The 57,671-nt window shown below is 38.8% G+C and carries 54 protein-coding genes and 1 other RNA gene (2 of these 55 cut by a window edge); 25 read left to right on the forward strand and 30 right to left on the reverse strand.

The genetic code is table 11. From position 1 onward, the window contains the following. Positions 1–225, forward strand: the final stretch of a protein-coding gene (locus tag WBF63_RS06910) for a Crp/Fnr family transcriptional regulator (protein WP_424368980.1). It extends 480 nt beyond the left edge of the window; the window shows 225 of its 705 coding nt (coding positions 481–705); its start codon lies beyond the left edge, outside the window; the stop codon is at positions 223–225. A gap of 542 nt (positions 226–767) precedes the next feature. On the opposite strand, the gene hflX is transcribed toward WBF63_RS06910, so the two are convergent. After that, positions 768–1,976 carry a GTPase HflX gene (gene hflX / locus WBF63_RS06915; protein ID WP_424368981.1) on the reverse strand — a complete coding sequence of 403 codons (1,209 nt, stop codon included), beginning with the start codon at positions 1,974–1,976 and terminating at the stop codon, positions 768–770. 111 nt (positions 1,977–2,087) lie between these two features. On the opposite strand from hflX, the gene WBF63_RS06920 reads away from it, so the two are divergent. Further along, positions 2,088–2,933: a DUF2911 domain-containing protein gene (locus WBF63_RS06920; RefSeq protein ID WP_424368982.1), complete on the forward strand. Its 846-nt coding sequence runs from the start codon at positions 2,088–2,090 to the stop codon at positions 2,931–2,933. A gap of 52 nt (positions 2,934–2,985) precedes the next feature. On the opposite strand, the gene WBF63_RS06925 is transcribed toward WBF63_RS06920, so the two are convergent. From WBF63_RS06925 to WBF63_RS06945, 5 genes are all read right to left on the reverse strand, one after another. Further along, entirely contained in the window at positions 2,986–3,558 is a 573-nt protein-coding gene (locus WBF63_RS06925) for an anthranilate synthase component II (RefSeq protein ID WP_424368983.1), read from the reverse strand. Next, a complete protein-coding gene (locus tag WBF63_RS06930; RefSeq protein WP_424368984.1) occupies positions 3,533–5,233 on the reverse strand; it encodes a sodium:solute symporter in 1,701 nt (566 codons plus the stop codon). Before WBF63_RS06930 ends, WBF63_RS06925 begins: the two co-directional genes overlap by 26 nt. A gap of 201 nt (positions 5,234–5,434) precedes the next feature. Beyond that, a complete protein-coding gene (locus WBF63_RS06935; protein WP_424368985.1) occupies positions 5,435–7,903 on the reverse strand; it encodes a PIG-L family deacetylase in 2,469 nt (822 codons plus the stop codon). 117 nt (positions 7,904–8,020) lie between these two features. Then, positions 8,021–8,617: an HD domain-containing protein gene (locus WBF63_RS06940; RefSeq protein ID WP_424368986.1), complete on the reverse strand. Its 597-nt coding sequence runs from the start codon at positions 8,615–8,617 to the stop codon at positions 8,021–8,023. Positions 8,618–8,676: 59 nt separating this feature from the next. Further along, positions 8,677–10,416, reverse strand: a complete 1,740-nt coding sequence (locus WBF63_RS06945; protein WP_424368987.1) for a T9SS type A sorting domain-containing protein — start codon at positions 10,414–10,416, stop codon at positions 8,677–8,679. A gap of 170 nt (positions 10,417–10,586) precedes the next feature. On the opposite strand from WBF63_RS06945, the gene WBF63_RS06950 reads away from it, so the two are divergent. Together WBF63_RS06950 and rimM are read left to right on the forward strand one after the other, a co-directional pair. Further along, positions 10,587–11,177 carry a 30S ribosomal protein S16 gene (locus WBF63_RS06950; RefSeq protein WP_424368988.1) on the forward strand — a complete coding sequence of 197 codons (591 nt, stop codon included), beginning with the start codon at positions 10,587–10,589 and terminating at the stop codon, positions 11,175–11,177. A 13-nt stretch (positions 11,178–11,190) separates the two neighbouring features. Further along, the gene (gene rimM / locus WBF63_RS06955; RefSeq protein WP_424368989.1) at positions 11,191–11,715 is read left to right on the forward strand and encodes a ribosome maturation factor RimM; all 525 of its coding nucleotides are present in this window, start codon (positions 11,191–11,193) and stop codon (positions 11,713–11,715) included. Positions 11,716–11,815: 100 nt separating this feature from the next. Here rimM and WBF63_RS06960 read toward each other — a convergent pair whose 3' ends face one another. Both WBF63_RS06960 and WBF63_RS06965 read right to left on the reverse strand, forming a co-directional pair. After that, complete coding sequence (locus WBF63_RS06960; RefSeq protein WP_424368990.1) at positions 11,816–12,538, reverse strand: GLPGLI family protein; 723 nt, start codon at positions 12,536–12,538, stop codon at positions 11,816–11,818. A 4-nt stretch (positions 12,539–12,542) separates the two neighbouring features. Further along, entirely contained in the window at positions 12,543–13,262 is a 720-nt protein-coding gene (locus tag WBF63_RS06965; protein WP_424368991.1) for a GLPGLI family protein, read from the reverse strand. 119 nt (positions 13,263–13,381) lie between these two features. Between WBF63_RS06965 and WBF63_RS06970 the strand changes: the two genes are divergently transcribed. Further along, positions 13,382–15,067, forward strand: coding sequence for a glutamine--tRNA ligase/YqeY domain fusion protein (locus tag WBF63_RS06970; RefSeq protein ID WP_424368992.1), 1,686 nt, complete (start codon positions 13,382–13,384; stop codon positions 15,065–15,067). Between the two features lie 69 nt (positions 15,068–15,136). Beyond that, entirely contained in the window at positions 15,137–15,868 is a 732-nt protein-coding gene (locus WBF63_RS06975; protein ID WP_424368993.1) for a YoaK family protein, read from the forward strand. A gap of 37 nt (positions 15,869–15,905) precedes the next feature. Here the strand turns inward: WBF63_RS06975 and WBF63_RS06980 are convergent, their stop codons facing one another. The 10 genes from WBF63_RS06980 to bcp form a co-directional block, all read right to left on the reverse strand. Further along, positions 15,906–16,862 (reverse strand): hypothetical protein, encoded by a 957-nt coding sequence (locus WBF63_RS06980; protein WP_424368994.1) that lies wholly within the window; start codon positions 16,860–16,862, stop codon positions 15,906–15,908. A gap of 63 nt (positions 16,863–16,925) precedes the next feature. Next, positions 16,926–17,489, reverse strand: coding sequence for a DNA-3-methyladenine glycosylase I (locus WBF63_RS06985; RefSeq protein ID WP_424368995.1), 564 nt, complete (start codon positions 17,487–17,489; stop codon positions 16,926–16,928). An 86-nt stretch (positions 17,490–17,575) separates the two neighbouring features. Continuing rightward, on the reverse strand, positions 17,576–18,001 hold the full coding sequence (locus WBF63_RS06990; protein WP_424368996.1) for a nucleoside-diphosphate kinase: 426 nt from the start codon (positions 17,999–18,001) through the stop codon (positions 17,576–17,578). Between the two features lie 71 nt (positions 18,002–18,072). Then, the gene (locus tag WBF63_RS06995) at positions 18,073–18,957 is read right to left on the reverse strand and encodes a hypothetical protein (protein WP_424368997.1); all 885 of its coding nucleotides are present in this window, start codon (positions 18,955–18,957) and stop codon (positions 18,073–18,075) included. A gap of 67 nt (positions 18,958–19,024) precedes the next feature. After that, the gene (locus tag WBF63_RS07000) at positions 19,025–19,906 is read right to left on the reverse strand and encodes a hypothetical protein (RefSeq protein ID WP_424368998.1); all 882 of its coding nucleotides are present in this window, start codon (positions 19,904–19,906) and stop codon (positions 19,025–19,027) included. After that, a complete protein-coding gene (locus tag WBF63_RS07005) occupies positions 19,903–20,355 on the reverse strand; it encodes a hypothetical protein (RefSeq protein WP_424368999.1) in 453 nt (150 codons plus the stop codon). The genes WBF63_RS07000 and WBF63_RS07005 overlap by 4 nt, the downstream gene beginning before the upstream one ends. 16 nt (positions 20,356–20,371) lie before the next feature. Then, a complete protein-coding gene (gene nadB / locus WBF63_RS07010) occupies positions 20,372–21,946 on the reverse strand; it encodes an L-aspartate oxidase (protein WP_424369000.1) in 1,575 nt (524 codons plus the stop codon). 165 nt (positions 21,947–22,111) lie between these two features. Continuing rightward, a complete protein-coding gene (locus WBF63_RS07015; RefSeq protein ID WP_424369001.1) occupies positions 22,112–23,722 on the reverse strand; it encodes a S8 family peptidase in 1,611 nt (536 codons plus the stop codon). Between the two features lie 120 nt (positions 23,723–23,842). Next, entirely contained in the window at positions 23,843–24,841 is a 999-nt protein-coding gene (gene recA, locus WBF63_RS07020) for a recombinase RecA (RefSeq protein WP_424369002.1), read from the reverse strand. A 148-nt stretch (positions 24,842–24,989) separates the two neighbouring features. Beyond that, positions 24,990–25,439, reverse strand: coding sequence for a thioredoxin-dependent thiol peroxidase (bcp, locus tag WBF63_RS07025; RefSeq protein ID WP_424369003.1), 450 nt, complete (start codon positions 25,437–25,439; stop codon positions 24,990–24,992). A gap of 102 nt (positions 25,440–25,541) precedes the next feature. Here bcp and WBF63_RS07030 point away from each other — a divergent pair, with 102 nt between their 5' ends. Both WBF63_RS07030 and WBF63_RS07035 read left to right on the forward strand, forming a co-directional pair. Then, positions 25,542–26,051: an NUDIX hydrolase gene (locus tag WBF63_RS07030; protein WP_424369004.1), complete on the forward strand. Its 510-nt coding sequence runs from the start codon at positions 25,542–25,544 to the stop codon at positions 26,049–26,051. Between the two features lie 95 nt (positions 26,052–26,146). After that, positions 26,147–26,665: a DUF4136 domain-containing protein gene (locus WBF63_RS07035; protein WP_424369005.1), complete on the forward strand. Its 519-nt coding sequence runs from the start codon at positions 26,147–26,149 to the stop codon at positions 26,663–26,665. A gap of 92 nt (positions 26,666–26,757) precedes the next feature. Here the strand turns inward: WBF63_RS07035 and WBF63_RS07040 are convergent, their stop codons facing one another. Further along, positions 26,758–28,683: a M56 family metallopeptidase gene (locus tag WBF63_RS07040; protein ID WP_424369006.1), complete on the reverse strand. Its 1,926-nt coding sequence runs from the start codon at positions 28,681–28,683 to the stop codon at positions 26,758–26,760. Next, complete coding sequence (locus WBF63_RS07045) at positions 28,683–29,054, reverse strand: BlaI/MecI/CopY family transcriptional regulator (protein ID WP_424369007.1); 372 nt, start codon at positions 29,052–29,054, stop codon at positions 28,683–28,685. Before WBF63_RS07045 ends, WBF63_RS07040 begins: the two co-directional genes overlap by 1 nt. Positions 29,055–29,326: 272 nt before the next feature. Between WBF63_RS07045 and WBF63_RS07050 the strand changes: the two genes are divergently transcribed. Then, positions 29,327–29,704 (forward strand): TonB family protein, encoded by a 378-nt coding sequence (locus WBF63_RS07050; protein ID WP_424369008.1) that lies wholly within the window; start codon positions 29,327–29,329, stop codon positions 29,702–29,704. Positions 29,705–29,738: 34 nt separating this feature from the next. On the opposite strand, the gene mfd is transcribed toward WBF63_RS07050, so the two are convergent. From mfd to ssrA, 4 genes are all read right to left on the reverse strand, one after another. Next, entirely contained in the window at positions 29,739–33,131 is a 3,393-nt protein-coding gene (gene mfd, locus WBF63_RS07055; RefSeq protein WP_424369009.1) for a transcription-repair coupling factor, read from the reverse strand. A 60-nt stretch (positions 33,132–33,191) separates the two neighbouring features. Beyond that, a complete protein-coding gene (locus tag WBF63_RS07060) occupies positions 33,192–33,605 on the reverse strand; it encodes a hypothetical protein (protein ID WP_424369010.1) in 414 nt (137 codons plus the stop codon). A gap of 22 nt (positions 33,606–33,627) precedes the next feature. Next, entirely contained in the window at positions 33,628–34,059 is a 432-nt protein-coding gene (locus WBF63_RS07065; RefSeq protein WP_424369011.1) for a hypothetical protein, read from the reverse strand. Positions 34,060–34,174: 115 nt separating this feature from the next. After that, positions 34,175–34,574: a transfer-messenger RNA gene (gene ssrA / locus WBF63_RS07070) on the reverse strand. A gap of 108 nt (positions 34,575–34,682) precedes the next feature. Between ssrA and WBF63_RS07075 the strand changes: the two genes are divergently transcribed. Further along, the gene (locus WBF63_RS07075; protein WP_424369012.1) at positions 34,683–35,378 is read left to right on the forward strand and encodes an ATP-binding cassette domain-containing protein; all 696 of its coding nucleotides are present in this window, start codon (positions 34,683–34,685) and stop codon (positions 35,376–35,378) included. 41 nt (positions 35,379–35,419) lie between these two features. Here the strand turns inward: WBF63_RS07075 and WBF63_RS07080 are convergent, their stop codons facing one another. Next, the gene (locus WBF63_RS07080) at positions 35,420–36,988 is read right to left on the reverse strand and encodes an NAD(P)/FAD-dependent oxidoreductase (RefSeq protein WP_424369013.1); all 1,569 of its coding nucleotides are present in this window, start codon (positions 36,986–36,988) and stop codon (positions 35,420–35,422) included. 96 nt (positions 36,989–37,084) lie between these two features. Here WBF63_RS07080 and ychF point away from each other — a divergent pair, with 96 nt between their 5' ends. Beyond that, entirely contained in the window at positions 37,085–38,176 is a 1,092-nt protein-coding gene (ychF, locus tag WBF63_RS07085) for a redox-regulated ATPase YchF (RefSeq protein WP_424369014.1), read from the forward strand. A gap of 100 nt (positions 38,177–38,276) precedes the next feature. Here the strand turns inward: ychF and WBF63_RS07090 are convergent, their stop codons facing one another. Next, positions 38,277–39,419, reverse strand: coding sequence for a methionine aminotransferase (locus WBF63_RS07090; protein ID WP_424369015.1), 1,143 nt, complete (start codon positions 39,417–39,419; stop codon positions 38,277–38,279). A 139-nt stretch (positions 39,420–39,558) separates the two neighbouring features. On the opposite strand from WBF63_RS07090, the gene WBF63_RS07095 reads away from it, so the two are divergent. From WBF63_RS07095 to WBF63_RS07135, 9 genes are all read left to right on the forward strand, one after another. Further along, positions 39,559–41,424, forward strand: coding sequence for a DNA topoisomerase IV subunit B (locus tag WBF63_RS07095; protein ID WP_424369016.1), 1,866 nt, complete (start codon positions 39,559–39,561; stop codon positions 41,422–41,424). Between the two features lie 9 nt (positions 41,425–41,433). Further along, positions 41,434–41,946, forward strand: a complete 513-nt coding sequence (locus tag WBF63_RS07100; RefSeq protein WP_424369017.1) for a hypothetical protein — start codon at positions 41,434–41,436, stop codon at positions 41,944–41,946. Further along, positions 41,946–44,546, forward strand: a complete 2,601-nt coding sequence (locus tag WBF63_RS07105; protein ID WP_424369018.1) for a DNA gyrase/topoisomerase IV subunit A — start codon at positions 41,946–41,948, stop codon at positions 44,544–44,546. The genes WBF63_RS07100 and WBF63_RS07105 overlap by 1 nt, the downstream gene beginning before the upstream one ends. Before the next feature lie 10 nt (positions 44,547–44,556). Continuing rightward, a complete protein-coding gene (locus WBF63_RS07110) occupies positions 44,557–45,231 on the forward strand; it encodes a rhomboid family intramembrane serine protease (RefSeq protein ID WP_424369019.1) in 675 nt (224 codons plus the stop codon). A 92-nt stretch (positions 45,232–45,323) separates the two neighbouring features. Continuing rightward, positions 45,324–46,259: a ribose-phosphate pyrophosphokinase gene (locus WBF63_RS07115; protein WP_424369020.1), complete on the forward strand. Its 936-nt coding sequence runs from the start codon at positions 45,324–45,326 to the stop codon at positions 46,257–46,259. 108 nt (positions 46,260–46,367) lie between these two features. Then, positions 46,368–47,003: a 50S ribosomal protein L25/general stress protein Ctc gene (locus tag WBF63_RS07120; protein WP_424369021.1), complete on the forward strand. Its 636-nt coding sequence runs from the start codon at positions 46,368–46,370 to the stop codon at positions 47,001–47,003. A gap of 101 nt (positions 47,004–47,104) precedes the next feature. Beyond that, on the forward strand, positions 47,105–47,548 hold the full coding sequence (locus tag WBF63_RS07125) for a nucleoside deaminase (RefSeq protein WP_424369022.1): 444 nt from the start codon (positions 47,105–47,107) through the stop codon (positions 47,546–47,548). 12 nt (positions 47,549–47,560) lie between these two features. Continuing rightward, a complete protein-coding gene (locus tag WBF63_RS07130) occupies positions 47,561–47,776 on the forward strand; it encodes a hypothetical protein (protein WP_424369023.1) in 216 nt (71 codons plus the stop codon). A 14-nt stretch (positions 47,777–47,790) separates the two neighbouring features. Continuing rightward, positions 47,791–48,144, forward strand: a complete 354-nt coding sequence (locus WBF63_RS07135; protein ID WP_424369024.1) for a hypothetical protein — start codon at positions 47,791–47,793, stop codon at positions 48,142–48,144. 368 nt (positions 48,145–48,512) lie between these two features. Here WBF63_RS07135 and WBF63_RS07140 read toward each other — a convergent pair whose 3' ends face one another. Together WBF63_RS07140 and WBF63_RS07145 are read right to left on the reverse strand one after the other, a co-directional pair. Continuing rightward, complete coding sequence (locus tag WBF63_RS07140) at positions 48,513–49,034, reverse strand: acyl-CoA thioesterase (protein WP_424369025.1); 522 nt, start codon at positions 49,032–49,034, stop codon at positions 48,513–48,515. Between the two features lie 60 nt (positions 49,035–49,094). Then, a complete protein-coding gene (locus WBF63_RS07145) occupies positions 49,095–49,979 on the reverse strand; it encodes an SPOR domain-containing protein (protein ID WP_424369026.1) in 885 nt (294 codons plus the stop codon). Between the two features lie 79 nt (positions 49,980–50,058). Between WBF63_RS07145 and dprA the strand changes: the two genes are divergently transcribed. The 4 genes from dprA to WBF63_RS07165 all read left to right on the forward strand — a co-directional run bounded on the left by dprA (position 50,059) and on the right by WBF63_RS07165 (position 55,431). Continuing rightward, positions 50,059–51,147: a DNA-processing protein DprA gene (gene dprA, locus WBF63_RS07150; protein ID WP_424369027.1), complete on the forward strand. Its 1,089-nt coding sequence runs from the start codon at positions 50,059–50,061 to the stop codon at positions 51,145–51,147. Positions 51,148–51,215: 68 nt separating this feature from the next. Beyond that, complete coding sequence (gdhA, locus tag WBF63_RS07155) at positions 51,216–52,556, forward strand: NADP-specific glutamate dehydrogenase (RefSeq protein WP_424369028.1); 1,341 nt, start codon at positions 51,216–51,218, stop codon at positions 52,554–52,556. 110 nt (positions 52,557–52,666) lie between these two features. After that, the gene (locus WBF63_RS07160; protein ID WP_424369029.1) at positions 52,667–54,274 is read left to right on the forward strand and encodes a S8 family serine peptidase; all 1,608 of its coding nucleotides are present in this window, start codon (positions 52,667–52,669) and stop codon (positions 54,272–54,274) included. 2 nt (positions 54,275–54,276) lie between these two features. Further along, positions 54,277–55,431 carry a thioredoxin-like domain-containing protein gene (locus tag WBF63_RS07165; protein ID WP_424369030.1) on the forward strand — a complete coding sequence of 385 codons (1,155 nt, stop codon included), beginning with the start codon at positions 54,277–54,279 and terminating at the stop codon, positions 55,429–55,431. Here WBF63_RS07165 and WBF63_RS07170 read toward each other — a convergent pair. Both WBF63_RS07170 and WBF63_RS07175 read right to left on the reverse strand, forming a co-directional pair. After that, positions 55,428–56,108: a hypothetical protein gene (locus WBF63_RS07170; protein ID WP_424369031.1), complete on the reverse strand. Its 681-nt coding sequence runs from the start codon at positions 56,106–56,108 to the stop codon at positions 55,428–55,430. The two genes, WBF63_RS07165 and WBF63_RS07170, sit on opposite strands and share 4 nt — an antisense overlap. A 49-nt stretch (positions 56,109–56,157) precedes the next feature. Continuing rightward, on the reverse strand, positions 56,158–57,084 hold the full coding sequence (locus tag WBF63_RS07175) for a bifunctional riboflavin kinase/FAD synthetase (RefSeq protein ID WP_424369032.1): 927 nt from the start codon (positions 57,082–57,084) through the stop codon (positions 56,158–56,160). Between the two features lie 220 nt (positions 57,085–57,304). Between WBF63_RS07175 and atpD the strand changes: the two genes are divergently transcribed. Next, positions 57,305–57,671: the start of a F0F1 ATP synthase subunit beta gene (gene atpD / locus WBF63_RS07180; protein ID WP_424369033.1), read on the forward strand. The gene runs 1,145 nt beyond the window's last position; the window shows 367 of its 1,512 coding nt (coding positions 1–367); it begins with the start codon at positions 57,305–57,307; the stop codon falls past the right edge of the window.

A 57,671-nucleotide genomic window follows, 5' to 3' on the forward strand; every position in this document is an offset into this window, starting at 1 on the left:
GCGGAAGTTCTGGTTTTACTCGAAAAAAAATTAGGAACCGACAAAGACGGGTTTATCAAGATTTCACTTACCCGCGAAGAAATGGCCAACCTCATCGGAACTGCCACTGAATCTGCTATCCGATTGATTTCAGAATTCAAAACAGATAATTTAATCGAAGTCGAAGGTAGAAAAATCAAAATCCTGGACCACGCTAAATTGGTAAAACTGGGGCACGTGAATTGATTTCGAAATTTAGAAATGAGTTGATTTGAAAATATTTTCAATAATAGGATTAAGCCTTTTAATCATTTTATTTCTTTTCCTATTTTTTTTGGAAGATTGATTTATTCCCTACAAATCCATTTCGATTCAATTCAAGACCAACAATTTTATTCATCAGCATTCTCGTTTCGATTTTTGTGGTAACATTTCTTCCGGGAAAATCTTTCCTAAAATCTTTCCATTTACTTTGGTTAATTCCAATTTTTTATTTGTTTTTCTTATTTACGATCAATTTGAAAATAATTGAAAAATTCGATTATTTTTTTAGTAAGAATGTGGATTTTAATGTAGAGCAACATATTGATACTAAATTTTGGCTTTCAAATTATATAATAATTGAAAATCAAGACACTATTTATTATAACCAAAATTCAAATTGGGAAAATTGGTTTTCTAAAGAAGAATTAAAAAAATTGGAAGTCAGAGAAAGTTTGACGCAGAAATATTATCATTTAAAGATGAATTAATTTTCAAATCTTCAAATTAGCTGATTTTCAAATTATTTAATTCTCCTCCTCAAAATATTCAAATAGAAAATCATTGTATGGAAAACGCGTAATGTGGATTTTTTTCACTTCTTCGTAAATCGTTTTTCGCAATTCATCCATGTTTTCCTTTTGGGTAGCCGAAATAAATAAAGTCGGATTTCCGCTTTTGGCCATCCAAGTGCGTTTCCATTCTTCCAATGAAATATTTTCCCGTTTGACTTCGGTCAAATCGTCTTCGTCTTTTTTGATGTAGGAAAAATTATCAATCTTATTGAAAACCAAAACCGTGGGTTTGTCTTTGCTTCCGATTTCATTTAGAATTTCATCCACCGAATGAATATGATCTTCAAAACTCGGATGCGAAATATCCACGACGTGCACCAATAAATCGGCTTCGCGCACTTCATCCAAAGTGGATTTAAAAGATTCCACTAATTGGGTTGGCAACTTGCGGATGAACCCAACCGTGTCAGTCAACAAAAAGGGAAGATTTCCGATGACCACTTTACGAACCGTTGTGTCAAGCGTCGCAAATAATTTGTCTTCTGCAAAAACTTCCGATTTACTCAAAACGTTCATCAAGGTAGATTTCCCAACATTTGTATAACCGACCAAAGCCGCACGAACGAGCGCACCGCGGTTTTTACGTTGCGTCGCCATTTGTTTATCGATGGATTTTAATTTATCCTTGAGTAATGTAATACGGTCGCGGATGATCCGGCGGTCGGTTTCGATTTCGGTTTCACCAGGCCCACGCATCCCGATTCCACCCCGTTGTCGCTCCAAATGCGTCCACATTCGGGTCAGACGCGGTAAAAGATATTCGTACTGTGCCAATTCAACCTGGGTTCTCGCATAAGAAGTTTGGGCGCGTTGGGCAAAAATATCAAGAATCAATTGCGTCCGATCGATGATTTTTCTTTCGACAACTTTTTCAATGTTTTTTAATTGGGAAGGCGTCAATTCGTCATCAAAAATGACCGTATCAATTTCATTTTCTTCAACAAACGCCGTGATTTCATCCAATTTTCCGGAACCCACAAAGAATTTGGAATCCGGTTTCTCCATTTTCTGGGTAAAGCGTTTTGCAACTTCAGCTCCGGCAGTATAAGCCAGAAACTCAAGTTCATCCATGTATTCTTCTAACTTTTCTTCGGGCTGATCACGTGTGATTAATCCCACGAGAACTACTTTTTCGTATTGTGCTTCTTTTTTCTCCAGCATAGGTTACAAATATAAATGTATCGGGAAAATCTTTCTGCAAGAAATGTGCAGATAATTAAAACATCGATAAATTTTTATTGCTTAAATTTAGCCTTTAAAAAAAATTCAAACATGAAAAAAGCATTGACAATTTTAAGTTTGGCCGGACTGATGGCGATTTCTCAATCACAAGTATCAACACCTGCTGCCAGTGCGCCAACTGAAATGGAGATAACGGTGGGTCTGACCAAAATTGAACTCGAATATTCAAGACCCAACAAAAATGACCGAGAGATTTTTGGCAATCTGGTTCCTTATGGAAAAATTTGGAGAACAGGTGCCAACAAAAACACAACCATCTCATTTTCAGACGATGTAATCATCGATGGACAAACTTTGAAAGCTGGTAAATATGCCATTTACACAAAACCGGAAAAGGAGAGTTGGGAAATTTATTTCTATACCGACACCGAAAACTGGGGAAATCCGGAGAAATGGGAGGAATCAAAAATCGCCGCCAAAACCACAGCTAAAGCCAATAAAATTCCTTTGGAAGTAGAAACTTTTTCCATCTCAATCGATGATTTGACACACGACTCAGCCAAATTAAATTTCCTTTGGGACAATATTTATGTGGAAACAAAAATCGAAGTTCCAACCGATAAAAAAGTGATGGCATCTATCGCAGAAACTATGAAAGGAAATCCGACGCCTCAGGATTATTTGGCCGCCGCTAATTATTATTACACAACCGGAAAGGACATTCAGCAAGCCAAAAAATGGATTGATGAAGGAATGAAAGACAACAAAGAACCGAGATTCTGGCAGTTGCGTCAGCAATCCTTGATTTATGCCAAAGCAGGCGATATCAAAGGAGCGATTTCATTGGCTCAAAAATCTTTGGACGCGGCCAAACAAGCAGGAAACGAAGATTACATCAAAATGAACCAAGATTCTATCAAAGAATGGTCGAAATAATCATTAAGAAATAACCTTGACAAAAGCGGCCGGGTTTCTCTGCCGCTTTTTTTTACTCTTTAAGCCAATTCTCAATCATTTTTTTTCCAAATGGTGTCAAAATACTTTCCGGATGAAACTGCACACCTCTGACATCAAATTCTCTGTGGCGAAGTGACATAATTTGTCCGTTCTCATCGACAGAAGTAATCTCAAGCTGATCCGGGAAATTCAGATTTGAAACAACCCAAGAATGGTAACGTCCGGCTTCAAATTCCATTGGAAGTCCCTTGAAAATCATTTCGTCCTCTACCAAAACTGAAATTCGGGTGGATTCACCATGAATAACCTTGTTGAGATTTATAAGATTTGCACCAAATACTTCACCAATTGCTTGTTGCCCCAAACAAATGCCGAATATACTTTTTGAAGCTGCAAATTTTTGAATAATTTCCAATAGTTTTCCGGCCTCAGAAGGAACGCCCGGTCCGGGAGAAAGTAAAATCTTATGAAAATTCCCTACTTCCGATAAGCTGATTTCCCGATTGTTTCGTAAAATTACTTCCGCACCGCAATCTTCCAGATATTGAACCAGATTATAAACGAAAGAGTCAAAATTATCAATTACCAATACTTTCAATTTCATCTGAATCTTTAGAGTTTTTATTCATGAATTGAATGAGCAACGCAATCAAAATCACCAAAGCACATCCAAACAAATTCAACCATAAATACGGCATCCAGTCAAATTTCCAACCGATGATCACAATGATTTGCGTAATGATTGCCGCAATGAATACCGAATTTCCTCGGACAAAACGGAAGAAAAATGCCAGCAGAAAAATCCCCAAAACATTCCCGTAAAATATCGATCCGATGATGTTTACCAACTGAATTAAATTGTCAAACAAATCCGCAACGCAGGCAAATAAAATCGCCAGCACACCCCACATAAGCGTAAACCATTTCGAAGCTTTCAGATAATGCCCGTCCGTTTCTCCGTCATTGTTGCGTTTGTACAAATCCATGGTTGTGGTGGTTGCCAACGCGTTTAATTCTGAAGCCGTAGAAGACATCGCCGCGCACAATGCCATGGCCAGCAACAAGCCGATAATGCCTTTCGGGAGATGATTCAGGATGAAATGAATGAAAACATAGTCTTTATCGTTGGTTTCAACCGTGGAATCGGCTTGGGAAATGATTTGACGTGCTTCTTCGCGCAATTCTTTGTCTTTGTTTTCAGCAGAAATAATGGCTTTTTTCAAAGCTATTTTTTCAGTTTCTTCCGCACTTACATAATTAAAAATCAAATCTTTTTTGGCTTCGAAATTTTCTGAATTCTCATTTTCCAATTCTGAATATTGTTCAAAATAGGTTGAGTTTTCAATGGATTTCTGAGCCACCGGATTAAAATTCAAAGGAGAAGAATTGAACTGATAAAACACAAAAACCATCACACCAACCAATAAAATGAAAAACTGCATCGGTACTTTGAGGAATCCGTTCATGATCATTCCCATCTGACTTTGCTTCACCGATTTCCCACTCAGATAACGCTGAACCTGGCTTTGATCCGTTCCGAAATAACTCAGCGAAAGGAAAGTTCCGCCAATGATCCCGCTCCAAATGGTATAACGGTTATCAAAATCAAAGGAAAAATCCAGAACATCCATCTTTCCGCTTGCTCCGGCAATTTCTAAAGCATTGGAGAAATTAATTCCGTCGGGAAGCGAATAAACCAAAATGACAAATGCCACCGCCATTCCGCCCATCATAATCGACATTTGCTGTTTCTGGGTGACATTTACCGCTTTGGTTCCTCCCGAAACAGTATAAATAATGACAAGCGAACCGATAATGATATTCAACCAAGTTAAATCCCAACCCAAAACCGCAGACAAAATAATGGACGGTGCGAAAATGGTAATTCCAGCCGATAAACCTCTTTGAATTAAAAACAAAGAAGCCGTTAAAGTTCTGGTTTTCAGATCAAAACGACTTTCCAAAAATTCGTAAGCCGTATAAACATTTAATTTATGATACAAAGGAATGAAAACCAAACAGATGATGACCATCGCAATGGGCAATCCAAAGTAAAATTGCACGAAACCCATTCCATCGTGAAAGGCCTGACCAGGTGTGGAAAGAAAGGTGATCGCACTGGCCTGAGTTGCCATTATGGACAATCCCACGGTAAACCAATTAGAGTCGTTTCCTTTCAGAAAATCCTGCACACTGCTTTGTCCGCGCGTCTTCCAAACACCGTAAACCACGATGAACAACATCGAACCGATCAATATAATCCAGTCAATTCCGTGCATCAGCTAAAAATTTTCATCAGAATGTAAAACACGAGAATGTATCCGGCATTGGCAAGCAAAACCCAGGTATAGGACTCGCGCCAGGATTTTTTAATGTGTGTTTCTTTTTCTTTCATTCTATTGATTTTTATAACGGATGTCATTCAGAGCAAAGCGCAGCGGAGCGAAGAATCTAAGATTCCTCGTTCCTCGGAATGACATTTATTTCCCTAAAGATAAAATATTTGCCAACAATCGATAAGCTCCGGGAACCCCTTCCGGTAATTCGCGGAAGAAACTCAATCCGGTGTAAACGTAATAGCCCTTTCCGTATTTCGCCACGAGCAAACTGCCTTTCATCGGCGCTTCACCTTTGTCATTCATTGATAAAATAGGCGTAAATTCTTTGCTCCAGTTGTCGGGAAAATACAATCCTCTTTCCTGCACCCAACCTTCGAAATCTTTCGAAGTGATTTTATTCGGAATATTCAAAACCGGATGATTTTTATCCAAAAATTTCACTTCCGAATTTTCATCGGTCACACGATCGCGCGAGAGTGTCAATGGAAACGGTGCAACTTCCTCTGTCAAAACATCTCGCGAAGTATTGTACTGAACTACTAAATTTCCACCGTTTTTCACATACTCAAACAAGATTTTATTTTTGAATTTTAATTCCGGAATTACGTTAAATGCACGAATTCCCAAAACAACGGCATCCAATCTATCCAAGTTTTCGGCTGTTATGTTTTGGGGCGAAATGATTTCCACTTGATATCCTATTTGACGTAGATTTTCAGGAACGGAGTCGCCTGCGCCCATGATGTATCCGATTTTTTCACCTTTCTTCTCGATGTCTATTTTGACCAATTTGGCTGAGCCGGGCAATAAAACTTTCTGTTCAGGAATATGATCGTAATTGATTTCAATCAATTGATTTTCATAAGTTCCAATCCCCACTTTGAGTTGTGGAATTAACTCTCCTTCGGACTGATTTTTAGGTGGATTGACTTCAAACCAAAAGGTTTTTTCTTCGCCTTTGGCACTCAAAGACACTTCCAAATTTTCAGGTGAAATCTTCCAACCATCCGGTGCTTTCAGGCTTAAATTTCCTTTTAAATCATCCGTAAATGCTTTGACTTTTACCGGAATTCTTTGTGAACTTTGATCGCCAAAAATCAAAACTTTTTCTTCGACATTGACCGAAACTTCAGGCAAAATCACAAAGGGTTTATAGGTTTCGCCTTTTGCCGGATCATTGTATTTGTAAACCACCGGTTTTTCGAGATGAAAATCCTGTCCCAAAATATTTAAGTTGAACAAAACGCTGTATGGTGGCGGCGCTTCCGGCAATCCAATCAATTTCTCATCGCTCACTTTGTACATTCCCAAACTTCCTTTTTCTTCGAGCCAATAAGGCGAACTTGGTTTCAAAAAGGCGGAACTGACCAAAGTTCTATCGGAACGATAAGCTTGATTGGGTTTTAAATCTTTGTTGAATTTTTCGAGCTGAATTTCATTTAATTTGATCGAAAGATCACTTCGGTTAATTGCTTCTATTTTCACATCGGCATTCCCACCAACCGTCGTATAGGGTTCTTTGGCAACCGCTTCCAAAAACAATCCGGAACAATGGTAAATGATGTTTTTTATTTCTTCTAATTTAATTTGTCGCCAATGTTTGTCTTCCAATTTTAAAATCAATTGGTAAGCTTTTATGAGTTCGGGAACGGATTTAGAGGGATTTGTGAAATCAAATTCCCGTTCTACTTTTGAGAGAATTTCTCCGATTGCCTTTCCGCCTTTTACACGGTTCCAGCTGGTATCAATTCCTTCGAAAACATCGTTTTTGGGCATTCCACCTTTGATCGGTTCCAGATATTCAATCGCAGTTCCACGAACTGCCGTCGCTCCAAATCCTTGCGAACTGTGTTGGCTTCGGCTTTTGGCTGCAATTTCGGAATTGCTCAATCCCAAAGTCGGATAATAAGACCCGATGTCCATTACAAAAAGATTGGTTTTATCGGCTTTTTCAAACTTTTCCTGACTTCCATAAAAAAACCAGGATTGGTTCCAAAATAAACGTTTGGGCTGCCAAGTCGAAAACTTTTTTAATTGTTCCGGAAAGGCTGATGAATTTGCGGCCAAATCAAAGGCTTCCACGCTCAACATCGCAGATGCGGTATGGTGTCCGTGCGTCGTTCCGGGTGTGCGATGATCGAAACGATTGATGATGACATCGGGTTGAAATTTTCGGATCACATACACCAAATCGCTTAAAACTTCTTCTTTGTCCCAAAATTGAAAAGTTTCTTCCGGATTTTTTGAATACCCGAAATCATTGGCTCTTGTAAAAAACTGTTCGCCTCCGTCAATTCTTCTTGCCTGCAAAAGTTCCTGCGTGCGGATAACGCCCAATAATTCCCGCAATTCCGGCCCGATTAGATTTTGTCCGCCATCGCCACGCGTCAGGGAAATATAGGCCGTTTGCGCATGAACATCATTGGCAAAATAGGAAATCAAATGGGTGTTTTCATCGTCGGGATGCGCTGCTACATACAAAACCGAACCGAGGAAATTCAGTTTTTGGATGGATTCGTAAATCTCGGCACAACTTGGTTTTTTAGGTGCCTGAGCAAAATTAAATTGGGACAATAAAAAAATGAGTGCAATAAAATATTGTTTATGCATTTTGTGGTTCGTTATTTTTTTTTTAAAAGCTAAAATTAATGAAATTAAAATTTTCACCACAAGGAAAAATCAAAAAGACTTGTAAAGACCTGTCAGGTTTTTGAAACCTGACAGGTCTCAACTCTCCCATTCTTCATAAAACCTCTCCAAAAATTCTTCTAAAAATTGATGACGTTCTTCGGCGATTTTCTTTGCTGAATTAGTATTCATCAAATCTTTTAATTTCAAAAGTTTGTCGTAAAAGTGCTGAATGGAAGTTTCTTCCGGGATTTCGGGATTGTAGATTTCTCGCTGTTTGCTTCCGCCATAGGCAAAAGTCCGGGCGAGTCCGATGGCGCCCAAAGCATCCAATCGGTCAGCATCCTGAACGATTTTGGCTTCTAAACTTGTGGGAGCATTTCCTTTGCTGAAAGAAACCTGGGAAACGATTTTGATGATTTTGGAAATCGTTTCTTTGGGAAGATTTAATTCGAATAAAAATTCGGAAATTAATTCTTCTGATTTATCCATTCCGTCGTGTAATTTATAATCACCTACATCATGAAGCCAAGCCGCCAATTCGACTAAAAACAAATCGGCATTTTCTTCTGAAGCAATTTTTCGAGCTGTTTTCACCACGCGTTCGATGTGGTAAAAATCGTGTCCGGTGGTTTCGCCGGTAAATCCTTTTTTGATATAGTTTCCGGCTGCGATTAGAATTTCTTGTTTGTTCATCTGACAAAAATAGTTGCTGTTGATTGAAGAAAAAAGCCCGAATTAGTTCGGGCTTAGATTTATTTTTTAATCCACTTCAAATTCTTCCTTTGATTATCAACCATGAGTTGTACAACATATGTTCCTGGCGGAAGATGAGATAAATTATAGGTTCTCAAGGATTTGGATACAGTATCTTTTTGAGTAAATACATTTCGGCCGTTTAAATCAAATATATTTATCTTGAAATCAGAAACTTCTTCTTTTAATTGGATATTCAGAATTCCGGAAGAAGGATTTGGGTAAACTGAAATGGGGTTTTGAGTCATGTCTTCGGTTCCCATGATAATTTCTTCAACTAATAACCCGTCCCTTGTGTTATTTCCCTTGTAACCATTCCAAAGAATTTTACTTTCATCATAAGGAACGTTCAAATTATAAGAACTGATGAAAAGAGAGTCGGTTGAAGCTCCGAAATTGAGCGTATAGGAATTGAGCGAAATATCCATCATTCCGTCATTATCAATATCCCCCACAACAGCTCCGTTCAAATAGGTAAAACCTTTGGGGCGTAAAGGGAATCCATCAATTTCCCCTGAACCATCCACAGAATAAGCATGAAGATATCCATAACCTTCGGAATCTGTAATATTACTTCCAAAAATTATTTCCATCACTCCATCATTGTTAATATCTGCGACTGTAATCACTCCTTCATTGCCTCCTATTTTATTGATGGGAAAGTTGGCGAGATCACTTCCATCGGGCGACATTCCATAAATGGTAGGGAGCGAATTTCCTTCAGAAAAATTCGGGTTGCCAACAAAAATTTCATAGACTTCATCTCCATCCACATCCACCACAGTTGGTGGTGCATAGGTCCAATTTCCAATCGCATACGGCCATCCGTCTGCATAAGTTCCATCATTATTCATGACGTAGTATGCCGAAGCATCTCCGTGGTTGGCTCCTACGATTTCCAGTTCGTCATCTCCATCCAAATCCACTAAAACGGGAGATTGGTAGGAATAAGCAACTGAAGGATCGTAAACTGGGAATCCGGACAATATTGTTCCGTCGGGTTGGATGGCAAAAATTCCGGTATTGTATCCTGCGACAATAACTTCCTTTATTCCATCATTATTTATGTCACCGACAGACGGAGTGAAACAAGACACGGAACCAATATCATAAGGCCAATTGGCGTTCAATTCGGTTCCATCCAGTTTAAAAACATGGATATATGCAGAAGTTCCGCTAATTCTTTCCGCCGTGATGATTTCCATAATCCCATCATCATCTAGATCAGCAAGTGCAGGCGCATTGGAAACAAGCGTGGAGTGCGTTCTTGGCCAACCATCCAAGGCATTTCCCTGATGATCAAGAACGTAAGTTCCATTTGTTAAAGTTGAAAACCCGAAATTGAAAACGATTTCCAAGTCACCGTCTCCATCCATATCGGCTACCGCAGGCGGATAAAGAATGGGACCTTCTACGTCTACTTCAAAAAGTAAAGTACCGTCTCCTTTAATGGCATAGAATTTTTGGTCGATTCCAATTAGAAGTTCATCCACTCCATCATTATCCAAATCGGCCAATGTCAGTCCCCTGGTATTTTTTGAATACTGAAATGCAGGAGCTTCAAAGGTCATAAATGGATCCGGGGAAATCTCATTTGGATACAAGAGCACTTCCGGTGCCTGAATTTCTTCTACTGAAAATTCTCCGTTTTCGTTTACCTTTGCCATCATAAAAGAGGCTTGGGCGGAAACAAATCCAATTAACGTTAAGTTGGTAATGAACGTAAAGATTTTCTTCATAATGATTGTTTTAATTTCTTAAAGTTAGGAAATAATCATTTTTCAAAAGACATATTCCGCACATAATTAATTATTCACCAATTAATTGCCCGATATTTGAATATTTATTTTAAATTTGCACCCTCAAAAATGTAATTTAACCGGGACAGAGTTCCCACAATACATATAAAATGGCAACAAAAATCAGATTGCAAAGACACGGTAGAAAAGGAAAAGCTTTCTTTCACATCGTTATCGCGGACTCGAGAGCGAAAAGAGACGGACGTTTCATCGAGAAAATCGGAACTTACAACCCTGTGACGAATCCTGCACAAATCGAGTTGGATTTGGACAGAGCTGTTCATTGGTTGCAAGTAGGTGCAGAGCCTACCAACACAGCGAGAAACATTCTTTCTTACAAAGGTGCTTTGATGAAAAAACACTTGTTGGGCGGTGTAGCAAAAGGTGCTTTCAGCGAAGAAGAAGCAGAAAAGAGATTTGAAGCTTGGTTGGAAGAAAGAGCCAATGCGGTTCAGGCGAAAAAAGATGGTTTGGCACAAGCAAAAGCGGAAGCTAAATCGGCTGCTTTGGAGGCTGAAAAGAAAAAATCAGAAGCTCGTATAGCAGTGGAAGAAGAAGCTCCTGCTGAAGAAGTGGAAGCAACTGAAGAAAACGCTGAAGTTGCAGCAGAAGAAACGACTGAAGAAGTTGTTGCTGAAACAGAAGCTACTGAAGAGCCGGCTGCTGAAGCAAGTTCTGAAGAAGAAAAAACAGAAGAATAATTCAATTCGTCTGATGCAGAAAGAAGATTGTTATTACTTAGGTAAAATCACTAAACTTCACGGTTTCAAAGGAAATCTAATCCTGCATCTTGATACAGACGAACCAGAATTATACCAAAATATGGAATCAGTATTCGTAGAAACAAACGGAATGCTGGTTCCATTTTTTTTGGAATTCATTCAACCCCACTCCGGCGGAAAAATGTTGGTGAAATTTGAAGATGTTTCACCCGATGAAGCAGAAAAGCTCATCAATAAAAATCTTTACTTACCACTTGAAACCCTTCCCGAACTGGAAGGCACCGATTTTTATTACCACGAAATCATCGGATTTACGCTTTACGACCAGACGAACACCGAAATTGGTCTGATAAAGGACGTAAATGACAGTTCGGCTCAGGCTTTATTTGAAGTCGAAATCAACGGAAAAGAAATCCTGATTCCCATTGTGGAAGAATGGATTTTGGAAGTAGATCGCGAGAACAAAGCGATTTTGGTAGAAGTCCCCGAAGGTTTGGTTGAGTTGTATTTGGGATAATCTATATAGGAATTCTCCGGATTCCCACTTATTTACACATTTGATTTCTATAAATATTTGATCTCTGCGAAATCAATTGTGCAGTTTCTTTAGGTTCATGTTAATCTTTATCTACGCCGCCACCGTGCATTTCCATAATTCTATCGAAATGTTCATCTCCAATTCTTTCTGCTTCTTCGTAGCTGATGGTTTTTCCTTTCGGAAATTTGATGCGAAAGTTATCTTTTAAGATTTCAATTTTTTTAGCGGTATATTGTTCCGTCAGTATTGCATTTTCAGCTGAAACACTAACTATCTCAAGTTCGAGGATTAGGCCAGGCAATCCACCATAAAGTTCTGGACCTATTGCATAGGGCAGTTTGGAAGCATACCAAGCTGTCATTACGATATCTGCCCCATTGACATTTTCTTCCAAAATTGTGGTGGCTTTTCGGACTGAATAGCCTAAAATTTCTTTGGTTTCCTTTTCGATTTTCCAATCATATTTCAGCAAAGAATCCGAAACCAAATATTTTTTTCCAAATATTTCCTGTTCTACAAAAAATCTCTTCTCTTTCAGGTCAATGAAATAATGATCACTCCTCATCTGAGAGGTTGGCTTATCATCCTCCATTTGTACCACCAGCTTTTCTATATCGTCATACGCCGACTTCTCTCCATCTATGACCAACTCAAAATCCGTTGGCAAAACCCTTCCTCCAAACTTGGAAGTTGCATTGGTTTCATCCACAATAAAATTTCCTACATACGTAACTTTCAATTTTTCTTGAGCGTTTAACAAAAACGAAACTGAAAGAATGAATGCTGTAAAAATCTGTTTCATATAATTAATCTTTATCTACTCCGTCACCATACATTTCTCTTTGTTTTCTTGTTGCTTCTCTTCTCATTTGATCCAAAGTTTGCTGATTGATTTCAATTCCCTTTTGGGGAATTTTAATTTTCGTATCTGAATTAATAACCTCCACTTTTATGGCTTCATAATTATATTTCATTATATCTCCATTTGAATTAATGATTTTAGTTTCGACCGCTAATACTAATCCAGGCAATCCCCAAAATCTTTCTGGCCCGATTTTAAAATTTAACTTTGGTGCATACCAAGCAATTAACTCAGCACCATTTAACATAGTCCCGCTGGCTTTATAAACTTGAAAACCTAGTATTTCCTTTACCTCTCTCGTTATTTTCCAATCAATTGGCTGTAATGTATCTTTTACTAAATATGTCTTATTTTCAAAAGGAACGTCTTGTACAAAAGTTTTATTTTCAAGATTAATATAAAGCGTTCCTTCAGACATTTTTTGAAAAATGAATGAGTATTGCTCACTTGGTAAATTGTTTATTCTTTCAATATATTCATACTGTGACTCATTTTGACTAATGATTAGCTCAAAAAAACTAGGCAGAACACCCACCTTGAAACTTGTGTTTTGAGAAGGTATAAATTCCGGTAGAACTTCATATTCCACTCTCAAATTTTCCTGCCCAAACAAAAAAGTTCCAAATAAAATTGAAACCCACAAAAAAAGAAGTCGATTTTTCATAAATCTATGTTTAAGATAATTAGAATTAAACTAAGTCCTGGTTCAAAATACTTTGTACCCAATACTTCCTACAATTATAGTTAAAAAAACTTAAATTTGCACTTCTATTCAGCATCACAATGGAAGAAGAAAAAAAACCACTCAATTTTATCGAACAAATCGTTGAAGACGATTTAAATAACGGCTATTCAAAAGAAAATCTGCGTTTTCGTTTTCCACCCGAACCCAATGGTTATCTGCACATCGGTCATGCCAAAGCGATTTGCATCAACTTTGGTTTAGGTGAAAAATACGACGCACCGGTCAATTTGCGTTTTGACGACACCAACCCAAGCAAAGAAGAACAAGAATTTGTGGATTCTATCCGCGAAGATGTGAAATGGCTTGGATTCAATTGGGCAGAAGAACGTTTTGCTTCTGATTACTTCCAACAGCTTTACGAATGGGCTGTCCAAATGATCAAAGACGGAAAAGCATATGTAGAGGATCAGACTTCTGAACAAATCAATGAGCAACGGAAAACGCCATTTGAACCCGGTATCGAAAGCCCGAACCGAAACCGTCCGATCGAGGAAAGTTTGGAATTGTTTGAAAAAATGAAAAACGGCGAATTTCCGGAAGGAAGCCATGTCCTTCGTGCAAAAGGTGATATGAGTTCGCCAAATATGAATATGCGTGATCCCGTGATGTACCGCGTTTTGCTGAAAGATCACCATAGAACCGGCGACAAGTGGAAGATTTACCCCATGTATGATTGGGCACATGGCGAATCGGATTACATCGAAGGAGTTTCTCATTCGCTTTGCTCGCTGGAATTTGAAAACCATCGGCCACTTTACGAATGGTATCTGGATCAAGTTGAAATTCCCGAACATCCTTTCAAACCCAAACAAAGAGAATTTGCACGTGGAAACGTGAGTTATATGATTACTTCCAAAAGAAAACTGAAACTTTTGGTGGACGAAGGCGTTGTAACCGGATGGGACGATCCGAGGATGCCAACGATTTCCGGTTTGAGACGAAGAGGCTATACGCCCGAATCCATTCGTGAGTTTTGGGACAAAGCAGGCGTTGCCAAACGTGATAATCTGATCGATATTTCCTTGCTGGAATTCGCAATCAGAGATCATTTGAATAAAATCGCTCCTCGTGTTTTTGCGGTGATTGATCCGGTAAAACTGGTGATTGAAAATTATCCGCAAGATAAAACCGAATTGCTTAGCATTGAAAACAATCCGGAAGATGAATCTGCCGGAGAAAGAGAAGTTCCGTTTACAAGAGAATTGTACATAGAACGCGAAGATTTTATGGAAGAAGCACCCAAAAAATTCTTCCGTTTATCCATCGGAAATGAAGTTCGTCTGAAAGGAGCTTACATCGTGAAAGCCACACGAGTTGAGAAAGATTCCGAAGGAAATATCACCACTATTTTTGCAGAATACGATCCAGAATCCAAATCGGGCTCCGGTTCAGAAGCCAGTATGCGAAAGGTGAAAGGAACTTTGCATTGGGTTTCGGCTACGGAAAATATTCCGATCGAAGTACGACTTTACGACCGTTTATTTACCGTTGAATCACCCGATGAAGCCGGCGACGGTGATTTCTTGCAATTCGTAAATCCCGATTCGATGAAAGTAGTTCAGGGATTTGCAGAACCTTCGTTGAGAAACGCCAAACCAGAAGATAAATTCCAGTTTCAGCGAATCGGATATTTTGCGGTGGATCGTGATTCTACCGAAGGAAATTGGGTTTTCAATCGGACGGTTGGTTTACGAGATACTTGGGCGAAAGAACAGAAAAAATAAGATTTCGTTTGGATTTTAAGTCTGGGCTTTTCATTTGCTTTCCAGCTTTAATTGCTTATTTTATGAGGAATGTTCAGGCACAAGGGTAAATACAGAACGCTGAAGCATAATCTTCGGATTGCTTCGCTTTTGTCATTTGTGGCGGGAATGGTGAACATCATAGGTTTCCTTGCGATTCATCAGCTCACCACCAATGTCACCGGGCATTTTGCGTTTTTTGTGGATGAAGTTTACAGCTTAAACACTTGGCGCGGACTGGTTTATTTTCTCTTTGTCGTTTTCTTTTTTTTGGGTTCTTTCACCTCCGGAATTCTCATTGAATATATGAACCGAAAAAATGAGCGATATATTTTCGTCGTTCCGGTTATTTTAGAAGCACTGGTTTTATTATTTACTGGAATTTTCGGGGAACTTATGCTGGAAAGATCCATTACCTACGTCGCTTATAGTTTATTGTTTGCCATGGGATTACAAAATGCACTGGTGACGATGATTTCCAATTCGGTCGTCAGAACCACTCACCTGACCGGATTGTTTACAGATTTAGGGATTGAAATCGCACAATTGTTTTTCTACAAAGGTTTCCGTCAAAAAACAAAATTACAGGCTTCGATTAAACTAAGAGCCACCATCATTCTCTTTTTCTTTTTAGGTGGAACTTTGAGTTCGCTTACTTATTCTTATTTTGGACTGAAACTTCTTATTGTATCAGCTTTGATTTTATTTATCGGATTGATTTACGACCAAATGAGAATCCGATTGAAAATGGTTCAAAGAAGATTCTATAAAAAAATCCGATGAAAGCTCACCGGATTTTCTGAATTTTTGATTTGAATTTTTAGTTAATCGAATTCAATAAGTTTTGCAAATCTGTTACCGATCCCGGCGCAACCGGCAGATCAAACACATCATCGCCCGTTATGGTCACATCCTGAGTTGCAAAATGCAAAGCTCCTTCCACGAGAGAAATCGCGATGATTTTACCCTGAGCACCAGTCGGGATGCTTGCAGTATAGGTTACCAAGGCATCAGTCTGAACCGTCGTCAAAGCAGCAACTGTCGTGAAATCATTCAGCGCAAAGAAAACCTGCGTATTGGTGAAATCCGGTGCATTGGGAACACGTACTGAAAATTGAGTGGACTCCCCGTCAATGAGTTCGTAGAAAGCATCACAATTGCTCCAACCACCCATGATGTTCCAGATGGTAAATTCGCCGTTTGTTCCTGCTGTAGGATCAAAACTTACTTCTGAATTCCCAAGTCCCCAGGAAATAACCGGCCCTGATGGAGCTGTTTGGGTAGTTCCTGTGAAATACTGCATTGAATTTTCATATCCGGTTGCATCTGTCTGATAAGGCAAAATAGCCTGAACACCATTCAATGTAACTTCAGCTCCGCTTGCATCTGTTACACGAAGCCAGAACATACCGCCTGAAACCAAAGGATCTTCGCCGGCAAAAGTCTGAATATTGTGTTTAATCATATCACCTCGTTTAAATATTTCAATTAAAGAAACATTCAAAGGCGCAGTCACAGCACCACCGCCTGAAAGCGTAGTGGAATTTGGAGGAAAAACCAGTCTGATTCCTTTTGGTCCTTCCAGAATATTTTCAATCGTGGGGTCTGTAATGACCAACTGCACAGTATCGGAAATCGTCATGGTATCGTGTACTTCCTGAAGATTCTGAAATTCAAGTTCCGTTGGGAATCCGGTAAACAAATCTTCATTATTCATACACTGATAGAAACCAACCGCGGTAAACAGCATCAAAATCCCCGTGGTTATCCTGTTCATTTTTTTCATATTATAATCCTATTTGTATTAAAAACTGACGTTAAATTTCATAAAAGGTTGCGTTCAGACTTCAGAATGTCTGAAGCAATCCACAACGTGATCATTTATAATTCCTGTTGCCTGCAAATGTGCATAAACAACTGTACTTCCCACAAATTTAAATCCTCTTTTTTTCAAATCCTTGCTGATTTTGTCAGACAGTTCGCTTGTGGCCGGAATATCCTTCAAAGTTTTTCTTTTTTCGTTTACCGGTTTATGATCCACAAATCCCCAAATGTAATCGCAAAAAGAACCAAATTCTTCCTGAACTTTCATAAAAGCCTGTGCATTTGTAACCGTCGCACGGACTTTCAGTTTATTTCTGATGATTCCTTCGTCTTCTAATAACGATTGAATCTTCTCTTCATTGTATGAAGCGATTTTTTTGTAGTCAAAATTATCAAATGCCTTTCTGAAATTTTCGCGTTTTCTAAGAATCGTAATCCAACTGAGCCCTGCCTGAAAGGTTTCAAGAATCAGAAATTCAAATTGTTTTTGATCATCACGAACTGGAACGCCCCATTCTTCATCGTGGTATTTTACATAGATCTCCTCTTTTCCTGCCCAGCCGCAACGTGATTTTTCCATTTTGAATTAAAACCCGAAGTTAATTTATTTTTATAAAAAAACCGCATCGGGAGGATGCGGTTTTAATATCTTTTTTGGCCTGGAAATTAATAACTGTAAATTTCTCTGGAAGAAAAATGAAAACCTGCTTCAATCATAGCGTTTTCATCGCTGTCTGAGCCATGAATAGCGTTGGCATCAATGGATTCAGCATATTTGTTACGGATGGTTCCTTCAGCCGCTTCTTTGGGATTGGTAGCACCAATCAAGGTACGGAAATCTTCAATTGCATTGTCTTTTTCCAAAACCGCAGCAACGATAGGACCTGAAATCATAAAGTCCACCAACTCACCAAAAAACGGACGTTCTTTGTGAACCTCATAAAACATTTCGGCATCTCTTCTTGAGAGTTGCGTTAATTTCATGGCTTTGATTTTAAAACCGGCGTTGGTGATATCCGCCAAAATATTTCCGATGTGTCCATTTTTTACGGCATCGGGTTTAATCATCGTTAATGTAATTTTTCCTGACATTTAATTAAATTTTGAGCGGCAAAAATAGTCAGAATTTGGAGAAGGAGAAAAACTTACGCGTGAAAAGATTGTTAATCTCTGTAAATCAATGAAACAAATCTTGAATCATTGAATTCTGCTTCGGTCTGAAACTTAAAAACAGATTGGGGTTTTTCATCCTCAATTTGCACAACTTCCACAAAAACAGGTTTACGCTGAGCCGGATCAAATAAGTTGTAAATATAGATTTCGAAGAATTCTTTGTCCAGAAAGCCGTCTGCCACTAGGATTTTATCGGCATTCCTTGATTTTTCTATCAAAGATTTATAAGGCTCAGAACCTTCCACTTCATTCAGCGTAAGGAATTTACCAAGAAAAGTAGCCTGATTATTTCTGATTTCATAAATTTTTATGTCCTTGTTTTTGAACCAGCGAACTTCATAACGCAGATCTTTTTTATCGGTAAGAAGTGTAAACAGCATAATTTCATCTACAGGAAATTCGCCTGCAAGTCTTTCCGCTTTCTCTTCAATCTGAAACCGCACCGGAAGCTGAAAAACCAGATTTACGGGTTGTCCTTTTTTCAACATTGCCGGACGAATCGGTGGGAGTTCCATGGCAATTTTCTCCATTGCAACTGATGCGGCATCGCCCAAAATAGAGTTGCTTCCTTCCATTGGTTCAATCCCGATGATAATGCCTTCACGTGAAATCACAAACTGAATTTGAGCCTGGGCATCAAAAACTCCACTCTGACGAAGCGCTTCGTCCAGACCATCGAGTTCGCTGATCAACCTGCCCGATAATTGTTCGGACATACAATTTGTCAAAGCATTGGTATCGGAATTATCTATTTTTTCACATCCCGGAAAGACTGCCATTTGTTCTACCTGATTCCCGATGTACACAGGCTGTTCCTGCGCGAAGATAAATCCGACACAAAGAAAAATCAGCAAATATGTAAATGGTTGTTTCAAAGGAATTTATTTACAAAGATAGGATTATCAAGTTTAATCTTTTGTAGAAGGAAAAATAAATTCATTTTCACTTTCTTAAAACAATTTCCAAATAGAGTGTACTAAACACTAAACTTTCCTGGGGAAAAGATTCCATGAATTCTTCTTCCCTATTTTCCACTTTGTACGATTCCAAAAAATCATTGTGGGTATTAGAATAATAAATTTTATAGATCTTGTTTCTTATCTTTTTTTCTGCCGCCAAAAGTTTACCACCGCTTTGTAGGTACAATGTTTTATAAGGCTCAGTGGAAATTGCCTCACTTAAAGAATTGAACTTTCTCAGAAAAAGATCTTTTCCATCTTTAATTTCATAAGCTTTGATATTGTTTTGCTTATCCTGCCTAATTTCAAACTTTTGAGAATTATCATTAAAAGTTGCCATAACAATTTCGTTCCAAATAAATTGATCAATTTTTGACTCTTTGATTAAATATTTTATAGGTAGCTGAAACACGAGATTTACAGGTGTCCCATCATTTAAAGTAGCGGGTTTTATTTTATTTATTTTGGCTGCAACCTCCATCATTGCCTTTTCAGAAGCTGCTCCAAATTCCCTATTACCACCTTTCAATGCAACAATCTCAATCAATTCTCCGTTTCTACTAATTACAAATTGTAGCTTCGACTGAACTGAAGTTAATCCCTGCTTAAACATTTTATCTGCATATTTTTGCAGCTTTCCCGATAGTAAACTCGTGAGATTTTGTTGAAGGCATTTTTGTAAAGCTACTTTATCGCTTTCATTCAATTTTTCACATCCCGGAAAAACTGCCATAAAACCTACTTCTCGTAGGGAAACGCCACTCGAATCTTGAACATCAACTGGAAATTTATCGAGTTTTTCGGTTTGGGCAAAAGCAAACGCAAACGGGAGAATTATGATTAGAGCAAATAATATTTTTTTCATTTTATTTTTGTATTGGCTTTTTTGGGAACTTTATAGAGAATGGGAATACTCAAATTGAAATTCATAGGTTTTTCTCCATTTTTTGCAGGTTCTATTGTGTATTTCTGATTAATTTTTGAAATAGCAATCTGCACTTGGTCAAACAGTGTCTGATTTCCATTTTCTACCATTGTGATATCTTCTATTTTTCCTTCTCTAGAAACTTTAAACTTTATTTTAGTCCTTATTTCTTTCAGATTTTGGCTGCGAAAGATTTCGTCCATAAAACTTGTGTTCAATTTTTCGGCTATTGCTTCTGAAAACTTTTCCGAAAAACAATTGGCTGACAATGATTTATTATCTTCAAATTCCTCACAACCGGGAAAAACCGGTAATTTAAGATGATTGTTTTGAGCTAGCACAAAGAACAAAGGCAAGACTAAAACTTTGATCAAAAGGATATTTTTCATTTATAATTTAAAATAATTACTCCAAATCCTTATTAAAAAAAGCACCTCGATTTTCTTTTCTTTCCTGGCTTTGTGTAATGATCAGCCAAGCCACCGAAACCAGATTTCGCAATTCGGAAAGTTGAGGCGATAGCAAATTCATTTTATAAATTTCCTTTACCGAACGGTAAATCTCCTCTTCCTGCCATTTGGCCAATTCCAGTCTTTCGTTGGAACGCACGATAGAAACCAGATCACTCATCATAATTTGGAGTTGCTTTTTCAGGTAATTCAGCAAAACCATTTCTTTGGTCACGCCCAAACCTTCGTCGTCCCATTCGGGTACCAAATTTATTTTCTCCAAATGAAAATTATTTTTTTCGACCAATTCTACGGTTTTAAGTGCAGCACGGTGTCCGAAAACCATGGCTTCCAACAAGGAATTCGATGCCAGACGATTCGCGCCATGCAATCCGGTATTGGTACATTCGCCTACCGCAAACATATTTTTAATGGTCGATTGGCCATCTAAATCCACATCGATTCCTCCGCATAAATAATGTGCCGCCGGCACCACGGGAATCAGGTCTTTGAACATATCGAGTCCTTCTTCCTGGCACTTTTCGTAAATATTTGGAAAATGTTCCAAGAATTTTTCTTTGTCGAGATGGCGGCAATCCAAGCAGACATAATCATCGCCCCGCAACTTCATTTCGTTATCAATGGCACGTGCCACAATATCACGTGAAGCCAATTCTTCTCTTTCGTCATATTTGTGCATGAATGCTTGTCCGTCTTTGGTTCGCAGCTTGGCACCAAAACCTCTGACCGCTTCGGAAATCAGAAACAATTGCCCTGAAAGCTTACTATACAATGCCGTGGGATGAAACTGAATGAATTCCATGTGCGAGATTTTGGCTTTCGCCCGATGCGCCAGTCCGATTCCATCACCGGTTGCAATCACCGGATTGGTCGTGTTTTTATAGACATGTCCGCAACCACCCGTTGCCATCAAGGTAATTCTGGAAGTAATCCGCTTAATTTTTTCCGATTTCAAATCCAGCACATAAGCGCCATAACAATTCAGGTTATCACGGTCAAATTCTTCACCGGGAATATGGTGTTCGGTAATCAGATCGATGACATAATGATGTGTGAGCAACTCAATATTAGGCGTTTGCTCAACCACCGCCAACAAAGCACGTTCGATTTCATATCCGGTGATATCTTTGTGATGAACAACCCGATTTTCTGTATGTCCGCCTTCTCGCCCCAAATCATAAGTTCCGACGTCACTTTTGTCAAATTGCGCACCCCAGGAAACGATTTCCCGGAAACGTTGTGGCCCTTCTTTCACCACAATTTCTACGGCTTCCCGTTTGCAAAGCCCGTCTCCGGCACGCAAGGTATCTTCGATATGTTTTTCGAAACTATCGTTTTCAAAATCGGTTACGACGGCCACGCCACCTTGTGCGTATTTGGTGTTGGATTCTTCACCATCGGCTTTTGTAACAATTGTGATACGGGTTTCGGGTAATTTTTGAGCGACTTTAATCGCATACGAAAGTCCGGAAATTCCCGAACCGATTACTAATACATCTGTGGTCAGCATTTATTCTGAATTATTTTGCAATATAAGTTAATTTGCCCTTCCACAAGCTCAGGGCAACCAAAATTCGGGAATTTTAGATTAGAAAATTTACAGATGTAAATCAAAAATTCTTATAAAAAAACTGCCGAAAGTAAATCCGGCAGTTTAGCATTAAAATTTAATTATTTAATTTTTAATGAATTTCTTCGAAATCAAATTTCGTTGTCCGTTGAATTTAATCCGGATTTTATAAACGCCTTTTGGCAAATCAGAAACATTAATCTGATTGGAAATCAGTTTGGATTGGTTTTTCACCAGTTTCCCATCGGTAGAAAAAATCTGAACCAAATCAATTAACTTCCCATCCCGGTTTACAATATTCAGGATGTCTTTTGTCGGATTTGGATAGACTTCCACAGTTCCTGCAAAATTCACATCGTCCATACTCATCAGTTCGCATTCGCCCATCAATAACTGAAGGGAATTATGCAGATTTAAACGTCCTTCGGTTACCGTAATTCCCACGAGAGATTCGTTGTGATCTACTCCGTTGAAAATATAATCTCGAACTTTTTGCGCTGCCAGCTGAGGGTCTGATTTGGTAAGTGCGGTAAAGCTTTCACAAGGCGCAGAATACAATAACGCCACCGCTCCTGCCACATGAGGAGTGGCTCCTGAAGTACCGCCAAATCCGCCGTAAGAGTTCAAACTTATTGTATATGCATTCTGTCCGTGTGCCCCCAAATCAATTGACTCAGCACCGTATCCGGCCTGGGTAACTTTAACATCGTTTTGATTCATGTTGGTCACCGCAATCATATATTCACTCGGACAAGCTGTAGGAAGGTCTCCTACTTCATCCACATTGTAATTCCCGTTTATGGTTGCCGCAGCACTCAAAATCCCTGCTTCTCCCATCGCATCATAGAAAGCGCACCAAAGCGGCACATCTTCAGGTTGCCCGAAATCGATTCCCCAAGATGAATTGGTAGCAACTACAAACGCACCTTCTGCTCCATTTGTATCGTTAAATTTCTGACGGGCTTTTAGTGAATAATCATAAGCCAGAATCACTTCCGATTCTGCAGCACTATTTAAAACAATGGTCATAATCTTAACGTTCCAATTTACGCCTGTCACGCCTACGCCATTATCTCCCACAGCACCGATGATACCCGAAACCGGTGTTCCATGCCAGCCGCCAGTATTGACATTTCCGTTGTTATTATCCACATTCCAGCCATGAACATCATCAATGTATCCGTTTTCATCGTCATCAATTCCATTCCCCGGAATCTCGCCCGGATTAATCCAAAGATTAGCCTGCAGATCAGGATGATTTGCATTGACACCGTCGTCAATTACTGCAACTACGATTTCATTTCCGTCGGTGTTCGTTCCGCCTGTGGTGATTTCCCAGGCTTCTTCTGCATCAATGTCCTTGTCATTGGCCTGATAATATTGCCATTGTTGCGCGAACATGGGATCATTCGGAGTATTTCGCAACGAAATAACATGGTTTAACTGTGCGTCAATGACATTTGGGTCATTGTACATTTCTCTGACCAATTGTTTTTCAGAATAATTTTCAGTACTGATTTTCACTTTCCAGATATTTAAGACAGTGGAAACCTGTTGTAATCCTTCGGATTTTAAATCCTGATTGCGGTTCAAAAATTCGCTCATATCTGTATTTTCCGTGAGGCGAATCAGGATTTCTCCCTCAATGTAATTCGTATTTTGACCGAACAAAATGCCCGCCGCAAAAACGAAAAGAACTTGTAAGAATTTTTTCATGATGTGTTAATTAATTCGAAGTGAATTTACTACGAAATATTGTTTCTTGAATATTTTAAACAAAAAAAACTTTGCCAAAACCGGAGCTTAGACAAAGTTTTTCTAATTTAAATAGAATTATTATCCTGCTTTAATTGCCTCTTTGATAGCATCTTCCAGCTCTTCTGCCAATTCTGGATTGTCCTTCAAAACATCTTTCACGGCATCTCGTCCCTGACCCAATTTACTGTCGTTGTAGCTGTACCAGGAACCGCTTTTTTGTACGATTCCTTTCTCAACGCCAACGTCCAGAATTTCTCCAACTTTGGAAATTCCTTCGCCAAACATAATGTCAAATTCTGCCTGACGGAATGGTGGAGCAACTTTGTTTTTCACGACTTTCACGCGAACGTGGTTTCCGCTTGCTTCATCACCGGTTTTGATTTGGGAAACACGACGAATGTCCAGTCGGACCGAAGCATAAAATTTCAAAGCGTTTCCTCCTGTTGTTGTTTCAGGATTCCCAAACATTATCCCAATTTTTTCACGTAATTGATTGATGAATATGCAAGTACATTTTGTTTTGCTGATGGTCGCCGTTAATTTACGCAATGCTTGAGACATCAGACGAGCTTGCAATCCCATTTTAGAATCGCCCATTTCGCCTTCTATTTCAGCTTTTGGCGTCAGAGCTGCAACGGAGTCGATGACGATGATGTCAATTGCACCCGAACGAATTAAATTATCAGCAATTTCCAATGCTTGTTCGCCGTTGTCAGGTTGGGAAATGATTAAATTCTCCACATCCACACCCAATTTCTCAGCATAAAACCGGTCAAAAGCATGTTCCGCATCTACAAAAGCCGCAATTCCTCCGGCTTTTTGGGCTTCGGCAATCGCATGAAGCGTCAAAGTCGTTTTACCGGAAGATTCAGGACCGTAAATTTCAATGACACGTCCGCGCGGATATCCACCAATTCCCAAGGCAATATCCAATCCGAGTGAACCGGTCGGGATGACGCCAATTCCATCTTCCACTGCGCTGTCGCCCATTCGCATTACCGTTCCTTTTCCGTAGGTTTTGTCCATTTTGTCCAAAACCAATTGCAATGCTTTCTTTTTATTGTCTAAGTCGCTCATTTTTAATTTGTTTAAAGTTTAATATTCAATCCGCCACAGCGGACAAGTGTTTCAAGTTGTTTGTCAAAATTAAAGGTTAATAATGACAAAATACGTCGCGGGAAAGATTTTTATTCACAAATTCATTCCGATTGATTCAACAAAAAACTCATAACTCCAAAATCTGCTTTGCGTGCTCTTTGGTTTTAACTTTTTCGATGACGTTTTCAATGACTCCTTTTTCATTGATGATGAATGTAGTCCGATGAATTCCATCGAATTCTCTTCCCATAAATTTCTTTCTGCCCCAAACACCAAAGGCCTCGATGATTTTCCGTTCTTCATCGGCAATCAATGGATAATTCAGGTCATTTTTTGTCGCGAAGTTTTTCTGACGTTTGACAGAATCGGCACTTACGCCAATGATTTCATATCCTTTTGCTTTTAAAGCTTCTTCATTGTCACGCAAATCACAGGCTTCTGCCGTGCAACCAGGCGTACTGGCTTTCGGATAAAAGAAAATCACATATTTTTTTCCTTTGTAGTCTGAACTTTTAATTGAATTTCCATTTTGATCGATTCCTTCAAATTCCGGGGCTTTGTCTCCTTTTTTCAGCATTTTCTTTTCATTAATTCGAATGATAAATATAGTTTAAATTTGTGGAACCGAGAATAACCTTGTCAAGGTTTCAAACCTTGACAAGGTTGAAAAACCCCTAAAATGAGCTTCTTTAAATTTTGTCCGAATTGTTCTTCCCAAAACGTCGAATTTGAAAACCATCGAAGATTTGAATGTTTTGACTGCGGAATGGTTTATTTCCAGAATGTGGCGGCTGCTGTTGCGGTCATCATCGAAAAAGACGGGAGAATCTTGTTTACCGTGAGAAATCGTGAACCCAAATTAGGTATGCTGGATTTGCCCGGCGGATTTACCGATCCCGATGAAACTTCGGAAGAAACCTGTGCCCGCGAACTGAAAGAAGAACTGAATTTGGATATTTCTCCAGCTCATTTCAAATACTTCAAATCCCAACCCAATGATTATCTCTACAAAGGAATTCCCTATAAAACCGAAGATTTGGTTTTCGTGGCGAAATTTCCTGAGGATGCAGAATTGAAACTTGAAAAATCGGAAATCCAATCAATAAAATGGATTAAAAAATCGGAAATTAATTTAGACGAAATAGGGTTTGATTCGTTGCGGAAAGCGGTGAAAGAATATGTTGAGTGATGGGAAATTAGTAATATTCTAAATTCTCGACTTCTAACCTCTAATTTCTGAATTCTAAATTTAGACAAAGGAATAATTTTTGCTAACTTCAAATCATGAAAAATTTAGCTTTAACCTTTATCGGATTTTTGATTTTTTCCTGCAGCACCCAAACGGTTTCGGTGGATTATGACCGCAATCAGGATTTCTCGCAGTTGAAAGATTTCCGATATGAATTTGTGGAAAAATCAATGAGCGAATTGGATATCAATCGCATTCAGAATGCCATCAATCAGGAATTAGGTACAAAAGGAATGGCTTTTAATGAAAATTCGGCGGTGAAAATTAAAATCGTCCCGGAGGAATACATTTCTGAAACGCGCGACTCCAATGTCGGAATAGGTGTAGGCGGCGGAAATTACGGTTTCGGAACTTCAGTTGGGATGAGCATTCCGATTAATTCCGAAAAACTCAATCAGCAATATTTGGTTTCTATTTTTAATGCAGAAAATCAATTGGTTTGGGACGGTCGATTGGACATCCAAATGCCGGCCAATGCAAGCCCTTCGACCGTTGATGCCAACGTTCTGAAAGGCGTTCAGAAATTATTCCGGAAATATCCGCCGGTCAAGTAGTGGACGGGTGATTCAGTGGATAAGTGATTGAGTAAAAATAAAATGTCATTCGGAAAATTCAGAATGACATTTTTTCTTAATGATAATGTGATTTAGCTATTCAGCGAAGCTTGATACAAATTCATTTTTTCATTGTACCGAGCCATTTCGGCATTGTATTTACCCATTTCACGGTTGTACTTTTCCATTTCGGCATTGTATTTTCGCATTTCCTCGTCGTATTGACCCATCAACAACCTACGTTCTTTTGAATCAAAAGGTAACTTCGAAGCTTCACTTCGAATTTTCGTCGCTTTGTTTCTGATCTCCATGGCCTTGTTTCTAAATTGAAAGGCTTCATCTCTCCATTCCAGCGCTTTGTTTCGAAACTCAAATGCCTCATTTCTTAAATTTATGGCTTGTGGATTGTTGAATTTCTCAACGGTTTTCTTAATTTCTTCTTCTTTGTTTTTCCACTCAGGCGAGTTAAAATATTCTTCAAGTTCCGCTGCGCTTTTTTCTATTTTTTCAACCTGAGCTTTCCATTCTGGGGAATTGTAATAATCTTCTATTCTTTTTGCATTTGCTTCTATTCCTTCGATGTATTTCTTCCACTCTGGCGAATTGTAATATTCCGCTACTCTTTTGGCATTTTTTTCAATTTCCTCAATGTTCTTTTTCCATTCCGGCGAATTGTAATACGCATCCATATCAGCGGCGTTTTTTTCTATTTTTTCAATTTGAGCTTTCCATTCCGGGGAATTAAAGTATTCTGTATCGATGTTTATATTCCCAAAACCTTCACTGATCTTCAAACCCAAATCGGCGGTATTCAATCCTATTTTCACGATTTCGTCCAGTTTAAAATCATCAAAATTCATTTGAAAATCCTCTCCGTTAAATTCAAAAGCAATTTGCTTTTTAGTTGGAATGGGCTGAACTTTCATTTTTTGTTCGGGCGACATCTGCGCATAGACCTCGCTCATGAGTTCTTTATCCAATTTCGAAGTATCGATTTTTTTGATTTTATTTCCATTTTCGTCTTTCTCTTTTACCGTCGCTTTGCGAATTTGTTTTTTATATTCACGAAACAATTCTTTGGAAACACCTTTTCCAGGTTCAATCTGAGCGGAAACTTTTTCGCTGAAAACCAACATTACGGCTACCAATAGTGGAATGCTGAAAAATTTAATTGCGATGGTTTTGATTTTGGATGTTTGTTTTGTCATCATAATCAATCTTTTTTTGGTTACTAAATAATTAAAGGAACTCGACAGGCTCGTCTGAGATTTCACCGGAATTTTTTCCAGCAAAAGTTGCTGATAAGCCAGCGTGTCAAAATCATGGTTCAAGACTTCTTCATCGGCCAGAAATTCATGATTGGTTCGAATGGATTTTCGATAGATGTACAAAAAGGGATTGAACCAGAAAAAAATCAGAAGAAACTCTATGAAAATCACATCCCAACTGTGTTTTTGACGAATGTGTGCCAATTCGTGATAGAAAATTTCGGAACGTAAATTTTCATTTTCCACCTCTTGTTTCGAAGCAAATAAATAATGAAAAAAACTAAATGGAGAAACATTCCGATTGATTTTCACCAACGTAAATCCTTCTTTTTGAACTTTTTCATTTTCTTTCGCCAAACGATTGATCTTCCATAGGTTTAGAACAAATCGAACCAAAAACGCCAAGCTGATGAGCACTCCGATTGCGCCCAAAATTTCAATCCAACTAAAAGTCGGAATTGTTTTCGGCGTTTCGACTACGTTTTCTATGGGAATCGAAGCGAGATGAACCCTTGAATTTTCGGGAATTTCTCTGATTGGACTTTGTTGAATTACCGGAATGAATTCTTGAAAATTCGGAGTGTAAAATTCTCTTATTCCCAATTCCATAAAGGGAATACTGAAGGAGAGCACCAAGGTTGCCAAAAGATAAAAACGGTTGAACCGAAACATTTTTTCTCTTTGCAATACGAAATGATAAAACCCGATGAACACGGCCGAACAACAGATTATTTTAAAAATAAGTTCCATTATTTTTTACGTTTTTGGATTTCAGTGTCCACAATTTTTTTCAAATCTTCTAACTCTTTCTCCGACAAATCTGCCGACGAAGTAAAAAAGGACGCGAACTGCAAAGGCGAATTCCCAAAGAAATTTTTGATCAATCCTTTCATCTGTCGCGAAAAATAATCCTCTTTCTTAACCAGCGGAAAATACCTTCTGGAATTCCCAAAGATTTCATAATCCACAAAACCCTTTTCCTGAATTCGCTTTAGCAAAGTCGCCACTGTCGTCGTTGCGGGCTTGGGTTCGCGATAAGCCTCAATGATGTCTTTCATGAAAGGCTTCCCTTCATTCCAGATGATTTCCATCAATTCTTCTTCCTTTTTGGATAAGCTCATTTCTATTTATTTAGAGTTAACTCTACAAATGTAGAATATAAATTTAATTGAACAAATTTAATTTCAAAAAAAGACGGTAAAAGTTTGAAATTGTTACAGTTCTAAAACCCCAAAAGCCCTAACAGAGTATGAAACCCTGTTAGGGCTGAGCCAATGTTAAGAATTACATTCCCAATGTTAAGTTTTCGGTTTCGGCTTGTTTCAATGTAAACTTAATGTTAATTTTACATTAATTAAACGTAATTAAATTATTAACATTAAAATATAACAAGATGAAAACGAAGATATTAGCTTTCACTTTAGTCCTTATTTCAGGCTTTGCATTCGGTCAAAATAAAATGGAAAAATGCAATAAACTGGAACAAACTGAACAAAAACTTTGCAAAGACAATGTGATTACACACATCATTTCAGACTATGTGGAATATCCACAAACAGCAAAAGAAAACTTCAACGAAGGAACGGTTTACGTTCGTTTTTTAACCGATGAAAACCAAAATCTGAAATCAGTTCGTGTTTTGGGCGAATCCGATGAAAACTTGGCTGCAGCTGCACAAAAAGCGATTGAAAAATTTGCCGATGCAGAAGGCAAAATGATGTTGGCACAAAGTGAAGTCTATAGAATTCCGGTGAAATTTGAGTTGGAGTAAGCCTCCCCTAACCCCTCCAAAGGAGGGGAATATTTCAGTTGGAGGAAGTTTCTTCCTCTTTTGTTTGTGGCAATAAAACACGTAGTTTTTCCATCGCTCTCTCCACCGATTTCACTTCCTCAAAACGAAGCATCAAAGTATTTTCTTCGTCTTTTCCTTTGGCCGGTTTTTCTTTAAAAGTCGCCAATCTCGGATTTTGATGCAACGTGGAAATGATATTTTGGAAATTGGAAGACTGAAAATAATCGGATTGGGGTTTGCTGATGAAATACGCCAGCATCACGCCTTTTTTCAGGACAATTCGTTCAAAACCTAATTCCTTTGCCATCCATTTCAGTCGCATACTTTCCAGCAAATTGGAAACTTCTTTCGGGTATTCCCCAAATCGGTCTATCAAATTATTTTCAAACTGATTCAGTGCAATGACATCCTCAATTCCGGCCAGTTCGTTGTAAAGTGCCAAACGTTCTTCCACATTGTTGACATAATCATCCGGAATTAAAATCTGCAAATCGGTATCAATCTGAATATCTGAAACATAGACTTTGTCGTCCGGATTTTGCTCTTCAAATAAATCTTTGAAATCGGTTTCTTTTAACTCCTCAATCGCTTCATTCAGAATTTTCTGATAGGTATCAAATCCGATTTCCGATATAAACCCGGACTGTTCAGCGCCTAACATATTTCCGGCGCCGCGGATCTCCAAATCCTTCATCGCTATGTTAAATCCTGAACCCAAATCGGAGAATTGCTCAATGGCCTGCAAACGTTTTCGGGCTTCATTGGTCAGTGCCGAAACAGGCGGCGAAATCAGATAACAAAAGGCTTTTCGGTTGCTTCGTCCGACACGTCCACGCATTTGGTGCAAATCGGCCAATCCGAAATTCTGCGCATCGCCAATCAGAATGGTATTCGCATTCGGAACGTCCAATCCGTTTTCCACAATCGTGGTAGAAACCAAAACATCAAACTTTCCTTCCATAAAATCCAGAATGACTTTTTCGAGTTCATCGCCTTTCATCTGTCCGTGACCAGTCGCAATTTTCGCATCGGGAACCAATCTTTGAACCATTCCGGCGATTTCTTTTAAGGTTTCAATCCGATTGTGAATAAAGAAAACCTGTCCGCCACGTTGTAATTCATAGAAAACCGCATCGCGAATTTGTTCCTCATTAAATCCAATTAATTGCGTTTCAATCGGTTGTCGGTTTGGCGGTGGCGTTTTGATAATCGATAAATCCCGGGCTGCCATCAATGAAAACTGCAAAGTTCTTGGAATTGGCGTTGCCGTCAAAGTCAGCGTATCCACATTAGAGCGAAGCGTCTTTAATTTATCTTTTACACCCACTCCGAATTTATGTTCTTCATCGACAATTAGCAAACCTAAATCTTTGTATTTCACATCTTTATTCACCAATTGATGTGTTCCGATGATGATATCAATTTTGCCTTCGGCTAACTTTTCAAGAATTTCTTTTTTCTGCTTCGCCGATTTAAAACGGTTCAAATAAGCCACCGTTACCGGCATATCTTTCAGTCTTTCCGAAAAAGTTTTGAAATGTTGAAACGCCAAAATAGTTGTGGGAACCAAAATCGCGGTTTGTTTTCCGTCGGCAGCGGCTTTGAACGCCGCCCGAATGGCTACTTCGGTTTTCCCAAAACCAACATCGCCACAAACCAAACGATCCATCGAACGCTCACTTTCCATATCGGCCTTTACATCATTGGTCGCTTTCAACTGATCGGGCGTATCTTCATAAATAAACGAAGCTTCGAGCTCGTTTTGCAAATAACTATCGGGCGAAAACTGAAAACCCTTTTGTGCTCGACGTTTCGCATATAATTTAATCAAATCAAAAGCCACTTCTTTGACCTTTGTTTTGGTCTTATTTTTTAAATTTTTCCAAGCTGGCGAACCTAATTTATTGATTTTTGGTTCGACTCCGTCCTTTCCGGTAAATTTTGCGATTTTATGCAGTGAATGAATACTCACGTACAAAATATCATTATCGCGATACACCAATTTAATCGCTTCCTGTTTGCTTCCCTGCACATCAATTTTCACCAATCCTGCAAATTTCCCGACTCCGTGATCGATGTGCGTCACATAATCCCCGATCTGCAACGAAGTCAGTTCCTTGAGTGTAATCGCTTCCTTTTTGGCAAAGGAATTCCGAAGATTAAATTTATGGTAACGCTCAAAAATCTGATGGTCGGTGAAACAAGTGATTTTCAAATCATCATCGACAAAACCCTGATGAACCGAACCGATGACCGGAACGAATTTGACTTCTTTATCGATGTCTTCAAAAATATCGTGAAAACGCTGAACTTGCTTTTCACCCGAACAAAACAGATAATTCGTATAACCTTCTTCGGTTTTTGAATTAAATTCTTCAGCCAACAAATCAAATTGTTTGTTAAACGATGGCTGAGGTTTTTGGTTGATTTTAAATTCAATTGAATCGTCAAAATAAGGCGACATAGAAAATTCAATCACCGGAAATCTCTTCAATCCCGATTTGAATTCAATTTCATCGAGAAATAATTCTTTGGGCGAAGCATGTTTGATTTCGCCGGAAAGTTTTTGGAAAGATTCGGCTGCCAGATTGAAATTCCGATAAATCGCCGACTGAATGATGTTCAGGTTTCTGGCTACCACAACAGTTTTCTCGGAAATATATTCCAGAAAACTTTCACGCGAGTCGGATGTGAATTTGTTTTCCAAATTGGGAACAATGGTAAAACTTTTGACTTTTTCCACCGATAATTGGGTTTCGATGTCAAAAGTGCGAATGGTTTCCACCTCATCGCCAAAAAGCGAAATCCGATAAGGTTTCTCTTCGGAAAAAGAAAAAACATCGACAATTCCGCCACGAATGGAGAATTCGCCCGGTTCCGACACAAAATCCACCCGATGAAATTCATAGGAAAATAAAACTTCATTCAGAAACTCAATATCCAGCGAATCACCCGTAGAAATTTTGAGCGTGTTTTTGCTCAAAACCTTTCGGGTAACAACTTTTTCAAATAAACCTTCAGAATAAGTCACCACAATTCTCGGCTTTTTGGCGCCATTCAATGAGTTTAACACTTCAGTTCGCAGAACCACGTTGGCATTGTTGGTCTCTTCGATTTCATAGGGTCGCCGATAAGAATCGGGCAGAAAAAGAACTTCTTCTTTTGAAAAAATCGTTTCGAGTTCGTTTAAAATATAAGCCGCTTCTTCTTTATCGTCCAAAATCAGCAAAAGGGGGTTGCCTGACTCTCGCATAATTTGGCTTGTTAAAAAAGAAATCGACGAACCGACTTGTCCGTTTACATGAATCTTTGACTGATTGTTTTTTTGAATTTGGGCAATGGAATTCTGTACGAAATCGGAAGATTCGTATCTTTTCAGAACATCATGAATGGTTTTTGTTTCCAAAACTTGGGCAAAGGTAATGGATTTTGATGGATGTTGGAAGTCGGAAGATGGAAGTTTGTTTCAGAAAAAATATCCATGTCCTCCAATTCTGGAGGCATATCTCATTTTCCCTTTCTCGTCTTTAGATCCGAAATTTATGAGATTAGATTTATGAACCGTATCTATCTTCTCTCCAATTTGCTTGGTTACATATACTTCCAAATTGGATTTTCCGGTCATTTCCATCATCGTATGACGATTGTACATGAAATATTCAATTCTTTGAGAATCTTGATCGATTAAATATTCGTTTATAGGAATGGTTCGACTGGTTTTGTATTGTTTTTCATTTTTGTAAACAGTCTTATTATTGATCAAAATAAAGAAGTAACAATCTGCGCTGGAAAAAGAAACTTTGTAGATGGGCTTTTCCTCATTTCGAAGAAAAGAAAAGCTAATGACACTAATGGTCAATAAACTAAGAATGTATCTCATTTATTGACAACGAAAATTTTCTCTATTTATTTTCAGGTTCTGCAACAGTAAATTCAATGGAACCTCCAATAGAATTTGGTTGTTTTTCATCGTCATCGTATGGAAAAGTTGGAAGTTTCACTTCTTTGATTAAGACAGTAGAGTCGCCGACTATTTTTTCCAGTTTCAAATTGACATAAGCCTGAGTCGTTTTCAGCGGCATTTCTCGGGAGATACGAAGCATTTTCACATCAATTTTCTGTTCGCCGCTGTCGGTCAATTCTTTATTGATATTGAGATTTTTGGTCACCATTTGGTATGATTTTCCGTCCATGACCATTTTTTCGTTCACCATCACTTGGAAGTGACAACCTTTCGCAACCAAAGACAATTCGTATTTATCTTCCAAATCAGGATTCTTTACAAATGAGAGGATAAAAAATCCGGTAATCAACAACATTAAAAGCCTTTGCATATCAAAAAATTATTTTATTCTCTAAACTCAACGAGCGAAATTAGAAAATAGTTTCTGAAAATGGATTTAAGAATTCTAAAAGGTTTGTTAAAATAAAAAAGGAAAAAGGAAAAAATAGTGGAGCTGGCGGGATTCGAACCCGCGTCCAAACAAGCAACCTACGTGCTTTCTACATGCTTATTTTGTTATTGATTTTCGATTACAGACCGAGAACAAACACCCTATCTGCAACTTAGTTTCTTCAATTTCGACAAGATTCCGAAACGCCATCTTGTCTATCCTCACATTTCTGTGCCTCTTGATCAAACGCCGTAAGGAAAGGCCTTTGAGAGACATTTAGCTTCCCTACCTTGTAGAGATGCGCCAAGATCTACTATGATTCGATCAATTAGGCAGCTAAAGCGTAATTGTTGTTGCCAGTTAAATGGTTGAAGTGTCTGATTAACGTGGGTACACAACATTCCACGGCATGCTTACTCCGTCTATTGACCTTGCTGTCAAAACCAGTCAGCCCCATGATTTCAAATAACGAATTGGTTGCAAATGTACAACAAACTTGCCAATCCTCTTAATTGCTTATTTTGACATATTTTTTCATTAATTTTGGGCTTAAATTCAGTTTAATGGGAATTCTAATTGACAAATTGTCAAAAAATTACGGAAATCAAAAAGCGCTCGATTCGGTTTCATTTTCAATTAAAAGCGGAGAAGTCGTAGGTTTACTCGGTCCAAACGGAGCCGGGAAATCAACCTTGATGAAAAGCGTGACCGGCGCCATTCTTCCCGATTCGGGCGAAATAAAATTGGATGATTTTTCTGTTCTGAACCAACCCATTGAAACCAAAAAACGAATTGGATTTCTTCCGGAAAACAATCCTTTGTACTACGAAATGTATGTCCGCGAATATTTAAAATTCGTGGCCGACATCCGAAATGAAAAGAAAGAACGCATTGAAGAAGTCATCAAAAAAGTCGGACTCACTCCCGAAAGTCACAAAAAAATCGGACAGTTATCCAAAGGATTCAAACAACGTGTAGGACTCGCACAAGCAATTTTATCCAATCCCGAAATCCTCATTCTCGATGAACCCACCAACGGACTCGACCCTAACCAAATTCTGGAAATCCGGGAAGTCATCCGGGAAATCGGGAAAAGCAAAACCGTGATTTTGTCCACGCATATTATGCAGGAAGTTGAAGCGCTTTGTTCGCGCGTTATTTTACTCAACAAAGGAAAAATCGTTTCGGACAGCCCAATTGAAGAATTCAAAGGACAATACAAAAGTCTGGAAGATGCTTTTCATCAGTTGACGGTTTGATCATACCGAAATTCGAATCTCGAAATTCGCTAAAAAAGAATTTACTTTGCAAACGAATTTACAACTGCTATCGCCACCTTTTCCCCATCCATCGCCGCTGAAATAATTCCACCGGCATATCCGGCTCCTTCACCGCAGGGAAATAAACCTTTGATTTGCGTATGTTGTAAATCATCTTGATTTCTTGGGATTTTAACCGGCGAAGAAGTCCTGCTTTCCGTCGCCAAAACTATCGCTTCTTCGGTATAATATCCCTTCATCTTTTTACCAAATGACTCAAATCCGTTTCGCATCGAAGCATAAATTTCAATCGGTAAAATCTGGTTCAATTGTGCCGAATTCGTTCCCGGCAAATAAGAAGATTCAGGTAAGGTCTGCGAACGAATTCCTTTTACAAAATCGGTCATTCTTTGCGCAGGCGCGACCAATTTTCCGCCACCCAATTCCCAAGCTTTCTTTTCAACCATTTGCTGGAATTTCATTCCCGCTAAATTTCCGGTAAAACCATAACTCGCAAAATCTTTCTGATCGACCGTTACAACCATTCCTGAATTGGCAAACTGACCATCGCGTTTGGAAGGTGACCAGCCATTTACGACCAATTCTCCTTCTTCGGTGCTCGCCGGTGCAATGATTCCGCCCGGACACATACAAAAGGAAAATACACCTCTGCCCTTTTCCTGGCTGACAACCGAATAAGAAGCAGCAGGCAGAAATTCGTTTCGGGAATCCGTGGGCGAACAATGGTATTGAATGGAATCAATCAAACTTTGCGGATGCTCAATCCGAACGCCCAAGGCAAAAGGTTTGGCTTCGACTGCGATTTGCTTTTCTTCCAACATATAAAAAATATCACGTGCCGAATGTCCCGTCGCCAAAATCAAAGCTTCAGATTCGAAGTTGTATTCGTCGTTAATCCGAACGCCTTTGAACTGATTTCCCTCGATCAGAATGTTGGTCACTTTGGAATTGAACAAGACTTCCCCACCACATTCAATAATCGTTTCACGCATTTTGGCGATAATTCCCGGCAATTTGTTAGTTCCGATGTGCGGATGCGCTTCTTGCAAAATCCTTTCCGTCGCTCCGAAATGATGAAACCATTGCAAAGATTTCAAAATATTTCCGCGTTTTGTGGAGCGTGTGTAGAGTTTCCCATCGGAATAAGTTCCGGCACCGCCTTCCCCAAAACAATAATTGGATTCGGGATTCACGATTCCTTCTTTGTTCATCGCTGCCAAATCACGTCGACGTTCCCGAACGTCTTTTCCGCGTTCAATAATCACAGGTTTCAATCCTGCTTCAATTAGTCGCAAAGCCGCAAAAAGTCCGGCCGGCCCGGCCCCGGCAATCAAAACCGGTTTTGCATTGAAAACATTTTGCAAAGGCGCGTCAAATGCAAAAGCATCTTCAAACGGTTCTCCTGCAAAAACATTGACCTGCAATTGATAGAAGATGTTTCGGTTGCGGGCATCCAAAGATTGACGTAAAATCTGATACGCATTGATTTTTTCAGGTTTAAGATTTACCGCATTTGCGATATGTTGTTTGAGAAGATCTTCGTTTGCGAAATCCTGTGGCGAAATACGGATGGTGATTTGTTTGGGCATGAATGCAAAAATACAAAACGAAGTTCGAAATTCGAATGACGAAATTCGTATAAACGAAAATCTTATCTTTGCACGAAATTTTTAGAACCCTTACAAATGAAATGTGGAATTGTCGGCTTGCCGAATGTTGGAAAATCAACGCTTTTTAACTGTTTATCGAACGCAAAAGCGCAATCTGCCAACTATCCTTTCTGTACCATCGAACCCAATGTAGGAACGGTTTCCGTGCCAGATCCAAGGTTGTACAAATTGGAGGAATTGGTAAAACCAGAACGGGTTTTGCCTGCAGTGGTGGAAATTGTGGACATCGCCGGTTTGGTGAAAGGTGCAAGCAAAGGAGAAGGTTTGGGGAACCAATTTTTGGCCAACATACGCGAGTGTAACGCGATTATCCACGTTTTGCGTTGTTTTGAAAATGATAATATTACGCACGTTGATGGATCTATTGATCCGGTTCGGGACAAAGAAACCATCGATATTGAGTTGCAATTGAAAGATTTGGATACGGTTGAAAAACGAATCGAAAAATCCAAAAAAGCGGCAAGAGTAGGTGATAAAAAAGAAATTGCCATTTTAGAAGTATTGACGGCTGCGAAAGAACATTTGGAACAAGGAAAAAACTTGCGCGAAATGGATTTGACCGACGAGGAAAAAGAAATCCTCAATGAAATTCATCCGATTACACTAAAACCCGTTCTTTATCTCTGCAACGTGGACGAAGCCGCTGTAAAAAACGGAAACGAACATGTGGATGCCGTAAAAGAAGCCGTTAAAAATGAACAAGCCGAAGTTTTGGTTTTAGCTGCCCAAATCGAATCCGATATTATGGAATTGGAAACCTATGAAGAACGACAAATTTTCTTGGAAGAATTGGGCTTGGAAGAACCCGGTGTCAACCGTTTGATTCGTTCGGCTTATGATTTATTAAAATTGCAAACTTATTTCACTGCCGGTGTAAAAGAAGTGCGTGCATGGACGATCAATAAAGGTTTTACCGCACCTCAAGCGGCGGGTGTGATTCATACCGATTTTGAAAAAGGATTTATCCGTGCGGAAGTAATTAAATACGAAGATTTCATTACGTATGGTTCGGAAGCGAAATGCCGTGAAGCGGGAAAGTTAGGTGTAGAAGGAAAGAATTACATTGTACAGGACGGTGATATCATGCACTTCCTTTTCAATGTTTAAATTTTGGGGTACCATTTAGTTGACTAAGAAACAGGCTTTACTTCACCACAAAGGGCACAAGGTTTTCACAAAGGACACGAAAGCCTTTATGAAGTAATGCTTAAATTCGACGAAGTAATTCAATGGCTTTTTCCAAAGTTTTCTCTTTTTTGGCGAAACAAAAACGAACCAGTTTCTGATCAGGCGAATTTTCATAAAAAGCCGAAACCGGAACCACGGTTACTTTGTATTTTTCCGTCAAGAATTTAGAAAATTCGACGTCGTTATCGTTGGATATTTCCGAATAATCACCCAAAAGGAAATAAGTGCCTTTGGGTTTTACAAATTTGAATTTCGTCTGACTTAATCCATCCATAAAAAAGTCGCGCTTCTGTTGAAAAAAAGCTGACAAACTCAGGTATTCTTCTTTACGTTTCAGGAATTCTGCAATCGCATACTGAATGGGCGTATTCACACAAAAGGCATTGAACTGATGCACTTTACGAAATTCTTTGGTCAAAATATCGGGCGCTAATACATATCCGATTTTCCAACCGGTGATATGGTAAAGTTTCCCGAAGGAAGCCGTCAGAAAACTTCTTTCTTTCAACTCAGGAAATTGACTGATGCTGAGGTGCTGAATTCCATCGAAAACAATGTGCTCATACACTTCATCACTCAAAATCAGAATATCCGTGTTTTGAACAATTTGAATTAATTCTCTGAAATCATTTTCCATCAAAACCGAAGTCGCGGGATTGTTCGGATTGTTGAGAACGATGAGTTTGGTTTTATGGGAAATCAAATTTCGGACTTCCTGCCAATCGATTTGAAAATCGGGAGATTTTAGCTGAACGGCTTTCAGAATTCCGCCAAACAATTCAATGGAAGGCCGATAAATATCATAAGCTGGTTCAAAAATGATGACTTCGTCGCCCGGATTTATCACGGAAGCAATCGCCGAGAAAATCGCTTCGGAACCACCGGCCGTAACGGTTACTTCTTTTTCGGGATGATAAACCGAACCGTATAAATCTTCGGTTTTTTGGGCAATTTCTTCCCGAAGTTCTTTCACACCCATCATAGGCGAATATTGATTAAAACCTTTTTTCATAAAAGAATTCACCAATCCGACAAGTTCGGGCGAACAATCAAAATCAGGGAAACCTTGCGAAAGATTTACCGAATTGTGTCGCTGTGCCAGTTGTGACATCACAGTAAAAATAGTGGTTCCTACTTTTGGGAGTTTAGATGCGATTTTCAAAATTTAATTTTTCTCAAATTTACGAAAACTAAAATTTTGATTAAATTAAGTAAGATTTTTCAGTGCCTATTGAAAAAGCTTTGAAAAATCATTTTTGAACGAGTTGAAAACGAGGGGTAAATTTCTTATTTTTGTAGCTATGACTGAAAATCTTGCGGAAAAAACTTTATCGCCAACCACGGCAAATTATACGGAAGACAATATCAAAACCCTTGACTGGCGCGAACACATACGTATGCGCCCCGGGATGTATATTGGAAAACTCGGTGATGGATCTTCTCAGGACGATGGAATTTATATCTTACTGAAAGAAATCATTGATAACTCCATCGATGAATTTGTAATGGGCGCCGGTAAAACCATCGAAATTTCGGTTTCGGAAACTGAAGTAACAGTGCGGGATTACGGACGTGGAATTCCACTGGGAAAAATGGTGGACGTAGTTTCGAAAATGAATACCGGAGGTAAATACGATTCGCGCGCATTCAAAAAATCAGTCGGACTCAATGGAGTCGGAACCAAAGCCGTAAATGCACTTTCTTCTTATTTCAGAGTGCAATCCATTCGGGAAAATAAAACCCGGATTGCCGAATTCCAATATGGAAACCTCATCAATGAAGAACCCGAAAAAGACACCACCGTTCGCAAGGGAACCAAAATGACCTTCATTCCCGATGCGGAGGTTTTTAAAAATTATAAATTCCGGAAAGAATACGTGGAAAAGATGCTCAAAAACTATGTGTATCTAAATCCCGGACTTAAAATCATCTTCAATGGTGAAGAATTTTATTCGGAAAACGGATTGAAAGATTTGCTTCAGGATAATATCGACGAAGAAATTGTTTATGACATCATCCATCTCAAGGGAGACGACATCGAAATCGCACTTACGCACAGTGGGAAATCTTATTCCGAAACTTATTATTCCTTCGTAAACGGTCAAAACACCACACAAGGCGGAACGCACTTGGCCGCATTCAAAGAAGCAATTGTGAAAACCGTTCGGGAGTTTTACAATAAAAATTACGATCCGAGCGACATCCGCAAATCAATTATTTCAGCGATTGCCGTAAAAGTAGAAGAACCGGTTTTTGAATCCCAAACCAAAACCAAATTAGGCTCCACCGATATGGGACCCGGATTGCCAACCGTTCGAACTTTTGTCAATGATTTTGTCAAAACAAATCTGGATAATTATTTACATAAAAATCCAGAAGCAGCTCAAAATCTCGAACGAAAAATCAAACAAGCCGAATTAGAACGAAAAGAACTTTCCGGCATTCAGAAACTGGCGCGTGAACGAGCCAAAAAAGTTAGTTTACACAATAAAAAACTTAGAGATTGTCGTCAACACTATAACGATCAGAAATCAGAAAGAAAATTAGACACTACCATTTTCATTACCGAAGGTGATTCGGCCAGTGGCTCAATTACCAAAAGCCGAAATGTGGAAACCCAAGCAGTTTTCAGCTTGCGCGGTAAACCTTTGAATTCCTATGGATTGACCAAAAAAATTGTGTACGAAAACGAAGAATTTAATTTGTTACAAGCCGCATTAAACATAGAAAACGGACTGGAAGAACTTCGTTACAACAATGTGGTAATCGCAACCGATGCCGACGTGGACGGAATGCACATCAGACTGCTTCTGATTACATTTTTCCTACAATTCTTCCCAGATTTAGTTCGCGAAGGACATTTGTATATTTTACAAACACCCTTATTCAGAGTTCGAAATAAAAAAGAAACCCGTTATTGTTATACCGAAGAAGAAAGAGTAAATGCCATCAATGAATTGGGCAAAAATCCTGAAATCACACGTTTTAAAGGTTTAGGAGAAATTTCGCCTGACGAATTCAAAAATTTCATCGGAAAAGATATGCGACTCGAACCGGTGATGATTGGGAAAGATACAACAATAGAGAATTTACTTGAATTTTACATGGGTAAAAACACACCCGACCGCCAGGAATTCATCGTGAGAAATCTAAAAACTGATGTTTAAAAAATAACAATGAGAATTAACAACAAAAGAGTAAATGTATATATCGAAGCCTTTTACACCTTATTATTTATCGGGCTCATATTCAGCATTATACTTATTTTCATCCCTATTCCGGCTATTACCAGAATTGCGCCGCCTTATGTCTATATTGGGCTTTTCATATTCCTGATTTATTTGTTTTACAAATTAGGCCATCAGCATGTGGAATACAGCAGTGACGGAGAAGTTCTGAACATCAAAACCCAAGATGCATTTTGGGTGAAATATTTTCCCAGAACAAGATTAATTGTAGATTTTCCAAAAAACAAATTGGTTTCGTTCAAAATAAAAAGTAGTTTTTTACACAAAAAACTGGAACTCTATGTTACCAGCAAACGCTCTCATTCCGGAGTGGCAAAATTATCATTCAATATAACTTATTTGAATAAAAGTGAAATTTCAGATTTAAAAATATCCCTTAACCGTATCTTAAAACGAAATCAAGAAAACAACATCCTTAATTTAGAAGAAGTTAATTCATAATGAGCGAACAACAACACGAAGAAACCATCAAAAAGATATCGGGAATGTATGAGGATTGGTTCCTCGATTATGCATCCTATGTAATTCTGGAAAGGGCGATTCCATCTGTTTTTGACGGATTAAAACCTGTACAGCGTCGGATTATGCATTCCATGAGAGAGTTGGAAGACGGTCGTTACAACAAAGTAGCCAATGTTGTTGGAAACACCATGAAATATCATCCGCATGGCGATATGGCCATTACCGATGCCATGGTGCAAATAGGTCAGAAAGAATTGCTCATCGACACACAAGGAAACTGGGGAAATGTCTTGACGGGTGATGGTGCAGCGGCAGCACGATATATTGAGGCACGCCTTACTCCCTTTGCACTGGAAGTCGTTTTCAACCCCAAAACGACTGAGTGGCTTCCCTCCTATGACGGACGAAACAAAGAACCCGACAATCTTCCCGTAAAATTCCCTTTGCTGCTTGCACAAGGCGTTGAAGGAATCGCAGTAGGATTGTCCACAAAAGTTCTTCCACATAATTTTAATGAATTAATTGATGCTTCCATCGCCTATTTACGCGGGAAAAAATTTATTCTATATCCGGATTTTATCACGGGCGGATACATTGATGTAAGCGATTACAACGACGGGCAACGTGGCGGAAAAGTTCGGGTGCGCGCCAAAATCCAGCAGGAAGATAAATTAACGCTTAAAATTACAGAAATACCGTTCGGGACGACGACCGGAAGTTTAATTGATTCGATTTTGAAAGCCAATGACAAAGGAAAAATCAAAATCAAGAAAATCGAAGACAACACCGCCGAAAATGTAGAAATTCTAGTTCATTTGGCACCTGGAATTTCTCCCGACAAAATGATCGATGCTCTGTATGCCTTTACGGACTGCGAAATTTCCATTTCGCCCAATGCTTGTGTCATCAACGTTAACCGTCCGGAATTTTTAAACGTTTCGGAAATTCTCAGAAGAAATACAGACCATACGGTAGCCTTGCTGAAACGGGAATTGGAAATCGAATTAAAAGAATTACAAGAACAATGGCATTTTTCTTCTTTGGAACGAATTTTCATCGAAAACCGAATTTACCACGATATTGAACAAGAAGAAACTTGGGAAGGCGTGATTCAAGCTATTGACAAAGGTTTGAAGCCGTTTACGAGTCATTTGCTTCGCGAAGTAACCGAAGAAGACATCGTTCGACTGACCGAAATCCGCATCAAACGTATTTCTAAATTCGATTTGGACAAAGCCCAGCAATTCCTTGAATCATTGGAAGGAAAAATTGAACAGGTAAAATTCCATCTGGAAAATCTGATTGATTATGCCGTGGACTATTATAAAAACCTGAAAGCCAAATACGGAAAAGGTCGCGAACGCAAAACCGAAATCCGTGTGTTTGACAACATTGACGCCACAAAAGTTGCGGTTGCCAACGTGCGTTTTTATGTGGATCGCACAGAAGGATTCATCGGAACTTCACTTAAAAAAGACGAATTTTTATTTGAATGTTCCGACATTGACGACATCATCGTCTTCCGAAACGACGGTGTAATGATGGTAACAAAAGTCGATGCTAAAACCTTTGTAGGAAAGGGAATCATTCACATAGCTGTTTGGCAGAAAAACGATAAACGCACCATTTACAATATGATTTACCGCGATGGAAAAAACGGTCCGTCCTATATGAAACGTTTTGCGGTCACCGGAATTACGAGAGACCGGGAATATGATCTGACAAATGGAAACAAAGGTTCGGAAACGCTTTATTTTTCGGCCAATCCAAACGGCGAAGCAGAAATAATTCAGGTTTTGCTCAAACCCAACCAAAGGCTTAAAAAACTAAAAATAGATGTTGATTTTTCTGAACTTGCCGTAAAAGGACGCGCTTCCAAAGGAAATCTCGTAACTAAATATCCGGTTAAAAAAGTTGAACTCAAAGAAGAAGGAGTTTCCACACTGGCACCACGCAAAATTTGGTTTGACGATACTGTAAGAAGACTGAATGCCGACGGACGAGGTGAACTTTTGGGCGCTTTCAAAGGAACCGATAAAATACTCACTGTCAATGACAAAGGCGAAGCCAAACTTACTAGTTTTGATTTGAGCAATCGATATGACCACGAACTTTTGATTCTTGAAAAATGGAATCCCGACAAACCCCTGACTTGTATTTATTACGATGCCGATAAAGAACGGTATTTTGTAAAAAGGTTCCAATTGGAAGATACTTTAAATCCCCAACCTTTCTTTTTCTCGGAAAATCCGAATTCATTTGTGGAAATGGTTACCACACAGAAAATTCCGGTGGTAGATTTGATTTTTGCCAAAATAAAAGGTGTGGAACGTGATTCGGAAACCATAAATCTGGAAGAATTTATTTCAGTGAAAGGTATCAAAGCACAAGGAAATCAGCTCACGACTTATAAAATCAAACAAATCAATCTGCAACCGGCGCCGGAAGAACCAGAGGAAGAAGAAATCCCAAGCATCGATTCCGAGGAGTTGGACGGTTCATCTGGCGAACAAGCTTTGCTTTTTGATATTCCCGTAAGTACGGAAGAAAATGAAAAACCGGAAGAAGAAAATCAATAAATAAATTTAAATGGCATTAATAACCATCATCATCATAGCGGTCACCGTAATTTTTAGTCTGAGGGCTTTTAATAATTACGCACTTTTTGACCGGTTCAAATTTCAACCGCAAGCGATCACGCGCGGAAAACAATACGACCGCTTACTTACATCAGGTTTTTTGCATGTCGATATGACGCATTTGCTTTTCAATATGCTTACGCTGTTTTTCTTTGCCAACGTGGTAATTGGCTTCTTTGCACGTCACATGGGCAATGATATAGCGACGGGATCAGTACTTTTTGCAGTACTTTATCTTTTGGCAATTATCGGAGGAAATTTACTGGCTTTGCTCTTTCAGCAAAACAATCCGAATTATTCGGCAGTTGGAGCTTCAGGTGGGGTTTCGGGAATTTTATTTGCTTCGATTGTGGTTTATCCTGATTTACAACTTTACCTGTTTTTTGCACTTCCGATCAAAGGTTGGCTTTTTGCGATTTTGTATTTAGGCTATTCGGTTTACGGTGTTCAGAAACAATTGGGCAACATAGGTCACGAAGCGCATTTGGGCGGAGCCATCGTCGGTTTGGTTTTCCCTTTGATTTTTGCTCCTTATCTGTTCGAGCAGAATATGATTTATATTTTGGGAATGCTGATTCCGATTGCGGTTTTACTGGTAATGGCGATCAGGGCGAGAAAGAACTGATTTATTAAATAATTGCCTGATTAATTCTATTAAAGGTGAGAATTTTTATAATTTTGTACACCATTTCACGCAACACATAAATATTTACACACATGGAACAAAATGCTTTGTTGTTTTCAACCCGAACTAGCCAAGTATTAGCTGAAAAAATCGCAGAAAATTATGGTGAGAAATTGGGAAAACTTAAAATCGTAGATTTCAGCGATGGGGAATTTCAGCCTGCATTCGAACAATCGGTTCGAGGCGCTCGGGTGTTTATCATCGGGTCAACTTTTCAACCGAGCGATAATCTGATGGAACTTTTGCTCATGTGTGATGCCGCCAAACGTGCTTCTGCAGACAAAATTACAGCGGTAATTCCTTATTATGGTTATGCAAGACAAGATAGAAAAGATGCTCCCCGTGTTCCCATCGGAGCAAAACTTGTAGCAAAAATGATTACAGCTGCAGGTGCAACTCGTGTCATGACAATGGATTTACATGCCGATCAGATTCAGGGATTTTTTGAAATTCCGGTTGATCATCTCTATGCTTCCACGATTTTTGTGGATTACATTAAAGGTTTAAATTTGGATAACCTTACGATTGCTTCGCCCGATATGGGAGGTGCCAAACGTGCTAATAATTATTCGAAACATCTGAATGCAGACATTGTAATTTGTCACAAGGAAAGAAAAAGAGCCAATCAGGTTGAAAATATGATGTTAATCGGTGAAGTCGAAGGAAGGAACGTGATTTTGCTGGATGATATGATTGACACCGCCGGAACGCTGACCAAAGCAGCAGAACTGATTATGGAAAAAGGAGCCAAAAGCGTACGCGCGGTCGCTACCCATCCGGTTTTATCAGGCAATGCTTATGAGCGGATTGAAAAGTCACCTTTAGTGGAAGTTGCTGTCACGGATAGTATTCCTTTAAAAAATTATTCCGGATCTAAAATAAAAGTGTTATCTTGCGCGCCACTTTTTGCTGATGTTATGCATATGGTACATAGCAGAAAATCAATTAGTTCGAAATTTATTATTTAAATTTATTATAAAGAATTTCATGAAATATTCTTTTTAAATGACTCTTCTGAGAGGTAATTATAATGGAATATTGCATTTTTCAAATTAAAAACAATTAAAAACAAAAAAATGAAATCTATTACAATTCAAGGTGTAAAAAGAGAAAGCGTGGGCAAAGCTGCAACGCGTGCCTTACGTAATGCTGACCAAGTACCTTGTGTTGTTTATGGTGGTAATGAACCTTTGCATTTCTCAACAGACGAGAAAAGCTTCAAAAATTTGGTTTATACACCGGAAGCACACACTGTAAACTTAGAGTTGGCTGATGGAACGAAAGTAGCTGCAATCTTGCAGGACATTCAGTTTCATCCGGTAACTGACAAAATCATCCATGCGGACTTTTTCCAATTGCATGATGATAAAGCAGTTGCGATTGATGTTCCGGTTCGCTTGACAGGACGTGCTCGTGGTGTAGTGAACGGTGGTGTTCTTCGTTTCAATATGCGTAAACTAAAGGTAAAAGCTGTTCCGGCAAATTTACCTGACGAAATCGTAATTGATGTGACGCCTATGCGTATCGGTAATAAGAAATATGTAGAATCAATCCGTACGGAAGATTATACAATTCTTCACCCGGACAACGCGGTTATCGTAGCCATCAGAACTTCAAGAACGGCTGTTGCTGATACTGACGATGAGGAAGAAACTGCAGAAGGAGAAGCTCCTGCTGCGGAAGCTGCTTCTGAAGAAGGTGCTGCAGAATAAGTTTTATCTTAATCGAAATAGAAACTCCGGCTTTCAGTCGGAGTTTTTTTATGAATGAATTTGAATTGAATTTGTAAATGGAAATTTACTAAGTTTATCAAATGGAAGAATTATTTTCGGACGAATATTTTATGCGAAAGGCACTCGATGAAGCTTATGCTGCCTTTGAAAAAGATGAAGTGCCCATCGGAGCGATCATTGTTTCCAAAAATAGAATCATCGCCAAAGGTCATAATTTGACGGAAACCCTGACCGACGTAACCGCTCACGCCGAAATGCAGGCGATCACTTCTGCTGCCAATTATTTGGGAGGAAAATATTTGCCTGAATGTACCTTATATGTTACACTCGAACCTTGTGTGATGTGTGCCGGAGCGCTTTATTGGAGTCAAATCGGGAAGGTGGTCATTGGGGCAAAAGATGAAAAACGGGGATTTCAAAATGCGGGAATAAAACTCCATCCCAAAACGGAAGTGGTATTTGGGGTTCTGGAAAAGGAATGTTCAGAGGTTGTGAAGGGTTTTTTTAAATCGAAAAGAAAGTAAATGACATAGAAAATGAAATATATTATATTTGAATGGTCACGGATTGCAAATCCGCGCTATCGGAGATATTCTGGAAATGGTAATATCTTTTTAGGACAAATGAGTGATGGTAAAATTTTGGAAATTTGTATAGGGCCTCGCTATGGACCCAATATGGGAATAATTGATGATTTTATTTCTGTGCCAAAAACGTGTTGGCCAAAAAGATATATTAAGAAAAATTTATAATTTAAATATTAAAGATGAGTGTATTAAATGACTATAAAGTGAGATTTGGTGTCCAAGATGCCTTTGGGGAACAAATCAAAATGATATATGCAAACAATGGTTTGATATCAAATTTTTTATACGAACACAGTTTAATTGAAGTAAATGAGTTAGTGGACATTTTTACAAAATTATTAACTGGTGAGATTACATTTTTGGAAAAGCCTACACAGAGTTTTTTATTGTGTATCGCTAACCTTACAGAAACTAAATTTTATGATGAAGGAGATATTTGGTATAATAATCCAAATGCAACTCCAGATTTTGTTATGCCAACTTCTGATTTCAAGGTAATAGTAGAAGCATGGAGGGATTATTTAGCACAATAGAAAATAAATTGACTATCGAAAGTGATTTAGATATGAAATTATTAGAACAATACAATGTTAAATTTATAAAAGAATCACTTTACGGTAAATTTTATCCCGCTTGTATTGGTGGTGGTTTAGCTAATTTTTTGGTGATGTTCCAAACATGTTGATACGATAATTTAAAAAGAAAACAAAATTGATTTTCAGTAATTTAGAAAATATAGGAAATGAAAAACAGGACGGCCAAAAGTTTGTTTTGTTGCTTTTCGGTTCTTTAAATCGCTCGAAAATGGGTTTTTCCTTATCAGGTGTTCCAAATGTGTAGATGGGGAATCATAAATTCAAAGGTGCGAGACAAAGGATGATTATGACAAAACACGAAAGGGTCAACCCATAAACAAAGCTTTCAGCTCATGTGCTTCTTTGGGATTTAATTTTCCGGCGAGAATTAAACTCAGTTGTTTTCTGCGCAAAGCCGCATCGTAACGTTCAATTTCTTCTTCGGTCTCCGGTTTGATTTGCGGAACCGGAACCGGTTTATTGTTTTGATCCACCGCCACAAACGTATAAATTCCGTTATTGGTTTTGATTAATTCCTGTGTAATCGGATCATCAATCCAGACATCCACATAAATTTCCATGGAACTTGAAAACGCCCGTGTAACTTTTGCTTCCAGCTTCACGATGCTCCCGAGTGGAACCGGCGTATTAAAAGAAACATGGTTCACACTTGCCGTTACGACCTGAAAACTTTCGGAATGGCGACGTGCAGCGATGGAAGAAATCCTGTCCATTCGCGCCAATAATTCACCACCAAACAGGTTATTCAGCATATTGGTTTCGCCCGGTAGAACCAGATTGGTAAGAACGGCTGCCGAATCAGACGGCGTTTTGATTTTTGTGTTCATAAAAAAGACCTTTTGCGGCGCAAAGGTCTTTAATAATTATGCTTTATACAAATTCTTGTCTTATTCTTTCAAAGATAAAACCCAGGTTTCCGGGAATTCTTCTTTTACAGTTTTTCGGTATTCTAAGGCTTCTTCTTTGGTAGGAAAAGTTTTAAAAGCTACATAGTAAAAATTTCCTTTCTTCTGTGTCATTTTTGCCTGATCAAAACCTTTTTTATGAAGTTTTTCAACTTGTGCATCTGCTTCTTCCGCTTTTCGGAACGAACCTGAAATTACCTGATAATCATGTACGGTTAAAACTTCATTTTTATAAGTTTCAGCTTCCGTTTCCACCGATTTTATCGGCGAAATTACTGCTGGTGCAGCTTTGACATTGGGATTCAGAACCGGCGAAACGAAACCACTCCATTGTTGGTTCACGAAATCGGTTACCGGTTGCGGTTTGCCAAAATATAGAAATCCACCAATCAAAATGGGAACTACTGCCGCTACTTTCCACCAGATGGTCGATGTACCGGTAGTTTCTGAAGGTAAAATATATTTAGCTCTTACACTTTCCAAACCAAATGAATCCAGAAGATAATTTCTGCCGGACGGTTCAAAGCTTAAAAGTCCGTTTTCATCTTTTTTGAGCGTTCCCAATTCGGGTAATACCAAAGTAGAATTGATGTTGAGATGATTTTTCCAGAATTGAACAGCGTTTTCAACTTCATCTTTTGCCTTTTCAAATGAAATTCCGCCAAACTGCGCCATTTCCTGAATCAATAATCCGTCGTTTTTCACCAGCGAAGGATTGAAAGCAATCTGTTTGGAAGGTGGGGTAAAGACAGAAGTTTCTGACGTATAACCGGCATTGGTTTTTTGGGCGATAAATGCACCAAACTCAGGCACCACCACACAATCGTGGCGATACAATAAGGTTGAGATATATTTTTCCAAATTCATAACCCAAAATTACAAATTAAAAAAGATAAAAAACCCGGTCGTAGATAAATTGTTAATAAACTTTTATTAATTTAGGGGAATGAACCCTGACCTTCTCCATTTACTGGCACTAACTTATGTTCCGGGAATCGGGCCGATTAATCAACGAAAAATTATCAAAGTCGTTGAGCCCAAAGAACTTTGGAACCTTCCACGAAAAGAATTAAAAGAAATTTTCCGTGGAAGAATGGATTTGATTTCAAATTTTCAATCATCTGAACTTTTGGAACTGGCCGAAAAGGAAATTCAGTTTTGTGCCAAAAACGAAATCGAAATCCTTGAAATTACTTCAAATGAATATCCGGAGAAACTAAAAAACTGTTCGGATTCACCTTTAATTCTGTTCAAAAAAGGAAATTATTCCTTTCAGGAAAGACTTCAGATTGGCATTGTTGGCACGCGGCAAATGACTTTGTATGGAAAGAAATTTATAGAAGATTTGCTGGATGAATTGGCCACACAGAAAATCGGCATCATCAGTGGGCTCGCCTATGGATGCGATATCGAAGCCCATCGGAATTCTATCCGGCACCAAATTCCAAATGTAGCGGTACTTGCCCACGGACTGAACAGAATTTCGCCATCGGCTCACCGAAAAGATGCCAGGGAAATCATTCAAAACGGAGCACTTCTCACAGAATATTCAACTTTTCACAATGCCGAAGCGATGAATTTTGTACTTCGAAACCGCATCATCGCCGGACTTTGCGACGCCGTTGTGGTAGTGGAGTCAGCAAAAAAAGGAGGCGCGCTGGCAACGGCTCAGTACGCCAATTCATACAATCGTGAAGTCTTTGCAGTTCCCGGTCGGGTGGATGATAAATTTAGTCTGGGATGTAACCATCTTATCCAAACCAATCAAGCAGTGATGATCAGAAATGCAGATGATTTGTTGAGCTATTTTAATTTGAAATCAAAACCTAAACCCGTTCAGACAGAACTTTTCATTGAATTAGAGCCTGAAGAAAAGCTGATTTATGAATTTATCAAAACCAATGGACGACAACAAATAGACGCACTTTCAAACAATCTGAAATTACCGGTATTTAAACTGAACAGCATCCTCCTCAATTTGGAGCTGAAAGGAGTGATAAAAGCATTTTCGGGAAAATTCTATGGGTTAAATTAAAAAAAGCGAAAAATTTACTTGTCAAATTTGAGAAAAATATAAATTTGTTTAAAACAAATTAAAGTCAAATGGAGAAAATCATACATGATTTCATGGTGGAAGTGGAAGCAAGAAATCCACACGAGCCGGAATTCTTACAAGCCGTAAGAGAAGTGGCGGAAACAATCCTTCCGTATATCGTTGACAAAGAAATTTATTATGGTCAGAATCTTTTACTGAGAATGACCGAGCCGGAAAGAACCATTACGTTCAGAGTTCCCTGGGTAGATGACAAAGGGCAGATCCAGATGAACAGAGGTTATCGGATTCAGATGAATTCGGCCATCGGGCCCTACAAAGGCGGGCTTCGTTTTCATCCGAGTGTGAATTTAAGTATTTTGAAGTTTCTCGCATTTGAACAAACATTTAAAAATGCTTTGACAACTTTGCCGATGGGTGGTGCCAAAGGTGGTTCTGATTTCGATCCGAGAGGAAAATCAGATTCCGAAATCATGCGTTTTTGTCACGCTTTCATGGCAGAACTATACCGTCACATTGGTCCCAACACAGACGTTCCCGCAGGAGACATAGGCGTGGGTGCGCGCGAAATCGGTTATATGTTCGGTATGTACAAAAAACTTCACAATGATTTCACGGGTGTGATTACCGGAAAAGGAATGAGCTGGGGCGGATCTTTACTTCGTCCGCAAGCAACAGGTTACGGTGCGGTTTATTTCTTGAAGGCTATGCTGAAAAATAATGCAGAAGAAATCCAGGGAAAAACCATTGCCGTTTCAGGTTTCGGAAATGTTGCCTGGGGTGCGGTGACGAAAGCTTCAGAACTGGGCGCAAAAGTAGTAACCCTATCCGGTCCGGACGGACATATTTATGATGAAGATGGAATTTCGGGTGAAAAAATTGACTATATGCTCGAACTTCGCGCTTCCAATAATGATGTGGTAAAACCTTATGCCGAAAAATATGGCGTTCCATATTTCGAAGGAAAAAGTCCATGGATGCAAAAAGTTGATATCGCTATGCCATGTGCAACTCAAAATGAATTGCATCTGGAAGATGCTAAAATGCTTGTGGAAAACGGTGTACAATGTGTAGTGGAAGGTGCCAATATGCCCACGACACCCGAGGCGCTCGAATGGTTTCAGAAACACAAAGTTCTTTTCTCGCCGGGCAAAGCTTCCAATGCCGGTGGAGTTGCTACTTCTGGACTCGAAATGTCTCAGAATTCATTGCGAATCGAATGGTCGGCCGACGAAATTGACCGCATTCTTACCAAAATCATGGGTGACATTCACGACTCCTGTGTGAAATTTGGAAGAAATGATGATGGTTATATCGATTATGTAAAAGGCGCAAACATTGCAGGATTTGTAAAAGTAGCCGATGCCATGCTGGCGCAAGGTGTAGTTTAGGATTTAATTCAGTCAGAAATATTTAGGTCTTGTTTTAATTTAAAGCAAGACCTTTTTTATGAATAATTTTTTCGGAAAATAACTAACTTGCAGTTCTAAATAATTCACACATGCAAAAATTTATTACCCTTTTATTTTTAATACTAACCGGATTTTTATTCTCACAGGATCTGGTTCTGATTAAATTTAACGATAAACCTTCCGCTGATACCTATTTTGACAATCCGCTTCTGATGCTTTCTCAAAAATCGCTTGACAGACGCGCTAAATATGATATTGAATTAAATATGCAGGACGTTCCTGTTGAAACCGCCTACGTTACACAAGTAGAAGCCATCGGAATTCAGCCGATATTGATTTCAAAATGGTTCAACGGAATATTTGCATGGTGTACCGATGCGCAGATTTCACAAGCTGAGTCGCTCGGTTTCGTTTCTGAAGTCGAAACTTTTGTTCAGAATAAATTCAAAACAGGAGATGGAACACCGCTCACTAATAAGCTTTTCGTTCCGAATGAAAGTCAAACCGAAAATGGAATTACAGATTTCGTTTACGGCGCAACAGAAACACAAGTTACACAGCTGAATCTTCAATATCTGCACAACCTGGGTTTTACTGGCGAAGGAATTACAATTGCAGTAATGGACAATGGTTTTCCCGGCGTAAATACAGAATCGGGTTTTGCTTACATTAGAAATAACGGACAGATTAAAGGCGGATACAATTTCATTGATAACAATGAAAATATCTATTCGCGTGGCTCACACGGAACAGTTGTTTTGTCCACAATCGGTGGATACATTGAAAATCAATTTGTCGGGACTGCCATAGACGCTGATTTTTATTTGTTTATCACAGAAAATACCGATCATGAACTACCCGATGAAGAAGTCAACTGGATTGCTGCTGCTGAAAGAGCGGACAGCATCGGTGTAGATGTTATCAACACTTCTTTGGGTTACAGTGATTTTGACGATCCGAAGTATGATTATACTTATGAAGACATGGACGGCCAGACGACTTTCATTACCCGCGGCGCTCAGATTGCTGCTGAAAAAGGAATTATGGTAGTAAATTCTGCAGGAAATTCTGGGAATGATTCCTGGCATTATATAACGGCACCTGCCGATGGGGTTGATGTATTTACCATTGGTGCGGTACGGTCTGACAATACGGCGGCAGGGTTTTCTTCCTTTGGGCCAACAGCAGATGGAAGAATTAAACCGGACGTAGATGCATTGGGTTCAAATGCTGCAGTCATTCGACCAAATGGTCAGATAGATTTCTCAAGCGGAACCTCCTTCTCCTCTCCTATTATGGCCGGCGCTATGGCTTGTCTGATTCAGGCTTATCCGGAAGTTCACCCCGCAATAATGCGGGAAAATGTGAGAAAATCTGCACATTTATATGAAAATCCAACCGATCAGTTGGGCTATGGAATTCCTGATTTTGGAGAAGCCTATAATATCATGATGTCTGTCCAAGATTTTGAAGCATCCTCAGTCGTTGTGTATCCAAATCCAAGTTCAGGAATTGTGAATATTCAGTCGGAAAAACCAATCAGACAACTTCAGTTGATTTCTGTTGAAGGTAAAATTGTCCGAAAATATAATTCCTCCAATCAAATCAATATTCAGGATTTGCCAAAAGGAATTTATGTGCTGAAAATTCAATTGGAAAACGGAGAAACTCAAATTCAGAAGTTGATTAAGAAGTAATAGTGTATAAATTTTTTAGTTTTTTATTAATTATAATTTTCGGAAATTCTCTTTTAGCTCAAGGAAAGGTTAAAATTATCGGCGAAACCAATTCTGATGCAAATGGCCAATATTTGTATGTAGGCTATGATGATCCCGGCTTGAAAGATTCGGTGCTGATTAGTGGGAATAAATTCGAGTATGATTTAGAAATCAAAGAGCCAATTTATTTTTATTTATCCAAAAACAAAGATTTTTATCATTCCGATACTGATAATAAAGTTTTTTACATTGAACCCGACACGGTTAAGTTTCAATTTGATTATGCCGATTTAAGTTCGATTCGGATAAGCGGCGTTAAAACTGAAGATGAAAGAGAGAAATTAAGGATTTTGCGGAAACCTCTCAATCAACTTATGAAGGAGAACAATGAAAAGCTGCAAAAATTAAATAATGAAATAAAAGAGGTCGGAAAAAACGAAAGTTTACAAAAAGAAATTGAAAAACGCTGGTTTAAATCAGACTCAATTAAATTCGAAATTGCAAAATCCGGGGTTGAATTCGCTCTGACTCATCCGGATTCTTATCTTTCTCCCGATCTGCTTATTTGGGGAATGTATAATAAAAATGCCGATGAAATTTCCGAAATGATTTATTCGGCCTCAGATTCACTTACTGAAAAAATCAAACAATCCAGCAAAGGGAAAGGATTATTTGAGATCATTCCGTCTTTTAAACAAAGCAGAAATGGCGTGATGGCTCCGGACTTTTCAGTGCTTGATATAAACAGCGATTCTCAAATTTTGTCTCAATTCAAAGGAAATTATGTCCTGCTTGATTTTTGGGCGAGTTGGTGTAGACCTTGTTTGGATGATTTGCCTTACTTACACGAAGTCAATAAGAAATATCAGAATTCAGGCTTAAAAATAATCGGAATTTCTGAAGATGAAAATCTAGAAAAATGGATCAATGCAATCGATAAATTTGAAATGAATCAGTGGATTCAAATCTCCATTAAACAAAATGAGATTGATTTAAAAGCAAATTATTTAATAACGGCAATACCTGTTAAAATTTTAATTGGCCCCGATGGGAAAATTATAAAAAGATGGAGAGGAGGCGGTGAGCCAAACCATAGAGATTTAAATCAAACTTTAGAAAATTTATTGGGATTTTAAGGCGTAAACTTCACGCCATTTTTCTCCAGTCTTGACTGAATGTATTTTTTGTTGGAAGGGCTGATTTCATCACTGCTGAAAAGATATATGGAATTATCTTTCAGGTTATAGGTCATGATTCCGGGTTGATTATCATTGCCGTTTTCGAGCAAAACAAAAATGGAATCACTTACCCAAAATGCATCATCAACCCAATGTGAAGGCCCGAAAAAAGCAACACGGCTCACGGTTTTGTCGGTCAGACTTACAAGATTTACTTCCTGATCGGCTTCAAACTGCGCAACTCCCTCATTGTCAATCGACCAATTATAACTGTCGATGTCCAGATACATAGTTTTGGAAGGATTGTAAATGAGGAAAGGTTCGTAGGTTTTATCAAATGCAGGATCAAAATTTCCGGTAACATTTCCTCGCATAGTGTCCAGTTTTTGAACTTCAGTTAGACTGAAATTACTAACAGAAATCCCCGAATCTGCAGATTTATAGAATTTCAGCCAGTTTTGAAAGGTTGAATTGGACTCCAAATCGGCTAAAGCAGAGGGTTCTGATTCGATTTCTCCTACATATTCTAAGGAATCTGTATCCTGCAAAATAATATCAGAAACGGTTTCTTCTTTTTTTTCGTTGCAAGAATAAAGAATTAGGAAGGCAAAACTTAGCAATTTTAGGATTCTCATATTTCCGGATTTAGAAGCCGGATCTAAGTTAGCAAAACTTAAACCAATTTCAAATTTGGTATTGCTCCGCAAAGTTTTTGTCAAGATTCATTTGTTTAACCAAATCTTGTAGCGAATCAAACTTTTGATCGTCACGGATTTTATGTAAAACTTCAATTTTCAGCGTTTCACCATAAATTTCACGGTCAAAATCCATCAGGTAAACTTCGGCTCTTTTTTCGTTGGAATTCGTCACGGTCGGACGTGTGCCGATACTGAGCAAACCTTTAAAAACTTCATCTTTCAGAAAAGCTTTCACGATGTAAACACCGTTGCCGGGAATGAGTTTGAATCGTTCGGTTTCGAGGTTTGCAGTCGGGAAACCAAGTGTGCGTCCGAGTTTATCGCCGTGAATTACTTTTCCGGTTAGCGAATAATTTCTTCCCAAACCTTCATTGGCAAATTCAACATTTCCCTGAATTAAAGCATTTCTGATTTGAGTTGAACTGATATGATTTCCATCTGATTTTACTTCTTCGATTTTAACGACTTGAAAATTGTATTTTTTGGAGAATTCATTAAGCTGTTCAAAATTTCCCTGCCTGTTTTTCCCAAAATGATGGTCATAACCAATGACAATAGTATGAATGCCGATTTCATTGACCAATAATTCTTCTACAAAATCTTCAGCACTCAGATTTGCAAATACTTTGGTAAACGGATGAAGAATCAGATTTTCCAATCCTGAATTTTCGAGGAGTTCTATTTTTTCATTCAGAGTTGTTAAAAGTTGTAAATCATCAGCAGCTTTCCCCAAAACCACTCTTGGGTGGGGATCAAAAGTCAGCAAAACACTTTCTCCGTTTTCTTTTTCCGCAATTTCATTGAGTTGACGAATAATGGCCTGATGTCCGATGTGAATTCCATCAAACATACCCAAAGTCAGCACCGGATTTTTTAAATTTTTACATTCGCTAATGTGGTTGAAAATCTTCATCGGTAGCAAATTTAAAAGTTCAGTCTGAATATTAGGTAAGAATCCTTTTTTATTAAATTTTAAAAATTTATAATCCCTTGAAAATCTGATTAATTTCGCTAAAATCCAGCTAAATACAGTTTAAATTAAAATACTGACAAAAATCTTATTATTCCTTCGTTTTTAATCGGTTGATTGGCTTATATTTGCACGAAAATTTAAAATACTTAATCTTTATACAATGGCAAACCAAAGTAAAGGTAAAATCGCACAGATTATCGGTCCGGTAATCGACGTAGTGTTTGAAAACGCAGAAAGTCTTCCGCAAATTTATGATGCACTTGAAATTCCAAGAGCTGGAAAAGAGTCCTTGATTCTTGAGGTTGAGCAGCACATCGGTGAAGATACAGTTCGTTGTATCGCGATGGACTCAACTGATGGATTACAGAGAGGACAGGAAGTAATTGATTTGGGAGCGCCTATTACCATGCCGATTGGTGAAGCCGTGAATGGACGTACATTCAACGTAGTGGGTGATGCCATTGACGGATTGGGAAATATTGATAAAACAAACGGATTACCGATTCACAGACCGGCTCCGAAATTCG

This window comes from Moheibacter sp., assembly GCF_049672845.1.
Classification (GTDB): Bacteria; Bacteroidota; Bacteroidia; order Flavobacteriales; family Weeksellaceae; genus Moheibacter.

Coding starts and splice junctions, on each gene's coding strand:
- hflX (WP_424368981.1), bottom strand. CDS start 1,976: ATGCTGGAGAAAAAAGAAGCACAATACGAAAAAGTAGTTCTCGTGGGA.
- WBF63_RS06920 (WP_424368982.1), top strand. CDS start 2,088: ATGAAAAAAGCATTGACAATTTTAAGTTTGGCCGGACTGATGGCGATT.
- WBF63_RS06925 (WP_424368983.1), bottom strand. CDS start 3,558: ATGAAATTGAAAGTATTGGTAATTGATAATTTTGACTCTTTCGTTTAT.
- WBF63_RS06930 (WP_424368984.1), bottom strand. CDS start 5,233: ATGCACGGAATTGACTGGATTATATTGATCGGTTCGATGTTGTTCATC.
- WBF63_RS06935 (WP_424368985.1), bottom strand. CDS start 7,903: ATGCATAAACAATATTTTATTGCACTCATTTTTTTATTGTCCCAATTT.
- WBF63_RS06940 (WP_424368986.1), bottom strand. CDS start 8,617: ATGAACAAACAAGAAATTCTAATCGCAGCCGGAAACTATATCAAAAAA.
- WBF63_RS06945 (WP_424368987.1), bottom strand. CDS start 10,416: ATGAAGAAAATCTTTACGTTCATTACCAACTTAACGTTAATTGGATTT.
- WBF63_RS06950 (WP_424368988.1), top strand. CDS start 10,587: ATGGCAACAAAAATCAGATTGCAAAGACACGGTAGAAAAGGAAAAGCT.
- rimM (WP_424368989.1), top strand. CDS start 11,191: ATGCAGAAAGAAGATTGTTATTACTTAGGTAAAATCACTAAACTTCAC.
- WBF63_RS06960 (WP_424368990.1), bottom strand. CDS start 12,538: ATGAAACAGATTTTTACAGCATTCATTCTTTCAGTTTCGTTTTTGTTA.
- WBF63_RS06965 (WP_424368991.1), bottom strand. CDS start 13,262: ATGAAAAATCGACTTCTTTTTTTGTGGGTTTCAATTTTATTTGGAACT.
- WBF63_RS06970 (WP_424368992.1), top strand. CDS start 13,382: ATGGAAGAAGAAAAAAAACCACTCAATTTTATCGAACAAATCGTTGAA.
- WBF63_RS06975 (WP_424368993.1), top strand. CDS start 15,137: ATGTTCAGGCACAAGGGTAAATACAGAACGCTGAAGCATAATCTTCGG.
- WBF63_RS06980 (WP_424368994.1), bottom strand. CDS start 16,862: ATGAACAGGATAACCACGGGGATTTTGATGCTGTTTACCGCGGTTGGT.
- WBF63_RS06985 (WP_424368995.1), bottom strand. CDS start 17,489: ATGGAAAAATCACGTTGCGGCTGGGCAGGAAAAGAGGAGATCTATGTA.
- WBF63_RS06990 (WP_424368996.1), bottom strand. CDS start 18,001: ATGTCAGGAAAAATTACATTAACGATGATTAAACCCGATGCCGTAAAA.
- WBF63_RS07000 (WP_424368998.1), bottom strand. CDS start 19,906: ATGAAAAAAATATTATTTGCTCTAATCATAATTCTCCCGTTTGCGTTT.
- WBF63_RS07005 (WP_424368999.1), bottom strand. CDS start 20,355: ATGAAAAATATCCTTTTGATCAAAGTTTTAGTCTTGCCTTTGTTCTTT.
- nadB (WP_424369000.1), bottom strand. CDS start 21,946: ATGCTGACCACAGATGTATTAGTAATCGGTTCGGGAATTTCCGGACTT.
- WBF63_RS07015 (WP_424369001.1), bottom strand. CDS start 23,722: ATGAAAAAATTCTTACAAGTTCTTTTCGTTTTTGCGGCGGGCATTTTG.
- recA (WP_424369002.1), bottom strand. CDS start 24,841: ATGAGCGACTTAGACAATAAAAAGAAAGCATTGCAATTGGTTTTGGAC.
- bcp (WP_424369003.1), bottom strand. CDS start 25,439: ATGCTGAAAAAAGGAGACAAAGCCCCGGAATTTGAAGGAATCGATCAA.
- WBF63_RS07030 (WP_424369004.1), top strand. CDS start 25,542: ATGAGCTTCTTTAAATTTTGTCCGAATTGTTCTTCCCAAAACGTCGAA.
- WBF63_RS07035 (WP_424369005.1), top strand. CDS start 26,147: ATGAAAAATTTAGCTTTAACCTTTATCGGATTTTTGATTTTTTCCTGC.
- WBF63_RS07040 (WP_424369006.1), bottom strand. CDS start 28,683: ATGGAACTTATTTTTAAAATAATCTGTTGTTCGGCCGTGTTCATCGGG.
- WBF63_RS07045 (WP_424369007.1), bottom strand. CDS start 29,054: ATGAGCTTATCCAAAAAGGAAGAAGAATTGATGGAAATCATCTGGAAT.
- WBF63_RS07050 (WP_424369008.1), top strand. CDS start 29,327: ATGAAAACGAAGATATTAGCTTTCACTTTAGTCCTTATTTCAGGCTTT.
- WBF63_RS07060 (WP_424369010.1), bottom strand. CDS start 33,605: ATGAGATACATTCTTAGTTTATTGACCATTAGTGTCATTAGCTTTTCT.
- WBF63_RS07065 (WP_424369011.1), bottom strand. CDS start 34,059: ATGCAAAGGCTTTTAATGTTGTTGATTACCGGATTTTTTATCCTCTCA.
- WBF63_RS07075 (WP_424369012.1), top strand. CDS start 34,683: ATGGGAATTCTAATTGACAAATTGTCAAAAAATTACGGAAATCAAAAA.
- WBF63_RS07080 (WP_424369013.1), bottom strand. CDS start 36,988: ATGCCCAAACAAATCACCATCCGTATTTCGCCACAGGATTTCGCAAAC.
- ychF (WP_424369014.1), top strand. CDS start 37,085: ATGAAATGTGGAATTGTCGGCTTGCCGAATGTTGGAAAATCAACGCTT.
- WBF63_RS07095 (WP_424369016.1), top strand. CDS start 39,559: ATGACTGAAAATCTTGCGGAAAAAACTTTATCGCCAACCACGGCAAAT.
- WBF63_RS07100 (WP_424369017.1), top strand. CDS start 41,434: ATGAGAATTAACAACAAAAGAGTAAATGTATATATCGAAGCCTTTTAC.
- WBF63_RS07105 (WP_424369018.1), top strand. CDS start 41,946: ATGAGCGAACAACAACACGAAGAAACCATCAAAAAGATATCGGGAATG.
- WBF63_RS07110 (WP_424369019.1), top strand. CDS start 44,557: ATGGCATTAATAACCATCATCATCATAGCGGTCACCGTAATTTTTAGT.
- WBF63_RS07115 (WP_424369020.1), top strand. CDS start 45,324: ATGGAACAAAATGCTTTGTTGTTTTCAACCCGAACTAGCCAAGTATTA.
- WBF63_RS07120 (WP_424369021.1), top strand. CDS start 46,368: ATGAAATCTATTACAATTCAAGGTGTAAAAAGAGAAAGCGTGGGCAAA.
- WBF63_RS07125 (WP_424369022.1), top strand. CDS start 47,105: ATGGAAGAATTATTTTCGGACGAATATTTTATGCGAAAGGCACTCGAT.
- WBF63_RS07130 (WP_424369023.1), top strand. CDS start 47,561: ATGAAATATATTATATTTGAATGGTCACGGATTGCAAATCCGCGCTAT.
- WBF63_RS07135 (WP_424369024.1), top strand. CDS start 47,791: ATGAGTGTATTAAATGACTATAAAGTGAGATTTGGTGTCCAAGATGCC.
- WBF63_RS07140 (WP_424369025.1), bottom strand. CDS start 49,034: ATGAACACAAAAATCAAAACGCCGTCTGATTCGGCAGCCGTTCTTACC.
- WBF63_RS07145 (WP_424369026.1), bottom strand. CDS start 49,979: ATGAATTTGGAAAAATATATCTCAACCTTATTGTATCGCCACGATTGT.
- dprA (WP_424369027.1), top strand. CDS start 50,059: ATGAACCCTGACCTTCTCCATTTACTGGCACTAACTTATGTTCCGGGA.
- gdhA (WP_424369028.1), top strand. CDS start 51,216: ATGGAGAAAATCATACATGATTTCATGGTGGAAGTGGAAGCAAGAAAT.
- WBF63_RS07160 (WP_424369029.1), top strand. CDS start 52,667: ATGCAAAAATTTATTACCCTTTTATTTTTAATACTAACCGGATTTTTA.
- WBF63_RS07170 (WP_424369031.1), bottom strand. CDS start 56,108: ATGAGAATCCTAAAATTGCTAAGTTTTGCCTTCCTAATTCTTTATTCT.
- WBF63_RS07175 (WP_424369032.1), bottom strand. CDS start 57,084: ATGAAGATTTTCAACCACATTAGCGAATGTAAAAATTTAAAAAATCCG.